We start from the raw sequence: 57,057 nt of genomic DNA, 5'->3' as shown, positions 1-57,057 counted from the left end.
GGCGATCGACTCGGCAATCTGCGCGAACACGGGAGTGGCCGTTGCCGGATCGATGAGTACGAACATAGAGTTATTCTAGTTCTATTAGCACTATTTGCCCTCGGCAGGAGAGAACGCATGTCCAAGGATGAGCAAATACCACCGACCGGTGCCCAACCGCGGACCGGCAAGACGCCCAAGCGGTGGTTCAAGCCGAACACGTCCGGCCCGGGCTGGCACCCCGATTCATGGCAGGGCTGGCTCATAACCGGGCTCATCGTTGCCGCGATCGTCACCTTTGTTGCGCTGTTCAGAAGCGGGGTTCTGTGATGCGGGTGTCATCGTGAGCGGCTTCTTTTCTTGGGTGGCGGGTTCCGGCGTCGTGCAGGGCGTGATCATGGGACTGACTTTCGCGTACCTGACCACGGTCCTGCTCTTGAACGCCGTGGCAAAGACGGAGACGACTACCGTCAACGGCTGGAGCGCGATCCGCAAGGCGGGCCACCCAGGCAACGGATTGCTCGTGCGGGCGGCACTGCAGAAGGCCTTGCCCGTTGTCAACGTTTTCGAGGAAGCCGCCTATTGGACGGCAACCAGCGACGACACGGGGGCTCGTTTCAGCGGCGAGAACGCCTATCGGCTTCACTTTCCGGCGGGCCGGCTCCCGCCGAATGACGCCTTCTGGTCACTCACCGCAACGGACACCGTCGGCTACATGGTCGGCACCGCAACGGGCCGGTCGAGCGTGGACAGCCACTCTGGTCTGGTGGCCAACGCCGACGGCTCGGTCGACATTCTGATGCAGCCGCATCAGCCCCCCGGTGCCCCAGGGAACTGGGTGGCAACACCGCCCGGCCGGTTCAAGCTCATGCTCCGCGCCTACCTGCCCGCCTCCGCCGTAGTCAATGGCGACTACCAGGTTCCGCCAGTCGCCCGGGTGCGGCCATGAATCGCCTGATCCTGAAATACGCCACTCCGGTCATCATCGTCATCTTGGCGATCTTCGCATGGGTCATCTACCGACGAGTCGCCGATGGCGGTTTGGGAGCGATCATCCCGCTCGCCGTGACGGCTGCGATTGATTGGGTGATCGGAGCGTTCGTGTTTATCTACTTCTGGCCCCGAATCACGGTCGGCGGCTTCAAAAGGATATTCTCGGGGCGTGGATTGGGCGGCGGCCCGATCCCCGTGAACACGATCTATGCCGTGCCGGAGAGCCCGTCCCAATCCGCGTCGTCCGGCAGTGTGATCGCGACCGGCACCGATGATCTCCTCTACCTGGGGGGTTGGCTTGACGTGAAGGACGGACCGCTGGTGCTGCACATGCCCACGATGGACGGCCGCTTCTGCAGCGTGCAGTTCACCGACCCAACCAGCGGAGCCAACTTCGCCTATGTGGGCAAACGCACCACCGGGTCGGCTGCCGGCGACTTCCTCCTCTGCGAACCCAAATGGGCCGGCGAAACCCCGGTGGGTATGAGCCGAATCGACGTGCCGCACCACGCCGCACTGCTCATCGGACGGGTGTACGTTGCCAACGAAAATGACCGGCCCGCGGCATACGCCCTCGCGAAGCAGATCCAGCTCACACCACTAAAACTCGAGCGCGATCGTTAGCCAGACGGACCACCGCGAAGGGCTTCGTCACTCATTGAGCTTGCCGGAACCGGTCACTTTCGGTGTCCCGCAGGGGGAACCCTTACCGGGATGCCGAGCTAACATCAGCTGGCCAGCGCGCTCCGGTGGACAACGTTATCTATTACTTCGGCAGCAGTCGCTGCCATTAGCGTGGGGGAACGTACTTGCTTGGGCCATTCCATGCCGCGTGAAACCCATCCAGTTTCTAGACCTGCCGCTTGGCCACCAGCGATATCAGCGGTTGGATGATCACCTACCATCCAACCTCCGGTGAGTTCTGAATTCAGTCGCTGGGCTGCAATCTGGAAAATCTTGGAATCTGGCTTTTTGACTCGTTCTGCTTCGGAGATCACGACAGCATCCACATACGGCTCTAGCCCGACTCTTTGGATTTTGAGAGTCTGTTGAGTCGTTGTTCCGTTGGTGACAATGGCTATTTTCCAGCCATGCTCTTTGGCATTCTTGAGCGCCTTCTTGGTGCAGTCCTCCATGGTCATGGAGTCCACATGTTCGTAGAGGAGGCGGTCCACGAGATCCTCGACTGCCGTGTCTAGTCTGAAGCGTTCCTTGATGGCGCGGGCCAGGGAATCCCGAGGTTCATAGCCGTCGCGGTCAGACTCGATCAGCCATGCCGCCTCAGAATCGGGTCTCCTGAGCAGCCGAACGAAATCGACGGACCAGGAATTGAAAGCGGAGGCCCTGTCGACCAAAGTGTTGTCCAAATCCACAAGAAGCAGCATCTTTTCACCCTGAACTGTTGGCGACAAATCTATCTGACCGACTCCCATATGGGCAGGGCGTCTGCAAAGTCTTTTGTGAGGGTGCGGCGTCTTAATACGTGAGACGAACCGTGCCGTGGCTTTTAAAAAGTGAGAACCCCTGTTAATCCAGATGGTGTCTAAGCCGCTGGATTGCCAGGAGTTCTCGCATGCCATCATCCCATCTTGCTGTGTTCATTGACGATTTCCCCCCGGCCGGGCCGGTGGAGATCGACCCGGGCAGAGTTCTTGTGAGGTTGTCCGGTTTGCCTGATCCAAGGAAACGGCGCGGGGTTCGGCACCGGTTCGCACACTTGCTTGTCATCATGGTCTGCTCGGTGCTGGCCGGGCGACATCGTTGGTGGAGATGCCCGAACGGGCGGCCGACACGGCCCGGGACCAGCTCGCCGCCCTGGGCATTGGTGCCCCGCACGCAACTACGCTGGCCAGGGTGCGTCAGCATCCTGGATGCTGACGCCCTCGACCGGCTGGCCAGGGCATGGGCACAGTCCTTGGCACCGGTGGCGGCCATCGCCATCGACGGGAGGAAGTCCGGGGAGCGAAGAACGGCGGCGGCACGAGGGTCCACCTGTTGGCCGGCATCGACCACACCACCGGGGCCGTCCTCGTACAGGCGAACGTGTCCGAGAAGCACAACGAGATCACCTACTTCAAGCCACTCCTGGAGGGGATGAACAATCTGGAGGGCGTGGTGATATCCGCCGATGCGTTGCATACCCAGCGTGAGCATGCCGAGTACCTTCACTCCCGGGGAGCCGAGTATGTGTTCACGGTGAAGGCGAACCAGCCCAAGCTCCATGACCAGTTGCGCGCCTTGCCTTGGAACCGCGTCCGCGTCGGGCACAAGACCCGTGACACGGCCAACGGCCGCGAGATCGAGCGGACCGTCAAGTGCGTGAGCCTGGCTGCGGGGATCAAGTTCCCCCACGCAGCCCAGGCCGCACAAATCACCCGCAGTTCCCGGCCGCTGGGTACCCGGAAGTGGTCGACAGAGACCGTTCACATCGTCACGTCACTGGCGCCGGGACAAGGAAAACCGGAACTCATAGCGTCCCTGATCCGCGGGCACTGGGGAATTGAAAACGGCCTCCACTGATACGTTGACCGCACTACCAGCGTGTCCTCCGATGCGGGTCCTGTCTCCGGGTTGATGCTTCATTCATGGGCACTTCCTATGAACGGAGTAGCTGTGAAACAGAATGAGAAGCTTGGCGGTAGTCGGATTGACGGGTTGGTCGTCATTCGCGCCGGCACGGTTTCGGCAACTGATGACGCGACGCTGCCGTGGGCGGTGCTGACGGAAACTGGTCTTCGGGTGGCACCGGTGGAGGAGTTCCTGAGGGACCTGCTGGCTTGTGGCAATTCCGCGGCATCGTGTCGTTCGTATGCCTATGACCTCCTGCGTTGGTCGAGGTTTTTGGCGGCCGTCGAAGTGCCGTGGCATCGTGCCACATCGTTGGAGGTCCGTGACTTCGTGTTGTGGCTGAAAACAGCACACAATCCCGCCCGCGATCGGCACCGTGAAAATTCCGCCGCGGCGGGATCAGTAAACCGGCGCACCGGCAAAGCCGCCTTATCCGCTGGATACGCGCCGGCAACGATCAATCATGCGATTTCGGTGATTGCCTGCTTTTATGATTTTCATCTGGAAACCGGGCAGGGGCCTGTGATCTCACCGGTTCCGGGCCCGACCCGCGCTGGGGGCCATATTGGTGCCCACCATAATCCCCTTGAGCCCTTCGCCGCCCATTCCCGCGGACGCTATCGGCAAAAGGAACCCGAGCGTGAACCTCGGGCCGTGCCCGATGACGTGGTGGAAGACCTGTTTTCCTCATTGAGTTGCCATCGTGACCGGGCTTTGTTTTCGATGTTCCTATCCAGTGGGGCACGTGCTGCGGAACTTTTGGCGATGACGGTGGATGATGTCCGGCCTGGTCAGGGGCGCATCTATGTGCGCAGCAAGGGACTCGGGGGCGTCAAGGAGCCCTGCCCGGCGTCCCCGGAAGCGTTCGCCTGGCTGACGCTCTACCTGGGCGAGATGGCGCAGGTGGAGGGCCTGCGTCCCGGACCCGGAGAGCCGCTGTGGTGGACTCGCCGGCATCCGCTGCGCCCATTGACATATACAGCTTTGCGGGCCATTTTGAACCGGATCAATGAGAAGATCGGCGCCACCGTAAGCGTTCACGACCTGCGGCACACCCTGGCCATTCGACTCGTTGAGGATCCGGGCCTCAGCCTGGTCGATGTCCAGCATGTCATGCGCCACCGCTGGATCACCACGACCACCGGGTATTTGCGTCCGCGCCCGGACGAAGTCATTGCCAAGGTGGCGGAGCATTACGGGCGCCCACGTCATGTCGCCGGGGCACGGACTGGCTGGGCCTATGACCCTGACGATCTGGCAGATCTCTTCGGGAACAACAAATGAGCCGCAACGGATGGGTCGCCCGCACACCGTTGAGCGGGCAGGGATATGATCCTGCCATCAGTGCCATCGCAGGGTTGACTCCAGCCGAAGGCCCGCCGCCGGCACCGGACAGGGCAGGCATGGCAGCTGGCGAATTGGTGTTGCTGGCCCAGACACTGTTTGTGGATCCTGACTCCGGGCAAATCCAGCGCCAGCGGGAGGCAGTGGAAAAGGTGTTGTCGTGGCTGGAAACCTTTCCCGGCCAGGATTGGCAGGACCGGTGGCTCTTGAGTGTTTCCGATGCCGGCTGGTCATCGTGGGGGCCGGTCGGTAGCTCAGCGGCTCAGCGTTTGCCGTTGACAACCGGACTCGGCGTGTTGCTGGCGCTGCGGGTGGTCCGCCCGTCGTACAACTGGCTCTTTAGCAGTCGCTTGCTGGGCGTTTATGATGCCTACCGACGCCATAACCAGTCCGAGACGTTCACACGAATTGCTGTTCATCTGAGCGAACGCGGCGGCAGCACTGAATATAGCGCCACCACCTTGAACCTGCTGGCGTGCATGGCGATGGTGACTGGAAAGGATTTGCTGGACCTCGATATCAAGGACATCGCCGATTATGCTGAGGCCCGAAAGTCCAGCGGGCGCAATAACGGGGCGTTGGCATTGGCTTACCAGGTGCTGCATGCCCAGGGAGCGATGCCCGACTGCCCGCCTACGTTGGTTCAGTACCACCACGTCGGCCAACGCACCCCGACTGAGCTCGTCGATAGATTCCCGATCGTTGATCGAGCTTTTCGCGACATGTTGGTGCACTACCTCACGGAACGATGCGCCATGCTTGACTACGCTTCACTGATCAACCAATCACAGATGCTTGCCGGTCTTTTCTGGATGGATCTGGAAGAGCACCATCCGGGAATCTGTTCACTGAGCCTTCCCGGACCCATTGCCGCCGAATGGAAACAGCGGCTCCGGACCCTGCCCAATGGCCAGCCCCGGCTGAACTACCACGCCATCCTCCTGGCTGTGCGCTCGTTCTACCTTGATATTCATCAATGGTCGTTGGAGGACCCTGCCCGGTGGGCACAATGGGCTGCTCCCTGCCCCATTAGCCAGTCCGATACGCATTAGTTACCGGAAGGAAACGCGCCAGCGCCAGGCCCGCATGCAGCAACGTACACGCACGCTGACCCCGGTACTGTCCCAGCTGGTCACTGCCGCCGAGGAACGACTGCGAATCACCGGCGTGGTGCTCAAAGCAAGCCGGGACACTGCACCGGGCGGCGAATTCACGGTGGAAGACGTCCGGTACCGGCGCACGGGCAAGCAAGGCCGGGACCCGGGGCCGGCGGCAGTGTTCATCACCATCGCCGATAAACAAGGACCACGGTTTAACGCCGTGCGCGACGAAGACAATGCATTCTGGCTCTGGGCGGCCATCGAAGTCCTGCGGCGCACCGGGGTCCGGATCGAGGAATTACTCGAACTGACGCACCTGAGCCTGCGCCAGTACCGGTCGCCTACCGGCGAGATGATTCCGCTGCTGCAGATCAGCCCATCCAAAACTGACCGGGAACGAGTCATCCCCGCAACCCCGGAACTGGTCGCCGTCCTCGCCAGGATCCTGCGCCGCGTCAAGACGGCTGAGGAAGGCAAGGTGCCGCTGGTGATTCGCTACGACAACCACGAACGGATTTTCGGGCCTCCACTGCCGCACCTGTTCCAAACCGAGTTTCAGCACCGGCTGCAGGTGATCTCCCCACCTCAGATACGCAAACAGCTCAGCCGATTGGCTGCCAGCGCAGGCATGGTCGACGTGGATGGCACTCCTCTGAGGTTTACCCCGCACGACTTTCGCAGGATCTTCGCCACCGAAACCGTCAATGGCGGCTTGCCGATCCACATTGCAGCAAAGCTCTTGGGCCACCTCGATTTGAATACCACCCAGGGGTACGTCGCCGTCTACCCACAGGATGTCATCCACCACTACCGCAGCTACATTGACCAACGGCGGGCGGGTCGTCCGGCGGAGGAATACCGCGAACCCTCGGACACGGAATGGAACGATTTTCGTGACCACTTCAGTCTCCGAAAGGTCGCACTCGGCACCTGCGAACGCCCCTACGGGACTCCTTGCGAACATGAACATGCCTGCGTCCGCTGTCCGATGCTGCGCATGGATCCAGCCCAACTGCCACGGCTAGTTCAAATAGAAACCAACACGAACGAAAGGTTGAAAGAAGCGCACCACATGCAATGGCTCGGCGAAGTCTCCGCCCTCCAAGAAGGACTCCGCCACATCGCCGACAAGAAACGGCAAGCCGAACGGCTTCAACAACTCATAGACGAGCCGGACGGCCCCACAACGCTGAACTGATCACCACAAGCCACCCGTCAACTGCGAAAAATTTAGTACAAAGAAGGCGCAGGGACGTCACGTGGCAGGAGGACGGATCCCAGGTGCGGCGGGGCAACGCGCCACGTGTAGTGGCGCAACATCGCGATCACGATTCTGCGCCTGGAGGCAGAAACCAACGTTGCCAAGGCCACCCTCGGCGCACGCAACTACCCTGAGCGCGCCCTCAAACTCATCGGCCTATCTATCAGCTGAACGACTTTGCAGACGCCCTGGCGTACCTGTGAACATCGGAACTTCTTTATCTTCAGGTCACGGTTGGGGTGTGTTCCGTTTGACGACCGTCTTCCAGGACAGCTGAATGCCTTCGCTGGGCCCAAACGCAAAGATAGTCGCTGTTCGTTGCGGTTCACATTTTGGTGTTCCTTGGCTATCGGTGCGTTCGCGGTCTAGTATTCGCGGATAGGGGCCGCACAGCATTTGGCTCTAATTGATATCAATCGCACCGATTGGGGAACTACCATGAACGGACGTTTCAAATACACAAAGGGCAAAGCCGGACGGTGGTCGATCGCGACCTTGGCCAGCTTGGCACTCGTCGGGGTCGGGGTTTCCCCGCTTATCGCGGCATCGTCGCCTTCAACGGATCTGCCGCCGGCTCCCGGCCCAGTACCGTCCCTTTCCAAACAACTTCCTCAAGAACAAACCCCAACTGAATTTCAACAGGCACTTGGGGTTCCGCTCGAAGATGCCGGTGGCGGAACCCACGCCGTCTTGGAGCAGGACGCCCAGGCGGCCAAGGCCAGCCTGATAGCAGGGGGCTACACCGTGAATCAAATCACCTTAAACTACGCCCCGATGTCGGCGGACATTTACATCGCCGGCAAAACACCCACCGCAACAGCGCAATCGGCCGCACGGTCCAAGGCCAATGGGGCGGCCATCAATTTCGTCGCCGCTGCCAGGACGACAGCGGAGGCCGAAGTGCAGCAGGCCCGCATTGACGCGGACCGTGATGCCCTCGCAAAGCAGGGCATCAAAATCAACACCACAGGGATCCTGGAGGACGGGTCCACCATCCTCGTCCGTCTGATCAATGGCACGTCGGCACAGGCCGACTACATCCTGAAGACGTATGGACCAGACGGACTCAAAGTCGACACAGCAGCAGGACCCCAACCACAAGAAGCGACAACTCGCACAACCGATTACGCCCCTTGGTTTGGCGGAGACAAAATCTACATTCCCGCCTACACCGGAACCTGTACCTCTGGGTTCTCGGTGTATAAGCCTGGGTACGGAAACTATATGCTCACAGCCGGGCACTGCTTCAAAACCACGGGGATTACGTCTGTGTACTGGTGGAACACGGCACAGACATTTGGTTACTCATCGCAGGTAGACTACGTATCCGGACAACCCTCCGACTCTGCTCTGATTACCGGCTCATATTCACCCTTCGTGTGGAACACCAACACGACTTATCTGTATCAGGCAGTATCGTCAACCGGCGATACCGTCGGACAAGACTCATGCTTTGATGGTGCCCTCTCCGGCCAAGTTTGCCGGTCCCACGTGACTCAAACCAATGTGACCATCAACCGGTCCGACGGCGGCACAACAACTGGCGTTGTTGAGGTGAGAAACATAGATGGCGCCACAGTCTGTGTAGGCGGCGACAGCGGTGGCCCCGTTTACGATGCTTCACCTGGCACAGGTATTCGCGCTCGAGGAATAATCAAGGCCTGCGCCACAGCACCTTACCAAGACTACGGATACTTCATGCCGTGGTACCGGCTGGCACCTCGGCTAGGGAATCTCGCTCTCAACGGCTAGGTGCGTGGGTCAGTAGTGGAGGCGGAAATTCTTTAAACGCCGGTGGATTGACCGGGGTTGTGGTGGGGTGGCTGGGAGAATTGGGGTATGAATCCTGGTTCTTCTTCGCCCGTACCGGTGCCGCAGGATGGTTTGTTCGAATCGTCCTTGATCGAGCGCGTTGAGCTTGTCGTTGATGATCGGATTGAGGCCAATGGTGGGGCGAAGAAGCGCTTCAGGGCTTTTGAACCGGATGCGGTGATGCTGGTTCCGCCGTCGCTGGATGAATGGCTGCCGAAGAATCATTTGGCCCGGTTTATTGCCGAACTCGTCGACCACGAATTGGATCTGACCAGGTTTTATGAGTCGTATGCGAAGGTGAAGGGCCAGCCGCCGTATGACCCAAGGTTGATGCTGCGGATCGTGCTTTACGGATACTGAGTGGGGGTCCGCTCCTCGCGTGAGTTGGAACGCTCGTGTGTGGATGTGGTCGCGTTCCGGTGGTTGGCGGCTCAGCAGGGGCCTGATTTTCGTTCCATCGGACGGTTCCGGGAACGGCATTTGGCGGCGTTGGCGAACGTGTTCCTGCAAGCCTTGGGGCTGTGCCGGGCGGTGGGGATGGTGAAGCTGGGCAAGGTCGCATTGGACGGGACGAAGGTGCGGGCAAACGCGTCCCGGGACAAGGCGATGTCCTACGCCCGACTCACTGCCAAGCAGAGGGTGCTCGCTGATGAGATCAGTGAGCTGATGGCCGAAGCGAAGAGTGTTGATGCGGACGAGGATGCGAGGTTTGGGCCGGGCAAGCGTGGGGATGAGATCCCTGCCGAGCTGGCCGGCAGGGAAGGACGGGCGAAGGCGGTGGCTGCCGCCCGGGCCAGCATTGAAGAAGAAGCGGCTGAGCGCGCCCGTCAGGACGGCGAAGCGAAGGCGCGCAAACGTGGCGGGGATGATGATGAGATCACCGGTGCCGGCGAGGCGGCTGCCGCCGGTGCGGTGCCCAAGCCCGGCCCGCAACGAAACGTCACGGACCCTGATGCGCGGCTCATGAAAACCGCGGACGGGTCCTTCCATTACTGCTACAACGGCCAAGCCGTTGTAGATTCCCACCATCAGGTCATTGTTGCTGCCGAGATGACCCGGAGCGCCAATGACTACGGGCAACTGGTTCCCCTGATGGAGAAGACGGTGGAGAATCTGGGCCGGGCCCCGGCACGCTCAGTGCTGATACGGGGTATTGTTCAGCGGCGAACCTGGCTTCTGCCCAGGAGTTTCAGGCCACCCATGGCACCGAGTTTTTCATTTCCACCGGCCGGCTGAAACACGCAACCCCGATCCCTGAGGCGCCGCGCGGCCGGATCCCAGCCACCGCGACCCTGGGTGAACGGATGGGCCGGAAGCTGAAAACCAAGCGAGGCAAGAAGATCTATGCCCGGCGCAAAGCCATCGTGGAACCCGTCTTCGGCCAAATCCGCATCCGCCAGGGCAAGCACGTCCTGCTGCGCGGGTTCGAGAAAGCCTCCAATGAGTGGAAGCTCCTCGCTGCCGCCCACAACCTCATGAAACTTCACAACCCCCACCACCCCGCTAACAAGCAATCCCAAGCCACTGGCCCGAAACACCATCAGCTCCAGAAATTCAATGCCTTGGCAGGCCCGCAACAGTTCAAAAACCACCGGACGCTCTGCCGGCCATCAAACCACTACTGGCCCACGCACCTAGCCAAGCCATTAGCCGATTCTCGCCAATCCGCGTGAATCGTCACCCAACCCATCGGAATTGTCAAGGGCCCGACATCGGCGTTATCGGGCCCTTGAACTTTCTTGTAAGAACACAGGCCCATCAACTCTCCGTCACCGGCATGGCCTCCAACATCTTCCAAGTATTTGCACTGGAGATCTCCATCCGAGGGGAAAGCTCCTTCGAAAGGTATAATTCGCCTAGAGGGTCGTTCTGGCAGATTGCCCTTGATCAAAACGCATGCATGCATCGAAAGAGAAACCACCATGAACGCAACACACAAACACATTAAGAGGAAGGTCGGCCTGTGGTCGATGGCTTCTCTGGCTGGCGTGGCACTCGTCGGGGTCGGGGTTTCCCCGCTTATCGCGGCATCGTCGCCTTCAACGGATCTGCCGCCGGCTCCCGGCCCAGTACCGTCCCTTTCCAAACAACTTCCTCAAGAACAAACCCCAACTGAATTTCAACAGGCACTTGGGGTTCCGCTCGAAGATGCCGGTGGCGGAACCCACGCCGTCTTGGAGCAGGACGCCCAGGCGGCCAAGGCCAGCCTGATAGCAGGGGGCTACACCGTGAATCAAATCACCTTAAACTACGCCCCGATGTCGGCGGACATTTACATCGCCGGCAAAACACCCACCGCAACAGCGCAATCGGCCGCACGGTCCAAGGCCAATGGGGCGGCCATCAATTTCGTCGCCGCTGCCAGGACGACAGCGGAGGCCGAAGTGCAGCAGGCCCGCATTGACGCGGACCGTGATGCCCTCGCAAAGCAGGGCATCAAAATCAACACCACAGGGATCCTGGAGGACGGGTCCACCATCCTCGTCCGTCTGATCAATGGCACGTCGGCACAGGCCGACTACATCCTGAAGACGTATGGACCAGACGGACTCAAAGTCGACACAGCAGCAGGACCCCAACCACAAGAGAGCTGACTAGGGTCGTCGTCAGCATGGCATAGCCAGCTTCTGGAAAGAGTCTTTGGCGGTTCATAAGACCTTGAGAGCTCCCGCCAAACGCACCGCACGAAATCAGGACCTCAACACACGACAGGAACAGAAAGCTTTTGAGCTACACTCGTGGGCCCTCCTCGTAATTATTTCTGTTAATTAGTCCCGGATACAACACGCCCCCCGCGGGAAACTTTCGCCCTTGCACCCCGGCTTTGGGGCCTGCGGGTTGGGCTGACGAACGCCATGCCAGAACCGATGGTCTTCACCTTGCCTGCGGAAAATCAACGATTTTCAGGACATATAACGACGCCTGCACTCGCCTCCGGAAATTCCGTGCCGAGCACTGTTGAAAAACGACCAGTAATCACGATTTCGGACATTCGTGCTCTCGCATTCGGAAAATGACAGACATGCGCCGTTAATGTGGCGGGACAGAATTGATTTGAGGTTGCCACCGACACCCTCCGGGAACGATCGTTCTCGGAGGGTGCGGGAGCGGAACCTTGGCGATCGCGATCCTGGAATATTGGTGGCTTGCAACGACCGATTGAACCCTCCATGGTCTTTCGGGAACGCGAGGCGTCCCGCAGAGTGTCCCCTTACGGACGTATCAGCGCAGTGCAGGCGTCTTTGGACAGCCAGTGCAGTCGACTTCGGAAAATGACAGCAGGCACCCAATACCGGAGGGGCCGAAGCTGCCGTCAGCCCGGCCCTATGGGAGCCGCCCAGCCCGGGCGGGGGATGAGGCAGAACGGGTGGCCGGCGGGGTCGGCATAGACGTGGGAGTCCGGCCCGCCCAGCCGGGTGGCACCCAGGGCGAGGACCCGCGCATGGGCGGCATCGACGTCGTCGACCATCACATCGAGGTGCATCTGCTGCGGGTAGGCGGGGTCCGGCCAGCGGGGCGCAACGTGGTCCGGGGTCCGCTGGAAGGCCAGCCCGGAGCTGTGGTCGTTGGGCGCCACCACCACAAAGTCCGGCGAATGGAACGTGACGGGGTGCCCCAGCAGGGCGGCATAAAACCCGGCCAGCGCGTCCGGGTCGGGGCAGTCGATGACAAGATGGTGCAGTCGCCCGATCATGTGGCGAGGCTACCACCGCGGGCTACATGGCGGCGGAGTAGCTCCCCAGGGCTGCGGTGAAGCTGGCCAGCTGCTCGGGGTTGGCCAGGGCAAAGACAATGCCGACGGCGACGCTCATGATGGCTGCCACGCCCACCGTGGCCGCACAAACATAGAGCATGAGCTTGGTGTCGTCGTCAAAGCGTCCCGGCATCTGCAGGGTCGGGTCAATCAGGTTGGGGGCGGTGTCAACGGATCCGTCGGCCAATACCGCCACCACCTGGCCGCGTCCCCGGTCCAGGCGCAGGGAGGAAATGGCGCTACCGTGGCGGGCCAGCAGGATGTCGGAACCGACGGAGCTGCGGGCGGCGGCGGACGGGCGGATGGCGGTGAACGACAAGGTTTTCTCCAGAAGTGGCGGGGTGAAAAATGGTGGCCGGTCGGGGAAGGTTCGCCATTGGACCGCCGCGTGCGGCATACCCCAAGTTTATCGCTGGCAGCTCCGCGGGACCCCGGTAAACGCCATGGTTGCGCGGTGATTCCAGACACCGGCTGCTGCCAAATCGGTCACACTGCAGCGTTCTCCACAGGCTCCGGCGCCAGTGGTTCCGGGCCGCATTAACTCACGTAAACTGGCCGTGTGGCCGGCCTGATTAAACGCGAAGACATTGACGAGGTGCGCACACGCACCGACCTCAAGGAAGTTGTTGACGCCTACGTCACGCTCAAATCGGCAGGCATCGGCTCCTTTAAGGGCCTGTGCCCGTTCCACGATGAGCGCAGCCCCTCCTTTCATGTGCGGCCCCAGATGGGGTATTTCCACTGCTTCGGCTGCCAGGAGAGCGGCGACGTCATCTCCTTCGTCCAGAAAATGGACCACATCTCCTTTTCGGAGGCTGTTGAGAAGCTGGCCGGGCGCATCGGCTACGAACTCCACTATGAGGACGGCGGCACCGGGCCGCGCCGCGAGGAAGTGGGGCGCCGGCAAAGGCTGCTGGACGCCCACAAGATCGCCGGCGAGTTTTTCCGCGAACAGCTCCTGACCCCACCCGCCGCAGCCGGCAGGGCGTTCCTGCAGGAGCGCGGCTTCGACCGCAGCGCCGCGGAGCACTTCGGCGTGGGCTTCGCCCCGCAAGGCTGGGATGCCCTCCTTAAACACCTCTCCGGCAAGGGCTTCACCCAGGAAGAGCTGAAGCTGACCGGCATGTTCTCCGAGGGGCAGAGGGGCATCTACGACCGCTTCCGGGGTCGCCTCATGTGGCCTATCCGGGACATTGCCGGGGACACCGTGGGCTTCGGTGCGCGCAAGCTTTTCGAGGACGACCAGGGCCCCAAATACCTGAACACGCCCGAAACCACGCTCTACAAGAAGTCCCAGGTGCTGTACGGAATCGACCTGGCCAAGCGGAACATCGCCTCCAAGCGCCAGCTGGTGGTGGTGGAAGGGTACACCGACGTCATGGCCTGCCACCTAGCCGGGGTGGACACGGCCGTGGCCACCTGCGGGACCGCGTTTGGCGCCGAACACATTAAAGTGGCCCGCCGCCTGCTCTCCGACGACGGGACGGGAGGCGAGGTGGTGTTCACCTTCGACGGCGACGCCGCCGGCCAGAAGGCGGCCCTCAAGGCCTTCGACGAAGACCAGCGCTTCACCGCCCAGACCTACGTGGCCGTGGAGCCCACCGGGGCCGATCCCTGCGAGCTGCGCCAGCGCCGCGGCGACGAGGCGGTCCACTCCCTGATCCGCTCGCGCCGCCCGCTGTTTGAATTCGCTATCCGCTCCACGCTTGCCAAGTTCGACCTCAGCACGGTGGAAGGCCGCGTCAGCGGCCTGCGCGCCTCCGCACCCGTGGTCGCAGCCATCCGCGACGGCTCCACCCGGATGGGGTACAGCCAGGAACTGGCCGGCTGGCTGGGCATCGCCGACCCCAACGAGGTGCTCCGCGCCGTCAAGGGTGCCGAACGGCGCGCCCACACCCACCCCGCCCCAACCAGGGGCCCTGCCGCCCCGCACGACGCCGGACGGCCGGGTGCCGCCGGCAGCGCACCCGCCGCTGTGGCCCGGCAGGGCGGCTACTCGCAGGCCGGTTCAGGACAGGGCGGTCCCGGTCATGCCGGTCCCGCGCAGGGCAGCCCCTGGCAGGGAAGCCCGGCGCAAGGCGGGGGCGCGCTGGGCGGAGGGGCCGGCGTCGTGCTGGCCGAACCGCAGGAGGCGCCGCAGCCGGAATTTGTCAGGCCCGACCCCCGCGACCCCCAGGGCCGCATGGAGCGGGAGGCGCTGGAAGTGGTGCTCCAGCACCCCGGGCTGCTCACTGCGGGGAATTGGCAGCACTTTGCGGCGACCGAGTTTGTGGTGCCGGCGTACAAGGCGGTCCAGCAGGGAATTGCCGCAGCGGGGGAGTCCCTGGCGGCGTCCTCGCAATGGCTGGAGTCCGTGCGGGAACACGTGCCGCCGGTTTTGGCCTCGCTGGTGGCGGAGCTGGCCCTAAGCCCGCTGCCTGCCACGCGGGAGGAAACCTTGAACAGGTACTGCCGGGACATCCTGCGGCGGCTGTTTGAAATGCAGATCACGCGGCTGAAGGAGGAGCGGCTGGGCGCGCTGCAAAGGATGGATCCCGCCGTGGATCCGGAGGGCTACCAGCTGCTCCAGCGCGAGCTCATGGAGCTGGAGACGGCCCGCAGGGCGCTGCGTTCGGACTCCTGAGGACCCTGCGGCTTGGCCGATTTCGCAACCGGGCCAGCCTTTGTTATTGTTGTTCCTGCGCGATCCTCTGTAGCTCAATTGGCAGAGCATTCGACTGTTAATCGAAGGGTTACTGGTTCAAGTCCAGTCAGAGGAGCCAATCCCGTTCAGGGATTTCCGGAAGCCAATCCGGACACACGCGCAGCAGGAAAATCCATGGAATGCCTTATGCAAGGCACGTCCATAGCATTTGACTGCTTCATTCCTCCGTAGCTCAATTGGCAGAGCATTCGACTGTTAATCGAAGGGTTACTGGTTCAAGTCCAGTCGGAGGAGCCATTTCCGAAGTCCCCGTCCTCATTGTGAGGGCGGGGATTTTTGGTTTTCCCAGCTCTCCCGGACACGCCGCAGCGGTAGAATTGGGCATTCGGCTTGGGGCGGCGGGGTCCCGGGCGGGCATGCTGGTTGTTGCGACCGGAGGGTGAATGGCCATGTGGATTCGTCGAGTGCTGGCAGTGGCGGTTTTTGTGTCCGCCGTCATCCACCTGGAACAGTGGATAGTCGTTTTCCGGCACACGGCCGTGGTGGGGCCGGCCATGCTGCTGAACTTTGGCGGAGGCGTGGTGATTGCCGGCCTGTTGCTGTTCTGGCACCATTGGGCGCCACTGGCCCTCGCCGCACTTTTTGGCGCGGCGACCCTCGGTGCTTTCCTTACCGCCGTCACGGTGGGCCTGTTTGGCGTCCATGAGCACTGGACGGGGTGGGAAATCTTCACGGCAGCGGGGGTGGAAATCATTGCCATCGTGGTGGGGATTACCGGACTGCTGGCGGAGCGCCGCGGTTCCCAGGCAGTTTCACGCCAGGGCTGAACGCCGCCAGGAAGCGGTCGCGGAACACACTCATGGGCCAGGTGGGCGCCGTCGGCGCCGGGAGCATGCCCTCCTGCCAGTCCCAGGCGGAAATGCGCTTAAGCACGGAGGGGTCCCGGGCAATGATGGACACGGGCACGTCGTGGCCGGCCGCTGTCCCGGAGACCTGGGCGTTGGGCTGGTGGTCGCCCAGCACCACCATCACCAGGTTCGGGTCCGGGTGGGCTGCCACAAAGGAGAAAATGGAGCCCAGCGAGTATTCAATCGACTGCCCGTACAGGGACTTGACCCTGGCCGGGTTGGCGGAGACCGATTCGGGGGTGGGCCCCTGGGCCGGCATGCCGTTGAAAATGCTGCCGTCGCCCACCTGGGACCACGGCACCAGCCGGGGCAGGGGCGTCCATGGCGTGTGGCTGGAGACAAGGTCGATTTCCGCCATGACAGGTGGCCGGCCGGCCCGGTCCAGCTCCAGGCGGGCAAAAGCGGCGAGCGCGTACTGGTCAGGCATGGTGGCGTAGCTGAAGTTCGGCCCGCGGTAGCCCACGTTGCGGGAGTCGTAAAGGGCGTCATAGTGGTAGAACCGTGCGCCCTGCGGCCAGTCGATGGTGTCGGAGGGAATGTCGGAAACGGTCCGCCAGCCTGCCTGCTTGAAGGCGCCGGACAGGGTCAGCCTGTTGCTGGTCAGCAGCTGGTTGTAGCGCTGCTGGCTGTCCACCCACAGCCCGGACTGAAGCGTGGAGTGGGCCAGCCAGCTGATGCCCCCGAATGTGGATGAGGTGAGGAAGGCGCTGCGGGCCGAAAACCCCTCCGCGGTCAGGCTGGCGGTCCCTTCCTTGAGAACGGCGGAAACGCCGGGAGCCAACGCCGGGTCCTCCAGCGCCACCCGGCCGTAACTTTCCACGAAGACCAGCAGCACGTCCTTGCCCTTCAAGGCGGCCAGCAGGCCGGACGGGTCCGCTGCGCCGCGGGCCAGGGCATCCCGCACCGGATCCTGCGTTATTTCCGAGGCAAAGGCTTTGCGGTCCGCCAGCCCGCTGCCCAGCCGTGACAGCTGTTCCTGGACCAGCCCGGCCGTGCCGAACGCCGCCGTCGGCAGGCCGGGGGCCGACTGCAGCCCCAGGACTGCGAACACGGCCCACACCACGGCAAAAGCCGCCGAACCCTGCAACGAAGTGCGCCGGTGGGCGGCCATCACCCGCGTTAGTCGCAGCACAGCCAGCGGCAGCAGCGCCAAGGCGGCGGCCGCAAACACCACGGCACCGGCGGCAACGGCAACCGCGCCCGCGCTGCCGATGGAGTCGGCCAGGACGCCGAAGCCCGGCCCAAAGTAATACCAGTCGTTGACGGGGTCAAAGGGGCGGTCAAAGGCGGCCGAGAAACCCATGTCCAGGACCTTGGCAATGGCCACCACGCCGAGCACCACGCCCATCGCGGTGCCGGCAAGCTTGCGGCCGGCGGGCGGCAGGAAGCCGGCCGCGGCAATGGCCAGCAGCTCCAATGGCAGGGCCGCGAACACTGCCAGCTCCAGCTGCCCGATCCGCTGCGGCGCCAGCAGCACACACCACACCACCGCCCCCGCCACTGCCGCGGAGACCGGGCCCGGCACCCTTGGCGTCCTGCTGAGGCGCTCGGAGCCGACGGCATCCGGGCGCCCGCCGTCGACCCTGCCGCCGTGACCCCTGCCGCCTGAGCCCCTACCGCTGCGGGGTGCCCGGTGACGCCACAGCCACCACGTTTCGTGTCCAAAGGACTCCGTCAGCAGCGCTAGGGCCACCGCCAAAACGGCAGCCATGGCGGCCTGTGGGAGGACGTCGGCAGCCGCAACGGTCAAGGCCATTCCCTGCACCACGGCCACCACCTTGGACCAATAGCGCGGCGGCGCGGATTCCCGCAGCCACGGCAGGAACCAGGCAGCCGCCACAAACGCATACCGGGCCAGTCCGATCGCCAGGACCCACACCCCGAACGCCGGTGCGGCATAGACAGCTAGCGCCATGATCAGGAATGCGTCAACCTCCATGTCGAAGCGCGCCCCGAGTGCCGACGTCGTGCCCGTCCGGCGGGCAACCATCCCATCCACGGCGTCCAGCACGATGGTGGCCGAGGCCAGCGACACAAGAAGCACGACGGCGGCGGGCCGCTGGGCAGGTCCGCCCAGGGCCCCTGCCAGGAGGTCCGCCACGAGGGCTGCGGCACCTCCGGCCAGGACCGAACGCAGCAGGGTGACCCAGTCGGCGGGTCCCAAGCCCGGCCGGCGCCCGGCGCCGAGGCCCCGGGCCAGCAGGCCATTGGCGGCAACAGCGGCGACCACGCCCACGCCCCACCCCGCCGCGCTGAACCCAACGGTCGCGGACAGGGCAGTAAGCAGCGCCAATTGGCACAGGAACCCGGCGAGCGGGCCGCATTGAACCGGACGCACGGCGCCTCCGTTTGGAAGTCAACAACAGTATTAGGATAGGGGCAATCTCAGGGATTGCCCGGGACCACGAGTGGGGGTGCGCAGGCTGTGGGCGGTGAAGCTCTCGCGTTCTGGCTCCGCGCCCCCGGCATGGGCGAGCTCCGCAGCGAGACGTTGCACCTGCCGGGCCCGGGCGAGGTGCTGGTTCGGACCCTGTATTCAGGTGTCAGCCGGGCCAGCGAGGCACTGGTGTTCCGCGGGCGCGTCCCGGCCAGCCAGCACCAGGCCATGCGGGCTCCCTTCCAGGACGGCAACTTCCCCGGTCCCGTGAAGTACGGCTATCTCAGCGTCGGCCTGGTGGAGCAGGGGCCGCCCGCTCTGCTGGGGCGGACTGTCTTCACCCTGTTCCCGCACCAGGACGCGTATGTGGTGCCAGCCGCCGCCGTGCACGTGGTGCCCGACGGCGTCCCGGCCAGTCGCGCCGTCTTGGCAGGGACGGTGGAAACCGCCGTCAATGCGTTGTGGGATGCGGCGCCGCTGGTGGGGGACCGGGTTGCCGTGGTCGGTGCGGGCATGGTGGGCTGCGCCGTGGCCCGGCTGCTTACGCAGGTCCTGGGCGTGCAGGTGGTGATTTTCGACGTCGATCCCGGCAAGGCCGCGGTGGCCGAGGCCCTGGGCGTGCGCTTTGCCCTGGCCGGCGGCACGTCCGCTGATTCGCCCGGCGCCTCGCCCGCCGTCGGGCCTGAAAGCCTCTGGCCGGACGGCGCCGGGGCAGACATCGCCTTCCACACCAGCGGGACATCGTCAGGGCTGCAACTCGCCCTGGACCTGCTGGCGCCGGAAGGCTCCGTGGTGGACCTGAGCTGGTACGGCGACACCCCGGTGCAGCTGTCCCTGGGCGGGTCCTTCCACGCCGGGCGCCTGGCCATCCGGTCCAGCCAGGTGGGCGCCGTGGCCCCGGCCCGCAGGCGCAACCGCAGCACCGCCCAGCGGCTGGCCTTCGCCCTGGAGCTGCTGCGAGACCCGGCCTTTGACGTGCTGCTCACCGGCACCTCGCCGTTTCGGGAGCTGCCATCCGTCATGCCGCGGCTGGCGGACGGCAGCCTGCCCGCCCTGTGCCACCTCATCTCCTACGGAAACGGGTAATGCCATGTTCAGCGTGAGCGTCCGCGACCACCTGATGGTGGCCCACAGCTTCCACGGGGAGGAATTCGGCCCGGCCCGGCAATTGCACGGGGCCACCTACGTCATAGACGCCACGTTCAAGCGGGACGGGCTTGCCGACAACGGCACTGTGGTGGACATTGCGGCAGCCTCCGAACAGCTGCGGGCGGTGGTGGCCGAACTTGGCTACCGCAACCTCGACGACGACCCCTCCTTTGCCGGCATCAACACCACCACCGAGGTCCTGGCACGCGAAGTCGCCGACCGCCTGGCAGTACGCATCCATGCTGGAAAACTGGGCCCGGAAGCGCTCCTGGTCAACGGCATCTCCGTCACGCTCCACGAATCCCACATCGCCTGGGCCAGTTATGAGCGGGCGCTGTGAGCACGGTCCACCTGGTGGTGCCCCGCGGCATTGACAATCCGGCCAGGCCCAGCGGCGGCAATGTCTACGACCGGCGGATGAGCCGGGAACTGGCTGCCGCGGGCTGGACGGTGGCCGAACATGCCGTGCCCGGTGCCTGGCCGGTGCCGGACGCCGACTGTGCCCGCGCCCTGGCTGACCTCCTGGACCGGCTCGAAGACGGCGCCACTGTCCTCCTTGACGGGCTGCTCCTGCCCGCCCTTCCCCCCGCCGCTGCCTGGGCCGGGCGGCTGTGCCTGGTGGTGCTCGCGCACACCGTTCCATCCTTGAAGCACGACGCCGGCACCTCCCCGCGCGCGCACAGGCCCGGGAGTGCCGTCCCCGGCAGCGTACTGGCTGCCGCCACGGCCATTGTCGCCACCAGCCACTGGACGAAGGACCAGCTGGTGGCGGCCGGCCACGGCGTGCCGGCGGAAAACATCCACGTCGTGGAGCCCGGCGCGGACCGGGCCGGGATTGCGACGGGGAGCCCCGGCGGCGGCCGCCTGCTCTGCGTCGCGGCGGTCACGGAGGCCAAGGGCCAGGACACCGTCCTCGCAGCACTGGCCGGCCTGGCACGCCTGGACTGGGATTTCACCTGTGTGGGGGCGTGCGACCTTGATCCGGGATTCACCACCAGCCTGCTCAGGGACGCCCGCGACGCCGGAATCGCCGGCAGGGTGCACCTGGTTGGCCCGCGCACGGGTGCGGCATTGGAGGCTATGTATGCCTCCGCTGACATATTGCTGCTGGCCTCCCGGACCGAAAGTTATGGCATGGTGGTCGCCGAGGCCCTGGTGCGCGGCCTCCCCGTCATCGCAACCGGCGTTGGCGGTGTCCCACGAACATTGGCGGGAACGGACTCCGGATGCCTGCCGGGCCTGCTGGTGCCGCCCGGTGATCCCGCCGCCCTGGCCGCTTGCCTGGAGGCATGGCTGGACGACCCCGGCTTGCGACGCCGGCTCCGGGGCGCCGCCCGGGAACGGGGCGCGGCCCTGGAACGGCACAGTTGGCGGGCTGCGGCGCGCAGGCTTTCGTCCATCCTGGCGCACGCCGCAGGCGTCTCATCCGCAGCGGGCTCCCTGGCAGCCAGCACCCCGGCAGCCGGCACCCCGGGGAACGGCTCCTCGGGGAACGGCTCCTCGGGGAACAGCTCTCCGGGACGCGGCGATGGAGTTGTGGGCAGCCGGCACGCGGTGCCCCTGGCCGCATCCGTGGGAGGTGGCTGAGGTGTCCCGTTCCCTCGTGAGGTGGTTGCAGCCTCTGGCGGGTGCCGCCGTGCTGGGCGTGCTGGTCTGGCGCCTCGGCGCGGGACCGTTCCTGGCCGGCATCACGGCCGTGGATGCGCGGGTCCTCGCCGCGTCCGCCGTCGTTCTGTTCCTCGCAACGGTGTGTTCCGCCTGGCGCTGGCAGCTGGTGGCCCGCGGACTGGGCCTGGAACTGACGCTGAAATCCGCCGTGGCCGCCTCCTACCGTGCCCAATTCCTCAATTCCACCTTGCCCGGGGGCATTCTCGGCGATGTCCACCGCGGCCTGGCCCACGGGCGGGCCGGCGGCGACGCGGGGCTGGGGCTGCGCGCCGTCGCCTGGGAACGCGCTGCCGGGCAGCTGGTCCAGGGCGTGCTGGCCTTGGCCCTGCTCGCGGCGCTGCTTTCGCCAGTGCGGACAGCGGTGGCACTGCCGGCCGTGGTGCTGCTCGGAGCGGCCGCCGTCGTACTCGCCGCCCTGCGGCTGCGGACGGCAGACGGGCCGTCCTGGTGGGCCAGGATCCTGCGCACGGCTGCGGCGGATGTTCGCCGCGGCCTCCTGCCGCGCCACACCTGGCCCGGCGTGGTCACAGCATCCTTCCTGGCCGTGGCCGGGTATGTGGCAGTCTTCCTGATGGCTGCCAGGTCGGCGGGGTCCACGGCGCCGCTGCGGCAGCTGCTGCCCCTGGCCGTGCTGGTGCTGATGGCGATGGCGGTGCCTGCCAGCATTGCCGGGTGGGGGCCGCGTGAAGGTGCCGCGGCCTGGGCCTTCAGCGCCGCGGGCCTAGGGGCCGCACAGGGGGTCAGCGCCGCCGTGGTCTATGGGGTGCTTTCCCTGGTTTCCTGCCTGCCGGGGGCGTTGGTGCTTGTCGCGGGGGCCCGGGCCGGTGCCCGTGCCGGTGTCGGGGCAGCCGGGGCAGCCGGCAGGCAAGCGGTGGAGGCTGAACGGCCGGCCGGACGGCTCGGAGGCGGCCTTGGCTGAGCGCCCCTATACGCTGTTGAGCTGCTGCATGTCCCTGGACGGTTACATTGACGACGCCGGACAGGACAGGCTGCTGCTCTCCAATGCCCCCGACTTTGACCGTGTTGACGCGGTCCGGGCGTCCTGCGACGCGATCATGGTCGGCGCGGCCACCTTGCGGGCCGACAACCCCCGGCTGCTGGTGCGCAGCCAGGCACTCGCGGGGGAGCGGACTGCCAGGGGGGAGCCGCGCTCGCCCGTCAAGGTGACCGTGACCGGAGCGGGCCGGCTTGATCCGGAGGCCAACTTTTTTGCCGACGACGGCGCGCAAAAGCTGGTCTATTGCGCCAGCGAATGTGCCCCCGCGATGTCGCTGGCGCTGGGCGGGGCCGCCACGGTGGTCGACGCCGGCTCGCCGGTGCGGATGGCGGCCGTGTCCGAGGACCTGCATGGACGGGGCATCCGCCGGCTCATGGTGGAAGGCGGCAGCCAGGTCCACACACAATTCCTGGCCGGCGGCCTGGCCGATGAGCTGCAGCTGGTGGTGGCACCGTTCTTTGTGGGTGATTCCCGGGCGCCGCGGCTGGTGGGCGACGCCGCATTCCCATGGAATCCGGGACGTCACGCCAGGCTCGTTGAGACCCTACCCCTCGGAAACGCCGTCCTTTTGAGGTATGCGCTTTCGGACCGTTTCGACGGCGCTAAAGGGCAGGAACCGTCCGCGGCCGGACGATGAGCCACAGGGCGGCCATGGCCAGCAGGATGGAGCACCCCATGATCAAGGCCATGGGGGTGGCCGTCTTGACGCCCACCAGGCCCACCACCGGGGTGATCAACCCGGCGAAGCCGAACGTTGCTGCGCCCAGCAGGGAAGCGGCCGTCCCGGCCTGGCGCCCGTTGCGGGCCAGGCCCAGCACCTGCACGGAGGGGAACATCAGCCCTGTCGCGGCAATGAAGAACCAGAGCGGAACCATGACGCCCCACAGCCCCAGTCCCAGCTGGTCAAACAACACCATCGCGGCCGCGGCGGCCACCTGCACCACCGTTGCACCAGCAATGACCCACTGGGGCCCCACCCGGCGCATGATGCGGGCGGCCACCTGGACACCCGTCACCACCCCGAGCGAGTTGATGGCAAACAGGAAGCCATACTGCTGCGGGGTGAAGCCGTAGGTGTTTTGGAACAGAAAGGTCGACGCTGAAAGATAGGTGAAAAGGGCGGCGAAGTTCAGTCCGCCCACGAGCAGCGTGCCCACAAAAATCCTGTCGCCGAAGACTGCCTTGTAGCGGCTGGCGACACTCACGCCGTCGGACTTTCTCTTCTCCGGCGGCAGCGTTTCAATAATGAAAACGAACGCGGCCACCACCACCAGTGCGCCGTAGCCAGCCAGGAACCAGAAAATGCCGGGCCAGTCCATTATGCCCAGCAGCTGGGAGCCGATGACGGGGGCGAAGATCGGGGCCATGCCGTTGACCAGGGACATGTAGGAGAGCATGCGGACCAGCCGGTAGCCGCCAAAGAGGTCGCGGATCATGGCCATGGCCACCACGCCGCCGCCGGCCGCCCCGATGCCCTGCAGGATGCGGAAAATGCCCAGCATGGTGATGTCGGTGGACATCGCGGCGCCGATGGATGCCGCCACGTGCAGGGCCGTGGCCAGGATCAGCGGCACGCGGCGGCCAAACCTGTCGCTGAATGGGCCCACCACCAGCTGGCCTGCGGCAAAGCCGATGGTCGTGGCCGTCAGGGTCAGCTGCACCGCCGTGGCACTGACGTTCAGTTCCTTGCCAATGATGGGGAATGCCGGCAGGTAAAGGTCAATCGTGAAAGGGCCCAGTGCTGTCAGCAATCCCAGGACCAGGACGTAGATGAGTTTTTGCCGGCGGGAGAGGCTGTCGCCGGGGTGGGACGTGGGGGTCACGAAGGGAATCCTTGCAGGGGCTCGTGTTGGGCGGGTGGGAGGGGCGTGCCGGTGCATTGGCGGGTGGAAATGTGCTGCGCCCATGATGGTGGAATTGCCATTGGCCCCGTTCAATTATGTTATTCGTTTTTGGGCACCAAATACGGGCCCGGAAATTCATTGGCAACGATTTCCACGGCTTGGCTCCGGGGCCATAACGCGGGCGTTCCCCATACTATTCCGCACCGCCCGAATCCGGCGGTGGCGATGGATGGTAATTTTGTCAGTACTACGGCGCCCATTGAACGGGGCGCTCACAGATTTCCCGTCCGGCGCAACCGGCGGGAAACCATAGAATATGGAGGCGGTCCCATGGCAGTGTCACCCAAAGCCGTGCAAATTGGGCTGAATGAGCGCTCCGGCTCCGGGGGATCAACCCTTGTTGATGCCGTCAAGACCGCGTCCCGCCTGGTGCCGCGCCAGATCACGGATGAAATTGAACTCGCCAAGCTGGAACTGGGCCAAAAGAAGGACAAGCTGGGCGGGCTGGCCATCTATGCCGTGCTGGCCCTGGTGTTTTTGGTGCTGCTGGTCATTGGACTGGTGGTGGCAGCGATAGCCGGGCTGGCCGTCGTCGTGCCTCTGTGGCTGTCCGCCCTCATTGTGTGTGCCGCCCTGCTGGTGCTAATGGGCATCGCCGCCCTCGTCGCATTCAGGAAGGTCCGCTCGCTGCTGCCGGCCCTGCCGGAAAATGCGTGGCGGGGAATCCGCCACGACCTGGGTGTGGCGAAGGAGGGCACCGCCTTTGACGCCTCCACGCTTGTTGCACCGAAACTGACCGCGGCGCAGAAAAAGGCCAAGAAGGCCGCCAAGGAGGCAAAGGCGGCCGCTGCGAAGGCGGAGCGTGAGTCCAAGGCCGCCGAGCAGGGTCCCAAGGCCAGCCAGCAGGAGCTGGTTGCGCGCACGGCTGCCCGGCGCAAGCACCTGTTGGAGGTGCGCGGGGAACTGCTGGCGGAGGCCAATGTGAAGAAGCAGGCCTCCCACCTGGCGGATTTTGCCAGGGAAAAGGCCGGCGACAAGGTGCGCAGCCAGGCCACCGGTGCACTGACCCACGGCGTGGAAACGGTGAAAACGCGATGGAAACCACTTGCCGCCTTCGCCGTGTCGGCCGTTGCTTGCGCGGTGTTGCTGAGAAAGTTGTTTAAGCACTAAACGCCTCAACTCGCCGCCGGAGAATGCCTGCCGGCCCATTCCTTCCCCGGGAGAGGAGACACGCATGCCTGCCGCAGCCCCCCTGCCGCCCAGCAGCCAGGACGCCATCCTCACCCTCCCCAACATCATCACGGTGGTCAGGTTTCTGGGCACTCCATTGTTCATGTGGCTGGTGTTGGCGCGCCACGAATATGGCTGGGGCGTTTTTGTCCTGGCCATGATGGGCTGCACGGATTGGATAGACGGATTCGTGGCCCGCAAGCTGAACCAAACGTCCCAGCTGGGCCGCATCATGGATCCCCTGGCGGACCGGGTGGCCCTGGTTGCAGTCGTCATCACGCTGGTCATTGCCCACATCCTGCCGTTGTGGCTGCTGCTCCTGCTGCTCATCCCCGACGTGGTGCTGCTGGGCGCCACGCTGTATTTCTTCCGCGGGGACGCGAACCTGAAGGTCACCATGCTGGGCAAGACGCGCACGGCTGCGCTGCTCATTGGCACGCCGCTGCTGCTGCTGGCCGAGGCCCTTGACTCGGAGGGGACCCGCATTGCCGCCTGGATCATCCTTGTTGCCGCCATGGTGATGCACGTCATTGCGTTTGTCCTTTACTTCAGGGCACTGCTGGCCAAGCACCGGGAACTCCACCACCCGGCCAATCCTGCCGCGGGGCGCCCATGATGTGGCTTGCGGTGGCGTGCGCCGTCGCCGGGGCATTTTTCCTGGCATTCGGAGCACAACGCCAAGGCAGCGCCGTGCAAAGCAACACCGGCGGGCTGGCCCTGGGCAGTTCGGGGTTCCTGCGGCTTTTGCGCAACCCGCGCTGGGTGCTGGGGCTGCTCCTGCTCGGTGCCGGCATGCTGCTCAACGTCACGGCCCTGACCCTGGGCACGCTCACCGTCATCCAGCCCATTGGCGCCATCGCCCTGGTGATCACCACCATCGTCAACTCCCGCGACCAGGGCATCCGGCTCAACCGTGCCACCGTCGTCGCCATTTCCGCCTGCGTGAGCGGCAGTGCCCTTTTCGTGCTCCTGGCAGTCAACGTGGTCCGCGAGAACACCCATGTCCTGGCCGAGGAGGAGCTGACGGTGGTGATGCTGCTGGCCATCACCATCGTGGTGTTTGGCAGCATCCTGGCCCTGTTCAAGCACCGGATCAAGGCGTTCTTCCACATTCTTGGCGCCGGCGTGCTCTTCGGCTTTGTCGCCGTGCTGACCCGCATCATTTCCAAGCAGGTGTTCGACCCAAACGGGCTGTTCCTGCTGAACGTGCAGTGGTACTCCGTTATCGCCATCGCCGCCGCGGGCGGGCTGGGCAGCTGGTTTGTGCAGAGCGCCTACGCCAGCGGGCCGCCGGACCTGGTCATCGCCGGCCTCACGGTGATCGACCCCATCGTGGGCATTGCCATCGGCATCACCATCCTCGGTGAGCTTCGTCCCGATGTGCCGCCCGTGGTTGCGATATCCATGGCCGGCGCGGCTTTGCTTGCTATCGTGGGTGTGGTTGCGCTGTCAAGGCACCATCCGGACGTGGTCAAGCGCCGGGCGGATGCCAAGAGGGAGCAGCGCAAATAAGGCACCACCCCATGGATCCCGCAGTTTCCGGGAACCTCCAGACACTACGTACGACGGCGTTGGGAACCCCTGCGGTTGCCTCGCGTTGGGCACCGGTCACGTCCGGCTGCCAACCAAGCCACCAGGAGCAATATCCGTGACATCCACCCCGGGCGCGGTCCCGCAGAAGCCGCTGACAATCCTGATTGCCGCTGACACCTATCCGCCGCACATCAACGGCGCGGCACAATTCTGCTTCAGGCTGGCCACCGGCATGACGGCGCGCGGCCACGACGTCCATGTCATGACATTCCGCCCCGACGGCGGGCCCATGTACACGGAGAAGCACCCGGAAGCCACGCTGCACCGCCTGCGCTCACGGCCCGTGCCCACGCACGAATACTTCAGGGTGTGCCTGCCATGGGAAATCAAGAAGGACATCACCGCCCTGTTTGACGTGATCAAGCCGGACGTGGTGCACGTGCAGAGCCACTACATGATTGGCGAGCACGTGGTGTACGAGGCCCAGCGGCGGGGGATCCGCATTGTGGCCACGAACCACTTCATGCCGGAGAACCTGAACCCGTTCCTGCCCTTCCCGCAGTGGTTCAAAAACATTGTGGGCCGGGTTTCCTGGCGCGACATGGGCAAGGTCATGAGCCGGGCCGACGTGGTGACCACCCCCACGCCCCTTGCTGCCAAGGCCATGCACCAGCACGCATTCCTGCGCAAGGTGCTGCCGCTGTCCAACGGCATCGAGGTGGGCAACTACGAGCTGGCGCCCGGGGAAGTCCTGGAGCGCAACCCGTACCCGACCGTGGCGTTCGTGGGGAGGCTGGCCGAGGAAAAGCACATCGATGTGCTCATTGATGCGCTGGCCAAGACGCCTGCGGACCTTAACCTGCACCTGGTGGTGGTGGGTGGCGGCGAGGTCAAGTCCGCGCTTAAGGCCCAGGCTGAAAGGCTCGGGCTCTCCTCCCGCGTCAGCTTCACGGGTCTGATCAGCGATGCTGAACTGCGCGACGTGTACCTCAAGGCTGACTTGTTTGTGATGCCCGGTACCGCCGAGTTGCAGTCGCTGGTGACTTTGGAGGCGATGAGTGCCTCCACTCCGGTGCTACTGGCCAACGCGATGGCCCTGCCGCACCTGGTGGAAGACGGCGTCAACGGCTACCTGTTCACGCCCAATGACAGTGATGACCTCGCCGCGAAAATCACCACGGTCATGCGGCTTTCCCCGGAAGACCGTGCGGCAATGGGTGCGGCCAGCCACGCCATGGTGGCCCGCCACGGACTGAAGAAGACGCTCGACACCTTCGAGGACATTTATCGGGGCGGCAGCTACGAGGATCACGCGGTCTGACGCCGGACCCACTAGTATTGTGGATGTGCTTTCCCCCGAAGCCCTAACGGCGCCGTGGGAGGGCACGCTGCACGGGGCCATAGCTCAGCTGGTTAGAGCGCGGGACTCATAATCCTAAGGTCCTCGGTTCAAGTCCGAGTGGCCCTACGTGTAAATCCCCGGAATCTCAACGATTCCGGGGATTTTTTTGTGCCCATCTGGCCTGTGCGGCACTGACTACGCGGTCAGTATGCAGCGATGGCGACATAACGCAGGCCTAAGTCGCCATCGCTGCTGTCTCGAGGGGAATTCGCGGCCCGCCCGGCGGCTCGGGTGTTGTCCGCGCCACCCAAATGCGGTAAGTTACTCATCAGTAACTTATTTGGCCGGGTGCCAAATCGATCCCCATGAACGAAGTGAACCAGCAAAGGATTCTCCATGCCCCAGGCCGCCGCAGACCCCAACAACCTCCCCTATGCAGACGGCGATTTTTTCGGATTTGAGCAGCTGCTCTCCGCTGCCGAGCGTGAACGCCTGCAGGAGATCCGCGATTTCCTGGCCAAGGAAATCAAGCCCATTGCCGTGGATTGCTGGAACCGCGGCGAATTCCCCATGGAGCTGATCCCCAAGCTGGCGGCGGCCAACCTGGTGAGCCCCGTGCGACGCCAGGGCTGGTCGAATGTCTTTGCCGGCATTGTCCACGCCGAGTTCACCCGCGCCGACGCCTCCATCGCCACCTTCATGGGCGTCCACGACGGCCTCTTTACCGGTTCCATCGAAGCATTGGCCTCCGACGAGCAAAAGGCGGCCTGGCTTCCGGACATCTACGCGCTGAAGAAGATCGGTGCCTTCGGCCTGACCGAACCGCTGGGCGGCTCGGACGTGGCCGGCGGCACCCGCACCACCGCCGTGCGCGACGGCGACAACTGGATTCTCAACGGTGCCAAGCGCTGGATCGGCAATGCCACCTTCTCCGACTGGGTGGTAATTTACGCACGCGACGTTGCCGACAACCAGGTCAAGGCGTTCCTTGTCGACACCACATTGGCTGGCTACACCGCCACCAAGATCGAAAACAAGATCTCCCTGCGCACGGTGCAGAATGCAGACATCACGCTGGAGAACGTGGTGGTCCCGGATGCCTTCAAGCTGGCCGGCGGCAACAGCTTCCGCGACACCAACAAGGTCCTGAAGGTCACCCGCCTGGCCGTTGCCTGGCAGGCAGTGGGCCTCCAACTTGCCGCCTTTGACGTGGCCCGCCGCTACGCGGTGGAACGCCAGCAGTTCGGCCGCCCCCTGGCCTCCTTCCAGCTCATCCAGGACCAGCTGGTGAAAATGCTCGGCAATGCCACCGCGTCCATGGGCATGATGGTGCGGCTCTCGCAGTTGGAGGACCTGGGCCAGGCCAAGGACGAACAGTCCGCCCTCGCCAAGGCATTCACCACGGCCCGGATGCGCGAAACGGTGGCCATGGGCCGCTCGGTGCTGGGCGGCAACGGCATCGTCACCGACTACGAGATGGCCAAGATCTTCGCAGACGCCGAGGCCATCTACTCCTATGAGGGCACCTACGAGATCAACACCCTGGTCACCGGCCGCGCCATCACGGGCGTCTCCGCCATCGTGTAGGCCGTCGCGCCCCCGCGCGGGACAATTCCTGACGGCACCCACCCCCAATTAGGGCGCGGAGTCCATGGGCAGCAGGACCGACGGCCGCAGGTCGAGAATGAACTGCAGGGGATTCAGGTAAACGTCCCCGCGGCGCACACCCCAGTGCAGGCAGCTGGCCTGCCCCGGCGGCCCGGCGTCGCAGTGTGTGGGGGAGGCCAGGGTGCCCAGCACGCTTCCCTGCACGACGGCGTCGCCCGGCTTGAGAGTGGACGCCACGGGCTCGAAACTGAGCAACAGGCCGCTGGCGGTGGCCACTGTCAGCACGGGGCGGTCCACCACCACCCCCGCAAAGGTGATGACGCCCGCCGTCGGTGACTTGATGCCGGCCCCCAACGGGGCCAGCAGGTCCACGCCCCGGTGTCCGGAGAGCCAAGGCTGGCTCGGCGGGTCAAAGGCGTGGACCACCACGGGGCGCCCGGCCAGCGGCCAGCCCCAGGCGAGGGATGCCGGCAGCGGGCGCGCCGCCGTCGTTGGTGAAACGGGAAGCTGGCTGGGCGCGGCAGCAGCACCCGGGAGGGGCAGCAGTGCCGCAAGCAGCAGTGAAGCCAGCCATATGTGGTGTTTTGCTCGCAGCCCGGTCAGTTCCATGGCACCAGCATGCGCGCTCCCGGGACTCGGCGGGGGAGCACGGCGCACATTTGTGGACGCCCGCGGCGGGTGCGGTGCCTGTGGAGGGGGCATTGCCGGCGGTTAGCCCGCACCACGGCACTGTAGTAACATTGTGGGAGCAGTGTGCTCTTTGCATGCTGACTACGCGCACCCCACCCTGACGAGGTGCCCAGGAAATTTCTTGGGTCCTGCGGATGGATTGTGCCCATACGGTCCGCCTTTTCCGGCGGGACATGGACGCGCAATAGGGTGCCAGGAGCAGGGCCGGACGGCACTTTTCGCCCGGTTTTCAAGCTAAAGAACCGTAAAAGAAATAGAAGGAGCGCCGGCATGCCCGTCGTAACCATGCGCCAGCTGCTTGACAGCGGCGTCCACTTTGGACACCAGACCCGTCGTTGGAACCCGAAGATGAAGCGATTCATCCTCACGGAGCGCAACGGCATCTACATCATCGACCTGCAGCAGTCACTGTCCTTCATTGACCGCGCGTACGAGTTCGTGAAGGCCACCGTTGCACACGGCGGCACCGTGCTCTTCGTCGGCACCAAGAAGCAGGCACAGGAAGCCATCGCCGAGCAGGCAACCCGCGTGGGCCAGCCCTACGTGAACCAGCGCTGGCTCGGTGGCATGCTCACCAACTTCCAGACGGTTTCCAAGCGCATCCAGCGCATGAAGGAACTCGAAGAGATCAACTTCGAGGACGTTGCCTCCTCGGGCCACACCAAGAAGGAGCTCCTGCTCCTCAAGCGTGAGCTCACCAAGCTGCAGACCAACCTCGGCGGCATCCGCAACCTGACCAAGGCACCGTCCCTGATCTGGGTTGTTGACACCCCTAAGGAGCACCTCGCCATTGACGAGGCCCACAAGCTGAACATCCCCGTTGTTGCCATCCTGGACTCCAACTGCAACCCGGACGACGTCGACTTCCCGATCCCGGGCAACGACGACGCCATCCGCTCCGTTGCGCTGCTGACCCGCGTGATCGCCGACGCCATTGCCGAGGGCCTCATCGCCCGCAACGCCAAGGCAACGGGCAGTGAAGAAGCTGCGGCTGAGCCGCTGGCCGAGTGGGAGCGCGAGCTTCTCGAAGGCGACACCGCCGCTGCTCCGGCAGAGGCTGGTGCTCCGGCCGAAGCTGCTGTCGAGGCCCCTGCCGCCGAGGCTGCTCCGGTTGCCGAAGAGGCTCCGGCCGAGGCCGCCGCTGAAGAAGCTGCAACCGAAAAGTAATTCCGACTCCACGGCGGGCGGGTCAACCGGCCGCCGCACTGAGGACTTAGACGCTGGCAGGATCGCGGCGCCCACAAGGCGCAGCGGTCCTGCCAGAGTTCAGTGAAGCAAGTCAAAATACGCAAAAATCTACACTGAGGGGTTCATATGGCGAACTACACCGCCGCTGATATTAAGGCTCTGCGCGAGCGCACTGGCGCTGGCATGATGGACGTCAAGAAGGCTCTCGACGAGGCCAACGGCGACGCCGAGAAGGCCATGGAGTTCATCCGCATCAAGGGCCTCAAGGGTGCCACCAAGCGCGAAGGCCGTTCCACGGCTGAGGGCCTGGTTGCCGCCAAGGCTGAAAACGGCGTGGGCGTCATGGTTGAGGTCAACTGCGAGACCGACTTCGTGGCCAAGGCTGCCCCGTTCATCGAGTTCTCCAACAAGGTCCTGGCCACCGCCCTGGCTTCAGGCGTCTCCGACGTCGACAGCCTGCTGGCCGCAGACCTTGACGGCAAGCCGCTGTCCGAGGCTGTCATTGAAGCCGGCGCGCTGTTGGGCGAAAAGGTTGCCATTCGCCGCATTGCCCGCGTCGAGGGTGCCACGGTTGACGCCTACCTGCACAAGACGTCCAAGGACCTCCCGGCCCAGGTCGGCGTGCTGTTCGCGGTCGACGGCGACAACCAGGAAGTCGCCCACGACGTTGCCGTGCACATTGCAGCCATGTCCCCGACGTTCCTCACCCGCGAGGAAGTTGCTGCGGAGACCGTCGAGAACGAGCGCCGCATCGCCACCGAGACTGCCCAAGCTGAAGGCAAGCCCGAAGCTGCCATGGCGAAGATCGTTGAAGGCCGCCTGACCGGCTTCTTCAAGGAAATCGTGCTGGTGGACCAGTCCTTCGCGAAGGATGCCAAGAAGAGTGTTGGCACCGTTCTGAACGACGCCGGCGTCAAGCCTGTTGCCTTTGCCCGCTTCCGCGTTGGGGCATAAAGCAGCAAACTGCTGATGTGACGAAGAAGGGGCAGCCGCCATGGTCGGCTGCCCCTTTCTTGCGCCCCGCGTCAGATAGGATTTGAGACGCACCGAACACAACTGCATTGAGGGAACGCCGTCCAGCTGCAGGCTGCCGGCCCCGATGGAAGGCGACATGACAACGAACACCCCCGACACCACGCAGGACGTTCCCCACAACCCCTCAGGCACCATCAAGCGCCGCCGTGTGCTGCTCAAGCTTTCCGGGGAGGTCTTTGGTGCCGGCAAGCTCGGCGTTGACCCCGCCACCATCCGCGACATCGCCCAGCAGATTGCCAGCACGGTGGACAGGGTGGAAGTTGCCATCGTGGTGGGCGGGGGAAACTTCTTCCGGGGCGCGGAACTCTCCGCCTCGGGAATGGACCGCTCCCGCGCCGACTACATGGGCATGCTGGGAACGGTCATGAACTGCCTGGCCCTGCAGGACTTCCTGGAGCAGGCAGGCGTTGACACCCGCGTGCAAAGCGCCATCACCATGGGCCAGGTGGCCGAGGCCTACATTCCGCGCCGGGCCATCCGCCACATGGAGAAGAGCCGCGTGGTCATTTTCGGTGCCGGCGCCGGCCTGCCTTACTTCTCCACCGACACCGTGGCCGCCCAGCGTGCGCTGGAAGTCCACGCCGACGTGGTCCTGATGGCCAAAAACGGCGTGGACGGCGTCTACACCGCGGACCCCAAGAAGGACCCCACAGCCGTCAAGCTTGACCACCTCAGCTACGACGAAGCCATGGCCCGAGACATTCGCGTCATGGACCAGACGGCGTTCAGCCTGTGCCGGGACAACAACGTCACCATGCTGGTATTTGGCATGCAGGGGCAGGGCAATGTGGCACGGGCCATTTTGGGCGAGGAACTGGGCACCCTGGTCACACCCTAGGAGGCCATTTGGCGCGCGGTGACGGCCCGGCGTCGTCCTCATCCCACGGCCATCCCACGGTAGGATGGTTTCAGGATTGCCACGTGCACGCGCCGTGGATGAGTTGTGTACACCAAATTGTTGAGGGAGACAGACGTGATCGAAGAAACCTTGTTCGAGGCAGAAGACAAGATGGACAAGGCCATCGAGGTCGCCAAGGAAGACTTCTCCGCAGTGCGGACCGGACGCGCCAACCCTGCCATGTTCGCCAAGGTCATGGTGGAGTACTACGGGGCGCCCACCCCGCTCCAGCAGCTGGCCTCCTTTGCCGTCCCCGAAGCGCGCACCCTGCTGATCACCCCCTTCGACAAGTCCGCGCTGCATGAAATTGAACGCGCCCTGAGCTCCTCAGAGGTGGGCGCGAACCCGTCCAATGACGGGAATGTCATCCGGATCATGATGCCGGAGCTGACGCAGGAGCGCCGCAAGGAATATGTGAAATTGGTGCGCACCAAGGGGGAAGACGCCAAGGTCTCTGTGCGCAACATCCGCCGCAAGGCAAAGGAACAGCTGGACAAGCTGGTCAAGGACGGCGACGCCGGCGAAGACGAGGGTGCCCGTGCCGAGAAGGAACTGGACGCCCTGACCAAGGCGCACACGGACACCGTGGACGAGCTGCTCAAGCGCAAGGAAGTCGAGCTTCTCGAAGTCTGATGAACGACCCCCAGCCCGCGCCGGCCGGTTCCCCTGGGGAGGGGCCGGACGCTCCCAGCCCAGCAGCGGATGCCGCCGCGGAGCCCGCCGCCTACCAATTTCCCACTCGGAAAGCCCGGCGCGTTGCTGAATTGACGGGTTTGATTCCCGTTGTGGTGCCCGAAAACACGCCGGCAGCCAAGCTGTCAGGACCCCCGACGACGGCGGGCGCCGTCGTGCCTGAATCGGCGGCTCCTGCACCGGGTGCTCCGGCGGCAAATGCACCGGGCGTGCCTGCACCGGCTGCCAAGCCTGTGCCGGCACCGGCGGCGCCAGTGCCGGCCCAGCAGGCCCACGAATCGAAGGCCAAGGCGCCCAAACCCAAGTCATCCAAACCCAAGGCGCCCGCCCGCCAGCGGCCCGCAGTGCCCGTGCCCGCAGCCCCCGTGCCCGCAGTCCCCGTGCCCGCAGTTCCCCTGCCCGTGGGACCAGTTGCGGCGATCCCGGACGAGGTGTCGGCCGGGAAGCCGCAGCGCACTCCCAAGGCCGGGCGCGACCTGCCCGCCGCCGTCGGCGTGGGCGTCACCCTGCTGGTCCTGGTGCTGGGCAGCCTGCTCTTTTTCCCCGTGGCTTTCGTCATCGTGGCCACGGCCTTTTCCACTGTCGGCGTTTGGGAGGTCTCCCGCGCCATTGCCCGCAGGGGAATCAAGACGCCCCTGACCCCCGTGATGATTGGCGCCCTGGCCATGCCGGCGTCGGCCTATTTTGCCGGTTCGGAAGGCCTGCTCTTTGCCCTCGTGGCCACGGCGGGGGCCACCTTGCTGTGGCGGTCCCTGGACTCGGAGCCGGGCGCCGTGAAAAGCATCGTGGCCGGAGTCTTTTCCCTCCTGTGGATTCCTTTCCTGCTCAGCTTCGTCTTTCTGATGCTGCGGGGGACAACCGGACCCACCCTCGGGCTGACCCCGGACCTGGGAAACATCAACCCCGGCGTTGTTGAAGTGGTCATCATGCTGATCCTGGTGGTGGCCAATGACACCTTCGGCTACCTGGTGGGCGTGCTGTTCGGCAAGCACCCGATGGCCCCGCAGATCAGCCCCAAGAAGTCGTGGGAGGGGTTCGCCGGTTCGATGGGGGGAGCCACCCTGGTGGCCATCCCGGCCACTGTTTTCCTGCTGGACCAGCACTGGTGGGTGGGGCTCGCCCTGGCCATTGGGATGGTCCTGGCCGGCACCGGCGGCGACTTTGCCGAATCCATGGTCAAGCGTGAACTCGGCGTGAAGGACATGAGCAACCTGCTGCCGGGCCATGGCGGCGTCATGGACCGGCTGGATTCAATCCTGTTCGCGGCTCCCGTGGCCTATGCCATCTTCAGCATATTGGGCCAGTTATGATGTGCATCAAACAGCCCGTGCCCCCCGTTTCCGTCCAAGAATGCAAAACCCTCTAGGAATGACTGTGACCGTGGAAGAAAAGACCCGCACCAACTCCAAGTTCAAGCTGGTTGGCCCCAAGGAAATTGGCTACAACGTCAAGCAGGTTGACGTGTTCCTGGACCGTGCCCGCGCCTACTTTCTCAACTCCAACACGGCCGACACGCCCATCACCAGCCATGACGTCCGCACGGCGTCGTTTGAACCCGCCCGGGGCGGCTACAACGCGCAGGCCGTGGACGCCGCCATGGACCGCATCGAGGACGAATTTGTGCTCCGCGAAAAGGAGCTGCTGATCAAGGCCGACGGCGAAAAGGCCTGGATGCTCAAGATCGGCAAGACGGCCGCAGTGCTGCGCGGCAGGCTGCACCGGCCCGACGGCGAACGCTTCCGCCGCCCGGCCCGCCGGAACGCGCAGAGCTACAGCATCGAGGATGTTGACCTGCTCTGCCACGAGCTGCTCACCTACATTGAAGACAACGGCGAGCTCAGCGTGGACGTGGTCCGCCGGGCAGTCTTTTCCCCCGCCAAGGGCCCGGCCGGGTATGAGGAAAGCCAGGTCGACGCGTTCCTGGACCGTGTGGTGGAGCTCATGGCGTCCATCGACACGCCGGCCGACAAGTAGCAGCCGGCCCTAGCGCGACGGCCCCGGGTGCGCCAACGGCCGTTCCGGCACATGCAGTTTTGACATGAACCTGGCCGCCCCCGGACTGCGGCGCCGGGGCGTGGCCAGCGACACCAGCACCATGGTGATGAACGACGCCGGCACCGTCCAGGCCGCCGGCTGGGCCAGGACGTCCCGCCAGCCCGAATCCACCCCGACCCGGGCAGCCAGCATGATCGCAGCCCCGCACAGCACGCCGCCCACCACCATGCCGGCCACGGCGCCGGCGTCTGTGAGGCCGCGCCACCAGATGCCCAGCAGCAGCAGGGGGCACACGGTGGACGCGGTGAAGGCAAACACCAGCCCCACGGTGCCGGCCAGTGCCAGGGAGTCGGTGCCCAGCGCCACCACCAGGGGCACGACTGCGGCGCCCACGGCAGCGATCCGGAAACCGCGGACGCTGCCTCCCAGCAGGTCCTGGCTGATGACGCCCGCCAGGGAAACCACCAGCCCGGACGTGGTGGACAGGAACGCCGCAAAGGCGCCGGCCACCACCAGCGCCGTCAGCAGGCTCCCGCCCATTCCGCCCACCAGCGCGCCGGGCAGCAGCAGCACCGTCGCGTCGGGGGTGCCTTCCTTGGCCAGGCCCGGCAGGAAAACCCTGCCCAGCACGCCGAAAATGGTGGGGAACAGGTAAAAAATTGACAGCAGCCCGAGCACGATCAACGTGGTGCGCCGGGCTGCGGCGCCGTCGGGGTTGGTGTAAAACCTGACCAGCACGTGGGGCAGTCCCAGTGTGCCGAAGAGCAGCGCCACCAGCAGCGACAAGGTGGTGTACATGCTGCCGCTGCCCAGGGGATCGGACGGCGGGAAGAAGTCGGTGCCGGCCGGCAGGGGGCCTCCCGGAAGAGTACCGGCCGTTCCGGTCACCAGCAGCAGGATAAAAAATGCAGGCACCGCCAGGGCCGTCAGCTTGAGCCAAAACTGGAAGGCCTGGACAAAGGTGATGGAGCGCATCCCGCCCGTAATGACCGTCAGGCACACAATCACGACGACGGCCACGGCACCCACCCACGACGGCAGCCCCGTCGTCGTCCTGATGGTGAGGGCGGCGCCGTGCAGCTGCGGCACAATGTACAGCCAACCCACCATGACCACCAGGATGCTGGTGACGTGGCGTGCGCCCGTGGACCCGAGCCGGGCCTCGGCAAAGTCCGGAATCGTGTACGCGCCCGAACGCCGCAGCGGGGCCGCGACGAAAAAGAGCAGCATCAGGTAGCCGGCGGTGTAGCCGATGGGAAACCACAGGGCATCCAGGCCGGAGATCATGATGAGGCCGGCGATGCCGAGGAAGCTGGCCGCCGACAGGTACTCCCCGCCAATGGCCGACGCGTTCCACCACGGCCGCACGGTGCGGGAGGCCACATAGAAATCACTCGTGGTCCGTGAGACCCGGAGCCCGTAGATGCCGATCAGCGCGGTGATGACGGAAACGGCAATGACGGCGGTGAAGCCGACGGCGGGGTTCACTTTTCCTCCACCAGGTCGCGGTACTGGTTTTCGTTCTTGGTTGCGGCCCGCACGTACAGCCAGGCGCAGGCGCCAATGACGGGGTAGACGCCGGCGCCCAGCATGAGCCACGGGGCGGGAATGCCCAGGATCCGCCAGGCCGAAAAGCCCGGGACCCACCGCAGCACCATGGTGCCGATGAACAGGGCCGCCATGAAGCCGAAGGCCACCACCAGCGACAGCCGCAGCTGGGAGCGGATCAGGGACCGCACCATCACCTCACCCACGGCGGACTGTTCGGCCACTTCCTGCGACACGCTGGTCAGTTCCGGAAGGTGGCGGGCCTGGCTGCCGGGGGCCACCACGCGCACGCGCCCTGCGGCGGGAGGGGCGGCAGGGGGCACCGGCTGGGACTCGGGGACGCCGTCGTCGTTCATGGGGACGGCCGCACCCGGGTGGCCTGCAGGCGTTCGCGCAGGGCCGGGAGGTGGCGGCGGCTCACCGGGAGGTCGGCATTGGAGACGGAAACCGTGGGCTTGGCGGAGCTCAGCTTCAAGGCCGTGACGAAGGGCATGCAGACCAGGTAGGACCTGTGAATCCGCAGGAAGCCGGACCCGGACCAGCGGCGTTCCAAGTCGGCCAGCGGCACCCGGACCAGGTAGCTGGCCTCGGCCGTGTGGAGGCGGGCGTAGTCGCCCTGGGCCTGGACAAAGCGGACCTCGTCCAGGCGGATGACCCGGCTCACCCCGCCCTGGTCCACCGTGATCAGCTCCACGGCGGCAGCGGCTGCCGGGGTCGCCACAAGTTCCGCGACGCGCCCCACCGTCTTGGCCAGCCGCTCCGGACGGACCGGTTTGAGGAGATAGTCGACGGCGGCGAGGTCGAAGGCTTCCAGGGCCAGCTCGTCATCGGCCGTGACAAACACGACGACGGGCGGGCTGGCGGACCGGTTGATGGCCTGGGCCAGCTCGAGGCCGGACAGTCCGGGCATGTGGATGTCGAGGAAGACGGCGTCAACGGCTTCCGTCGACAACACCGCCAGGGCCCCTGCGCCGCCGGACGCCCGGTGGATGGTGCCAATGCGCGGGTCCCGGCCCAGGAGGTAGGCCAGTTCCTCGACGGCAGGCAGCTCGTCGTCGGCAACAAGGACAGTGATCATGGGCCTAAGCCTAGCGGCCGAGGGGCCCCACGCGAGCTTGCGAGCGGTGGGGAGGGCGCGAAGGCGCTAGTCCCCACGCCCTCCCAAGCGGGAGGCGCTGGCGCGCCTGCCGCTTGGGTCCCTCGGGCGCGTGGCCCCAGCCGAGGGGCACCCTCAGGCATCGTGGCCGGGCTGGTTCTTGGGCACTGTCATGGTGATCAGCATGCCCCGGCCCTCGGCGGTGTCGATGGTCAGCCCGTGCTGGTCGCCGTAGACCTGCCGGAGCCGGGCGTCCACGTTGCGCAGCCCCACGTGGGTGCCGTCGCGCTGCCCGGCCAGGAGCAGGCGGAGCTGCTCGGGGTCCATGCCGACGCCGTCGTCCTCCACCGTCACCTCCGTATAGGCGCCCAGGTCCCGGGCCGACAGCTGTACCAGCCCGCGGCCCACCTTGGCCTCCAGGCCGTGCCGCACAGCGTTTTCCACCAGCGGCTGCAGGCTCAGGAACGGGATCACGGTGCTGAGGACCTCGGGGGCGATTTGGAGGTTGATCTGCAGCCTGTCCCCAAAACGGGCGCTCTCCAGCAGCAGGTACCTGTCAATGCAGCGCAGTTCCTCGGCCAGGGTGGTGAAGTCGCCGTGCCGGCGGAAGGAATACCGGGTGAAATCGGCAAATTCCAGCACCAGTTCGCGGGCGCGCTGCGGGTCGGTGTTGATGAAGGAGGCGATCGCGTTGAGCGAGTTGTAGATGAAGTGCGGGCTGATCTGGGCGCGCAGGGCACGCACCTCCGCTTCCGCCAGGGCTGTGCGCGAGGCACTGAGTTCCGTCAGTTCCAGCTGGGCGGACACCCACCCGGCCACCTCATTGGTGGCCCTGACCAGCCCGGCGCTGGGCGCCTTGCTGAGTATGATCACGGTGCCCACGGCACGCGAGTTGACCTTGATGGGGCAGATCACCGCCGCCTTGAGGTCCGAATCGGCTTCCGGCAGGCCCAGCGACTCCCGGAGCGTGGAGTCCAGCACGGCCACCTGGGTGCGGCCGCTGCCGAGGGCCCGGGCAGCCAGCCCCATGACCGCCGTCGAATCCGGTTCCTTGGCGGCCGGCCCGGCGCCGTCCCAGGCCAGCAGCTGGCAGTCGTCCGTCATGGCGAAGGAGGCGCAGTTCAGAAGGGCGCGCAACTGCCTGCTCGCCTTGAGCGCACCCACCGGCTCGAGTCCGTTGCGCAGCTGGGCCCCGGCAGCTGCCGCCGAATGCAGGGCCCGAAACGTGGCGCGCTCGGCGTCGGTGCCCAGCTCGCGGTGTGATTGCGAGAGCCGGAATCCCACGGCGGCCACAATGGCCAGGGCGGCCACCACCACGCCGATGGCGGTAATGAGCAGGAGCGTGGAGTCACTCAGGGCGGGGAAGGGCATGGACAAACCCTATCGCCAGGGGCTGCGGATGCCGTTCGGCGCAGCGCCCATGCCGTTCAGCGCGGGACACCTGCCAGCCGGGGAAATTGTGAGCCACGGCACCCCATAGTGAAAGGGATCACATCTCGCAAGGAGGAATGATGGGTAATCCTGCCCAAGCAAGCCAAGAAGATCCAACGGTGGATTTTGTCGAAGTCCAGAATTCGGAGGAGTTCCAGGACCTTCGCAAGACGCACCGCAACTTTGTTTTCCCGGTGGCCGTCGGCTTCCTGCTCTGGTACTTCGCATACGTCCTGCTGGCCGCCTATGCACACGACTTCATGTCCATCAAGGTATGGGGGTCCATCAACATCGGACTGGTCATGGGCCTGCTGCAGTTCGTCACCACCTTCGGCATCACCACCTGGTATGTCACGTATGCCAACAACAAGCTCGACCCGAAGGCCGCCAAGATCCGGACCCGCCTCGAGTCGCAGATCCTTGCCGCCCAGACCACCAAGGAAGAGGTATAACCGGTGAACCTGTCCTCTGCACTCACCGCCCTGGCCCCCATGAAGTCACTGGGGGAGCAAACCAAGGACACGTCCTGGGTCAACATCCTGATCTTTATCCTCTTCGTGGGTGTCACCATGGTGGTGGTCTTCCGCGCCAGCCGCAACAACAAGACCGCCGCCGACTACTACGCGGCCGGGCGCTCCTTCTCGGGCGGGCAGAACGGCACCGCCATTGCCGGCGACTACCTCTCCGCCGCATCCTTCCTGGGCATCACCGGCGCCATCGCCATCAACGGCTACGACGGCTTCCTGTATTCGATCGGCTTCCTCGTGGCTTGGCTCGTGGCACTGCTGCTCGTGGCGGAACTGCTCCGCAACACCGGCAAGTTCACCATGGCGGACGTGCTCTCCTTCCGCCTCAAGCAGCGCCCGGTCCGCATCGCCGCGGCCACCACCACCCTGGTGGTCTGCTTCTTCTACCTGCTGGCCCAGATGGCCGGTGCCGGCGGGCTGGTCTCGCTGCTCCTTGGCCTGGACAACAACAACAAGACCGGCCAGGGCATCGTCATTGCCGTGGTTGGCGTGCTCATGATCGTGTACGTACTGATCGGCGGCATGAAGGGCACCACCTGGGTGCAGATCATCAAGGCCTGCCTGTTGGTGATTGGTGCAGCCATCATGACAATCATTGTGCTGGCCATGAACGGCTTCAACCTGACCACGCTCATGGATGCGGCCGTCCAGACCTCCATCAATGAAGGCGGCGCCGGCGCGGCCCTGCTGAACCCCGGCGCGGCCTACGGCAAGGCGCCGCTTGACTTCATTTCGCTGGCCCTGGCGCTAGTCCTCGGCACGGCGGCCCTGCCGCACGTGCTGATGCGCTTCTACACGGTGCCCACTGCCAAGGAGGCCCGCAAGTCCGTGGTGTGGGCCATCTGGCTCATCGGCATCTTCTACATCTTCACCCTGGTGCTCGGCTACGGTGCCGGCGCGCTGATCGGCAAGAAGGAAATCCTCGCGGCACCCGGAGGCGTGAACGCTGCGGCGCCACTGCTTGCCTTTGTCATCGGCGGGCCCATCCTGCTCGGCTTCATCTCAGCAGTCGCCTTCGCCACCATCCTGGCCGTGGTGGCCGGCCTGACCATCACCGCGGCGGCTTCCTTTGCCCACGACATCTACTCCAACGTCATTGTCAAGGGCGAGCCCAAGCCGGAAATGGAAGTCAAGGTGGCACGCCGCACGGTGGTCGTGATTGGCCTGGTTGCCATTGCGGGCGGCATTTTGGCCAATGGCCAGAACATCGCTTTCCTGGTGGCACTCGCCTTCGCCATTGCCGCGTCCGCGAACCTGCCCACCATCGTGTACTCGCTGTTCTGGAAGAAGTTCACCACCCAGGGCGCCCTGTGGAGCATGTACGGGGGCCTTGCCGCGGCCATCATCCTGATCACGTTCTCCCCGGTGGTTTCCGGCAGCCCGAAGGCCATGATTCCGGGAGCAAGCTTTGACTGGTTCCCGCTCGCCAACCCCGGCATCATCTCAATCCCGCTCGCGTTCTTCCTGGGCTGGCTGGGGACCGTGCTGGACAAGGGGACCGAGGATCCCCGCATCCAGGCTGAAATGGAAGTCCGTTCGTTGACCGGTGTTGGCGCCGAAAAGGCCGTCGAACACTGATCCGCCGCGAAAAGGCCCCGTTCCGCGTCGAAGCACGACGCCGGACGGGGCCTTTCGCCGTCGTCCGGCCTTGGGTGCCGTCCCCGGCAGGGAGCTGGTGGTGGGATTGCCGCGACCTTCAGGGCCGCAGGCGGCGTTCCAGCAGGGGAGTGAGGCGGAACGGGACCAGCTCGTTCATGGCCAGGGACGTTTCCGTGCGCTCCACGCCGTCGCATGCCAGGATTTTCCCGTTGATGCGGAAAAGATCCTCGGCTCCCGTGGACACCACGCGCACCAGCAGGTCCGCGCGCCCGCTGAGCCCGTGGGCTTCAAGCACTTCCGGGATCCCGGCCAGGGACACGGCCAGGGCGCCCAGTTTCTGCTGCTGCACGTGGACCGAAATGAAGGCCGTGAGGGGGTACCCCAGTGCGGCCGGGCTGATGCGGTGGTCGAAGGCCAAAAAGGCGTGCCGTTTCTCCAAGGAGGCCATCCGGGCCTGCACCGTGTTGCGGGACAGCCCCAGCTTGGCGGCCATGGCCACCACGGTTTGCCGGGGGTCCTCCACCATGGCCAGGAGGATGCGGGCGTCTGTTCCGTCCAAAGTATGCATAATGCGCAGATTAGCACGGTCAGTGGCGGCAATATAAGGCAGAATGATCAATATTCTTAGGACACATTGCGCCGTCTGCGTGCTGTGAGTAGTCTCACATCTAAGGGCGGCAATGACGCCATCCTGCCGCGCGCGGATAATCTTCGTCGCCGGCCGTTGAGCCTGCGTTTACCCGATGCACTGACTCATTGCCAGGGGGCCGAACCCGTGGCAATCACCAAGGAGGCGTTTCTGCCGTGCTGGATACATCATCCGACAGCGGGCCACAGCCCGGGATTCACCAAATTATTGCCGCCGACGGCACCCTTCATGCCGACGAGGTCCTTTCACCCTTCGTGGCAGACGTCAGTGACGAACAGCTGGTCCAGCTGTACCGGGACATGGTGGTGATCCGGCGCATCGACACGGAGGCCACCGCCCTCCAGCGCCAGGGGCAGCTTGCCCTGTGGCCGCCCATGCTGGGCCAGGAGGCCTCGCAGATCGGCTCCGTTCGGGCGCTGGAAGAGGACGACTTCATCTTCCCCACCTACCGTGAAAACGGCGTCGCCTACTGCCGCGGCGCAGACCTGGCCGGCATCATGAGTACCTGGCGCGGCACAGCCAACACCGGCTGGGACCCGCATGAATTCAACATGGCCACCCCGCAGATCATCATTGGCGCGCAAACGCTGCACGCCACCGGCTATGCCATGGGACTGACCATGGACGGCAAGGAATCCCTCTCCATCGCCTACCTCGGCGACGGCGCCACGAGCCAGGGCGACGTCCACGAATCCATGGTTTTTGCCGCCAGCTTCCAGGCGCCCGTCATCTTCTTCTGCCAGAACAACCACTGGGCCATCTCCGAGCCCGTGGGCCTGCAGGCTCACTCACCGATCGCCGGCCGGGCACCCGGCTACGGCATCCCCAGCCTGCGCGTGGACGGCAATGACGTGCTCGCCGTGCTGGCCGCAACCCGCTGGGCCGGCGCCCGCGCCCGCAGCGGCGGCGGCCCCAGCTTCATCGAGGCCGTCACCTACCGCATGGGCGCCCACACCACCGCCGACGACCCCACCCGCTACCGCGGCGTCACGGAACTGGAGGAATGGGGCGCCAAGGACCCCATCGCCCGGGTCCGCGCACTGCTGACCGCCCGCGGCAAGCTCGACGCCGGCCGTGAGGCTGAGATTGCCGGGCAGGCTGACGCCGTGGCCGCGGAGCTCCGCGCCGGTTGCATCAACCTCCCCGACCCGGACCCCATGGCACTCTTCGACAATGTCTACACCGGCGACCATGCCATCCTGGACCGCCAGCGCGACCACTTCGCGCGGTACCTGGCCGGCTTTGCCGCCACTGAATCTGCCACCACCACGCTGGAAGGAAGCCGGTCATGAGCAAGCTGACTCTCACACAGGCCATCAACGCCGGGCTGCGCAAGTCCATGGAGGACGATCCCAAGGTGGTGCTGCTCGGCGAGGACATCGGCACGCTGGGCGGCGTCTTCCGGGTCACCGACGGCCTCATGAAGGACTTCGGCTCGCACCGGGTCATTGACACGCCCCTGGCCGAATCGGCCATCATCGGCACGGCAGTCGGGCTGGCGTACCGCGGCTACCGCCCCGTCTGTGAAATCCAGTTTGACGGCTTCATCTACCCGGGCTTCGACCAAATCGTCTCGCAGGTGGCCAAGCTGCACGTGCGGACCCACGGCAAGGTCACCATGCCGCTGACCATCCGCGTCCCCTTCGGCGGCGGCATCGGCTCACCGGAACACCACTCCGAGTCGCCCGAAGCGTACTTTGTGCACACCTCCGGACTGCGGGTCATCAGCGCCTCCAACCCCCAGGACGCGTACACCATGCTGCGCCAGGCCATCGCGTGCGACGACCCGGTCCTGTTCTTCGAGCCCAAGCGCCGCTACCACAGCAAGGGCGAGGTGGACCTGGACGCCGACCTCTCACGAGCGCCCGCCATGGGTGCCGCCCGCGTGGTCTCTGCCGGTACGGACGCCACCCTGGTCGCCTACGGCCCGCTGGTCCCCACCGCCCTCGACGCCGCCAAGGCCGCGGCCGACGACGGCGTCAGCCTGGAGGTGATCGACCTGCGTTCGCTCTCACCCATTGACTACGCCCCCATCGTGGAGTCCGTGCGGCGGACAGGGCGCCTGGTGGTCACCCACGAGGCATCCGAAACGCTCGGCCTGGGTGCGGAAATCGTCGCCGCCGTCACCGAACGGTGCTTCAACTACCTCGAGGCTGCCCCCGTGCGGGTCACCGGCTTCGACATCCCGTACCCGCCATCCAAGCTCGAAAAGCACCACCTGCCCGACCTCGACAGGATCCTCGACGGCGTAGACCGTGTCCTGGGCCGCCCCAACTCCCTGAGCGGGCTGGAAGGATGACCACCATGATCGAAGAATTCCGGCTCCCGGATCTGGGTGAAGGGCTCACCGAATCGGAAATTGTCGCCTGGCATGTGGCCGTCGGCGACACGGTTGCCCTCAACCAGGTCATCGGCGAAGTTGAAACGGCAAAAGCCGTGGTGGAACTGCCGTCGCCGTTCGCCGGCACCGTTACCGCCATCACGCACGAGCCCGGGACAACCGTCGAGGTGGGCGAGGTCATCATCGCGTTTGAGGTCGAGGGTGCCGCCGGCGCCAGCGGTCCAGACGCCGAGGCGCCGCAAAAGAGGGTGCCCACGCTCGTCGGGTACGGGGCAGATCCGGAGTCGTCCTCGCGGCCCGCGCGCCGCGCCCGTGCATTTGCCGGCGCTCCGGCCACGACAACCACCACCACCGTGGCCGCAAGTGCGCCCGCCGGGCTGCCCGCCGTCCTGCCGGCCGTCCTGCCGGAAACCCCGCCTGCGCCGTCGGCAAGGGTGCAGGCCGACAGGCCGCGCTCCACGCCTCCCGTGCGGAAGCTGGCCCGTGACATGGGCATCAACCTGGAGTTGCTGGCTGGCTCGGGGGAGCGCGGCCTGATCACCCGCGGGGACGTCGTCGCCTTTGCCGGGGACCAGCCCCACGGTGCCGGGACACCGGTGGCGGTGCCGGCGTCGTCGGTCCTGCCGGCACGAACGGCGGGAGATGCTGCACGGGAAGTGCGCACGCCCATCAAGGGGGTCCGGAAGTTTACGGCCGCAGCCATGGTGCACAGCGCGTTTACGGCACCGCACGTGACAGAGTTCCTGACGGTCGATGTGACTGCCGGCATGGAATTTTTGGCCAGGCTGAGGGGGTCCCGGGCGTTTGCGGACGTCAAGCTCACGCCGCTGACCCTGGCCGCCAAGGCCGTGTGCATCGGCATTGCCCGCCAGCCCTCGCTCAACTCGCGGTGGGATGAGGCAGCGCAGGAAATCGTCACCATGAACTACGTGAACCTGGGCATTGCCGCCGCCACCCCGCGCGGGCTGATAGTGCCCAACATCAAGGACGCGCAGGCGCTGGGCATGCATGGGCTCGCCGAGGCCATCCGCGGGCTGTCCGCAACCGCCCGCTCGGGCAAGACGCCGCCGCAGGACCTGGCAGGGGGCACCTTCTCCATCACCAACATCGGGGTGTTCGGCATCGACGCGGGCACGCCCATCCTGAACCCCGGGGAGGCCGGAATCCTGGCCCTGGGGGCCGTGCGGAACACGCCGTGGGAGTACCAGGGAGGCATTGCGCTGCGCCAGGTGATGACCTTGAGCCTGTCCTTCGACCACCGCCTGGTGGACGGCGAACAGGGCTCCCGCTTCCTGGCCGACGTGGGTGCCGTCATGGCCGATCCGGCCATGGCCCTGGCACTCTCGTAGGGGTGCCGGGAATGGTGCCCCACTGCAACCTTGGGACTCTGGAATAGCTGCACGGACGGACGTATATTTGTAGTGACCCCCACTTTGGGAGCCACCTTGTAAGGAGGTTGGTATCGATGAAGAAGTGGAACCGCTGGCAAGATTACGTTGCTGTGGTGGCAGGCCTCTATGCTGCGTTGTCGACGATGTGGACAACCCAGCAGGCCAGTTCCATGGTCATGATGATCGGGTGCGGCGTCCTCTTGATTGCTGCAGGCGTCTGGAACCTCATGAGCCCCGGGACACCGGTCGCAGAATGGGTCCAAATGGTCCTTGGGGCCTTGCTGTTCATCTCCCCGTGGCTGGCCGGATACTCCGGACACATGGGCGCAGCATGGACCTCGTGGATCGCAGGCGCCGTTGCGCTGATCGCCGGAGTGCTGGCCGTTCAGCCCAGCATGCGCGAGCACACGGTTGGCCACGACAAGGGGCTGCCGGCCCACTAAGTTCCCTGCAACCATGGGCCGCCCCGTGAGGGGCAGCCGGCCCACGGCAACCGGCCCGCAATCAAGGTCGAAAACCCGCCCCGCGGGTTCCCGGCCCTTATTGCGGGCCGGTTGCGCTATTGCGGGCTTTTTCGTCCGCGGGGCTTCAGTGCGCGCTGCCCGCCAGCGCATTCAGTGCCAGTTGTTGCAGCACGGGGCGGGCAAAGGCTGCCCCCGCGCGCCGGCCGTGCACCTGGACGCTGTGCGGGGTGGAGTTGATCAGGCCAAATACGGCATGGGCCTGCAGCCGCCGCAGGGGGGTGTCCCTGTCGGGGTAGAGCCGGCCCAGCACGTCCACCCACAGCTCCACATAGCCCCGCTGCAGGGAGCGCACCTGGCGCTGGTCGCCCTCGCTGAGGCTGTCAAAGTCGCGGTCCTGCACGCGGATCACGTCGGGTTTGGTGAGGGCAAAGTCCACGTGGAAGGCGACCAGCTCGCGCAGCGCGCCGCCGTCGTCGAGCCCTTCGGCAAGGACGGCGCGTCCTCCGGCCAGCAGGTCCTCGCTCACACCCACCAGCAGCGCCCCCAGCAGTGCCTGCTTGCCGCTGAAGTGGCGGTACACGGCCGGCCCGCTCACCCCGGCGGCGGCGCCCAGGTCCTCGAGGGACACCCCGTTGAAGCCCCGCTGGGCAAACAGCGCCGCCGCGGAGTCCAGCAGCACCGTTCGCCGGTTGGCCTTTGCCTGGGTGCGGGTGGGGGCTGGTGACTCACTCATTGTGTTCCTTGTTCGGGGCTTTGCTGGACATCACAGAATTCACGGGATAACCTGAAACTCAGTTAGTGATTATTAACTTAGCATGATGATTCGGTTGACGTAAGGGCCCCCAAGGCGCCTGCCGCCGGGAAACGGATGGGGAGTCAATGGAGACTTTGCACAGCCGGCTGGACCCAGCCGGGGAAGCATTCGCGCGCAACGACGCCGCCCAGCGCACGCTCGTGGCGGAACTGCGCGAGCACCTGCGCACCACGGCGCTGGGCGGGCCGGCAAAATCACGTGAGCGCCACGTGGCCCGCGGAAAGCTGTTGCCCCGCGACCGCGTGGACAGCCTGCTCGACGACGGCAGCCCCTTCCTGGAGATCGCACCCCTGGCGGCAAACGGCATGTACGACGGCGCGTCCCCGGGCGCCGGGGTCATCGCCGGCATCGGGGTGGTCCGGGGCCGCCACGTGGTGGTGGTTTGCAACGACGCCACGGTCAAGGGCGGCACGTACTACCCGCTGACGGTCAAGAAGCACCTGCGGGCGCAGGAGATTGCGCTGGAAAACCGGCTGCCCTGCATCTACCTGGTGGATTCCGGCGGCGCCTTTTTGCCCAAGCAGGACGAGGTTTTCCCGGACAAGGAGCACTTTGGCCGGATCTTCTTCAACCAGGCCCAAATGTCCGCCCGCAAGATCCCGCAGATCGCCTCCGTCATGGGCTCCTGCACGGCCGGCGGCGCCTACGTGCCCGCCATGAGCGATGAAACCGTGATTGTGCGCAACCAGGGCACCATCTTCCTGGGCGGCCCGCCGCTGGTGAAGGCCGCCATCGGGGAGATTGTCACTGCCGAAGAACTGGGCGGCGGGGACGTCCACGCACGCATTTCGGGGGTGGTGGACCACCTGGCCGAAAATGACCAGCACGCGTTGCAGATAGTCCGCGACATCGTGGGCACCCTCCCGCCGGACCCGAAGCCCGCCTGGGACGTGGAGCCCGCCGAGGAACCGGTAGCGGATCCGGCGGAGCTGTACGGGGCAGTGCCCACGGACCTGAACACGCCCTACGACATCCGCGAGGTCATTGCCCGCCTTGTGGACGGCAGCCGCTTCCACGAATTCAAGAAGAACTACGGCACCACCCTCGTCACCGGTTTCGCCAGGCTGCACGGCCACCCCGTGGGCATTGTGGCCAACAACGGGGTGCTGTTCAGCGAATCCGCGCTCAAGGGCGCCCACTTCATCGAGCTGTGCGACCAGCGCGGGATACCGCTAATCTTCCTGCAAAACCTCAACGGCTTCATGGTGGGCAAGGACTACGAGCAGGGCGGCATTGCCAAGCACGGTGCCAAGATGGTCACCGCGGTGGCCACCGCCCGCGTGCCCAAGCTGACGGTCATTGTGGGCGGTTCCTTCGGCGCCGGCAACTACTCCATGTGCGGGCGCGCCTACAGCCCCCGGTTCCTGTGGATGTGGCCGGCCGCGCGCATCTCCGTCATGGGTGGCAACCAGGCCTCCTCCGTGTTGGCCACCGTCAAGCGCGACCAGCACGAGCGCCGCGGCGAGGAATGGTCCGTCGAGGCCGAGGAAGCGTTCAAGGCCCCCATCAAGGCCCAGTACGAAGACCAGGGCAGCCCCTACTATTCCAGCGCCAGGCTCTGGGACGACGGCGTGATCGACCCCGCGGACACCCGCACCGTGCTGGGCCTTGCCCTGGACGTCTGCGCCCGGACCCCTTTGCCGGACACCTCCTTCGGCCTCTTCAGAATGTGAGCCACCCGTGAAACCCTTGTTTGACACCGTCCTGGTGGCCAACCGCGGTGAAATCGCCTGCCGCGTGATCCGCACCCTGCGCACGCTCGGCATCCGTTCCGTGGCCGTCTATTCAGAGGCCGACGCCGGCGCCCGCCACGTGCGCGAGGCAGACGAAGCGCTGTGCATCGGTCCCGCCGCCGCGTCCGAAAGCTACCTCAACATTGCCGCCGTCGTGCAGGCCTGCCGCGCATCCGGCGCACAGGCCGTCCACCCCGGTTACGGCTTCCTGTCCGAAAACCTGGCCTTTGCCCAGGCCCTCGCGGACGCGGGGATCACGTTCATCGGCCCCAACGTCGAGGCGCTGAACGTCATGGGGGACAAGATCCGCTCCAAGAACCATGTGGCGGCCGCCGGCGTGCCCGTGGTCCCGGGCATCTCCGAACCGGGCCTGACTGACGCTGAGCTGATCGCCGCCGCGGCCGGCATTGGCTACCCGCTGCTCATCAAGCCGTCCGCGGGCGGGGGCGGCAAGGGCATGCACGCCGTGTTTGCCGCGGCGGAACTGCCAGCCACCCTGGCCACCGCGCGGCGCGTGGCCGCCAGCTCTTTCGGCGACGACACCCTGTTCCTGGAGCGGCTGGTCTCCACCCCGCGGCACATTGAGGTGCAGATCCTCGGGGACAGCTACGGCAATGTCATCCACCTCGGTGAACGTGAATGCTCACTGCAGCGCCGCCACCAAAAGGTGATTGAAGAGGCGCCCTCGCCCCTGCTGTCCGGCCTGGCCGACGGCGAAGCCGTCCGCGCGCGCATCGGGGCCGCCGCGTGCGCCGCGGCCGCCAGCGTCAACTACACGGGTGCCGGGACGGTGGAGTTCCTCGTCTCGGACGACCGGCCGGACGAGTTCTTCTTCATGGAGATGAACACCCGGCTGCAGGTGGAGCACCCCGTCACCGAAATGGTGGTCCGCGCCAACGGTGAAGCCCTCGACCTGGTGGAATGGCAGGTGCGCATCGCCGCGGGGGAGAAGCTCGACTTTGCCCAGCCAGACGTCACCCTGGAGGGGCACGCCGTCGAGGCCCGCGTGTATGCCGAAAGCCCGGCCGAGGGATTCCTGCCAGCCACCGGAACCGTGGTGGCACTCGATGAATCGGTGGGCGCCCGGCCCGGCGTGCGGGTCGACAGCTCGCTCCTGGCCGGACTGGAAGTGTCCGCCAACTACGACCCCATGCTGGCCAAGGTCATCGCCTGGGGGGCAGACCGGACCCAGGCATTGGACCGACTCGACGCCGCCCTCGCCGACTACGTGGTCCTGGGCATCCCCACCAACGTCGAATACCTCCGCCTCCTCCTGGCCGACCCCGACGTCCGGGCCGGCCGGCTCGACACGAACCTGATTGAACGCAAGCTGCCGGACATGGAGTTCCGCACCGTCGCCGCCGCCGAGTACGCCGCTGCCGCGCTGGTCGTGCGTGCGGACCGGCATTCCTTCGGCGGCTATCCGACGCGTCGGCCGCAGGCGGCCTTTGGCGTCTCCTTTACGCCGCCTACAGGAACACCGGCTCCGCCCGCGAACGGATCGGCGGAGGAGCCGGTGTTCCCGGAGGGCGCGTCAGGGAGACCGAGGCCGCCCGCGGTCGATTGGTCGGAAAGCGCCCGAGGGAACACCGGCTCCGCCGCCTCAAGTCCGCAGCCGCCCGCATCTCCGTGGGCGCGCACGGACGGATGGCGGCTGGGCGATCCGGCATCGTGGCGGTCTTCGTGGGCCGCACCCGGGCGCACCGGGGTGGTGACGGTCAGCGGACCGCAGGGTGACAGCGGCGCGGAAGGAACCGGCGTCGTGCATGTCGCCGGGCTGGGCCAGACGGCCCAGGACGTGTCCGGCTCGTTTGGCGGCTACAGCGTGGGCGTGGCCGGGGACACCGTGTTCCTAGGCAGCGGCGGCTGGAGTGTGGGGCTGCAGCAGCTCGACCGGGATGCCGCAACGGCGCGGATGCTGGCCGGGCTTGAGCGCGCGGACGCCGCGGTGGATCCGCAGCTGCGCAGCCCCATGCCGGGCACCGTCACCGTGGTCAACGCCAAAACGGGGGACCGGGCCGAGGCCGGGACGGTGCTGCTGGCCGTGGAGGCCATGAAGATGGAGCACCAGATTGTGGCGCCCATGGCCGGGACGGTGCACATAGGCGTGGCAGTCGGCGCGCTGGTCAAGGCCGACCAGATTGTGGCCACTATTGTCCCGGACGCGCCGGCAGACGACAATTCAACAACAAGCCCTGAAGGGGAATGACCGTGCCAAACTTCGAGCTCAACGACGAATACCAGGACCTGAGCGACACCGTCAGGGACTTTGCCGACAACGTGGTGGCCCCCGTGTCCGCCAAACACGACGAGGAACACAGCTTCCCCTACGAGGTGGTGGCCCAGATGGGCGAGCTGGGCCTCTTCGGGCTGCCGTTCCCGGAGGAATACGGCGGAATGGGCGGGGACTACTTCGCCCTGGCTCTGGCCCTGGAGCAGCTGGGCCGGGTGGACCAGTCCGTCGCCATCACACTGGAGGCCGGCGTCTCCCTGGGCGCCATGCCCGTCTACCGTTTTGGCACGGAAGCCCAAAAGCAGCAATGGCTGCCGTCGCTGGCCGCCGGAACCTCGCTGGCCGGCTTTGGCCTGACCGAGCCCGACGCCGGTTCGGACGCCGGGGGGACCACCACCAAGGCGCGGCTTGAGAACGGCGAGTGGATCATTGACGGCCACAAGCAGTTCATCACCAACTCCGGCACGGACATCACCAAGTTCGTCACCATGACGGCGGTCACCGGCACCTCCCAGCGGGCCAACGGCTCCATCAAGAAGGAAATCACCACCATCCTGGTCCCCAACGGCACCCCGGGGTTCACGGTGGAAAAGCCCTACAACAAGGTGGGCTGGAATGCCTCCGACACCCACCCCCTGACCATGGTGGACGTCCATGTGCCGGAGGAAAACCTGATCGGAGTCAGGGGCCGTGGCTATGCGAACTTCCTCTCCATCCTGGACGAGGGCCGCATCGCCATTGCCGCGCTCGCCACCGGCACGGCGCAGGGCTGCGTGGACGAGGCCGTGCGCTACGCCAAGGAGCGCACCGCCTTCGGCCACAACATCGGCCATTACCAGGGCGTCTCCTTCAAGATCGCCCGCATGCAGACCCGCGCCCACACCGCCCGCCTTGCGTACTACGACGCCGCCGCCCGCATGCTGGCAGGCAAGCCGTTCAAGACGGAGGCCGCGATTGCCAAGATGGTGGCCAGTGAGGCAGCCATGGACAATGCCCGCGACGCCACCCAGGTGTTCGGCGGCTACGGCTTCATCAACGAATTCCCCGTGGCCCGACACTACCGGGATTCAAAGATCCTGGAGGTGGGGGAGGGGACCACGGAGGTCCAGCTGATGCTGATAGCCCGCGAACTTGGCCTGTAGGTCCCCGATGGCCGAAGCTGTTCAGACCCGGACACAATGAAAGGTACTAGCGATGATTAACAAAGTGGTTGCTTCCGCTGCCGCCGCCGTCCATGACATCCACAATGGCGCGTCCCTGGCGGTGGGCGGGTTTGGGCTGTGCGGCATACCCGTGGCCTTGATCCAAGCCCTGCACGACGCCGGCACACATGAACTGGAAACCATCTCCAACAATTGCGGCGTGGACGACTGGGGGCTGGGCGTGCTGCTCACCGACGGCCGGATCCGCCGCACCATCTCCTCCTACGTGGGTGAAAACAAGGAATTTGCCCGCCAGTTCCTTGCCGGCGAACTTGAGGTGGAACTGACCCCTCAGGGCACCCTCGCCGAGAAGCTGCGGGCCGGCGGCGCCGGGATCCCTGCCTTCTACACCGCGGCCGGCGTGGGCACCCAGGTCTCCGAGGGCGGCCTGCCCCGCAAGTACGATGGCGCCGGCGGTGTCGCGATCGCGTCCGAACCCAAGGAGGTGCGTACCTTCGGCGGGGCTGACTTTGTCCTGGAGGAATCCCTCACCCCCGATTTCGCGCTGGTCCACGCCTGGAAGGGCGACCGCCACGGCAACCTTGTCTTCCACGCCACCGCCATGAACTTCAACCCCTTGTGCGCCATGGCCGGGAAAATCACCATCGCCGAAGTGGAGGAACTGGTGGAACCGGGGGAGCTTGACCCGGAACATGTCCACGTCCCCGGCATCTTCGTCCAGCGCGTGGTCCACATCCCGGCAGGCACGCCCGGCAGCGAGAAGCGCATTGAAAAGCGCACAGTCACGGTGGTTGAGACTGTCGAAACCAAGGAGGCATGACCATGGCACTTTCGCGCAATGAACTGGCTGCACGGGTGGCGCAGGAACTGCACAACGGGCAGTACGTGAACCTGGGCATCGGCATGCCCACCTTGATCCCGAACTTCATCCCCGATGGCGTGGAAGTGGTGCTGCACTCGGAGAACGGAATCCTCGGCACCGGCCCCTACCCGCTTGACGAGGACGTGGACCCGGACCTGATCAACGCAGGGAAGGAAACCGTCACGGTCAACAAGGGGGCGGCTTTCTTTGACTCTGCCACCTCCTTTGGCATGGTGCGCGGCGGCCATGTGGACGTTGCCGTGCTCGGTGCTATGCAGGTGGCCCAAAACGGCGACCTCGCCAACTGGATGATCCCCGGCAAGATGGTCAAGGGCATGGGCGGCGCCATGGACCTGGTCTTTGGCGCCAAGAAGCTGATCGTCATGATGGATCACACGGACAAGGCCGGAAACCCCAAGATCCTGGAAAGCTGCACACTGCCGCTGACCGGCAAGGGTTGCGTGGACCTGATCGTCACCGACCTGGCCGTCATCGAGGTCACCCCGGACGGCCTGGTCCTGAAGGAACTCGCGCCGGGTGTCACGGTGGAGGAGATCGTGGCCGCCACGGGCGCCCCGCTCAACCTCGAGATGCACGACCTGGACGCCGTATGAGCGGCGCCAGGGTGGTCACGCAAAGGGGGCTCTATTACGAGGAGCTGGAGACCGGCGTCGTGTATGAACACAAGCCGGGGAGGACCATGACGGAAACGGACAACGTCCTGTTCACCACCATGACGATGAACACCCAGGCGCTTCACCTGGACGCAGCCTGGAGTGCCACGCAGCCGTTTGGGCAGCGGCTGGTCAACTCCATGTTTACGCTGGCCACCATGGTGGGGCAGTCGGTGGCGCAGCTGACCCAAGGCACCATTGTGGCGCAGCTGGGCATGACGGACATCTCTTTCCCCCACCCCCTGTTCCACGGCGACACGCTGTACACGGAAACCGTGGTGACGGAGAAGCGCCTCTCCGCCTCGCGCCCCGGGCAGGGTATTGTCACCATGGAACACACGGGACGGAACCAGGACGGCGTGGTGGTGGGCAGGGCCAGCCGCACCGCTCTGTTCTGGCTCAAGCCCGCCCAGTAGCGCCGGACCCCGCTGCCGGCAGCACGCCGCCACCCGCCACCCGAAGGAGACCGCCATCAACGTCCCGACCACTGCCCTCGCCATGGGGCCGGCCCTGCTGTTCGCCCCCGCGGACCGGCCGGAACGCTTCGCCAAGGCCGCCGAGCGTTCCGACGCCGTCATCCTGGACCTGGAGGACGCCGTCGCCCCGGAGGCCAAGGCGCAGGCACGTGAGAACATGCTCCGCTGCACGCTGGACCCGGCAACCACCATGGTGCGGATCAACGCCTTGGACACCCGTGATTCACATTTGGACCTTGCCGCCGTCGAACGGAGCAATTTCCGCACCATCATGGTGGCCAAGGCGTCGGACGTCGACGTCATTGCCTCGCTCACGGATTTCAACGTGGTGGCGCTGTGTGAAACCGCGGCGGGCATCCTCGCCGCGCCGCGCCTGGCCCAATTGCGCAATGTGGTGGGCCTGATGTGGGGCGCCGAGGACCTCGTTGCATCCCTGGGCGGCACCTCCAGCCGTTTCGGCAGCGGGCCAAGAGCCGGGAGCTACCGTGCGGTGGCGACCCATGCGCGCTCGCAGCTGCTGTTGGCGGCCGGCGCGGCGGGCAAGCTGGCCATCGATTCCATTTACGCCGATTTCAAGGATTTGGCGGGCTTGGCGGAAGAGGCGGAGGACGCCGTCGCCAGCGGCTTTGGCGCCAAGGCAAGCATTCACCCATCGCAGGTGGCCGTGATCAGGGAGGCATACCGTCCCTCCCCGGAAGCCGTCGAGGCTGCCCGGGAGCTGCTGGCTGCCGCGGACGCTGCCGGAACGGGCGTTTTCGCGTTCAACGGTCAGATGGTGGACGGGCCCATCCTGAAGCACGCAAGGGAAACCCTCCGCCGCGCCACCCCCTGATTCAGACGCTCCCTCACGTTTTGCGGTGTTCCTTGGTGACGCTCCTTCACCTTTTGCGGTCTTTCTGGTGATGCTCCCTCACGTTTTGCGGTGTCAACCAAGATAACCCCGGGCTGCAATGCCAGCCTGTGGATAACTTCTGCGGCAAGTCTGTTTCTGGGCCATCATGAGAACATGGAGACCAACGACGAACTCCCCGGGACCACTGCCCCTTTTACCCTTGACGAGGCACGGGCTGCCGGGCTCACGCCGGCACAATTGAGAGGCAAGTCCTTCGCTAATGTCAGCCACGGACTCTTCCGCCCGGCGGAATGGGACTTTGACTTGCTGGAAGCTGCCCGGGCACTCTGTGCGGCCACCCCGGGGGCTTGGATTTCACATTCCACAGCAGCCCGACTGCAAGGCCTCATCCTGCCTCCGTGGTTGGCAGAATCAGACGAACTGCACCTGTCCAAGCCCAGACGATTGCCTGAGGTCCGAAGGAAGGGCATCACCGGTCACACTGTGGTTGCATTTCCTGATGAAGTGGAAAATGCCGGTCAGCTGCGGATCAGCACAAGGGCCCGCACCTGGCTTGACCTCACCCGAACATTGCCATTGAGGGACCTGATCTG

The 57,057-nt window shown here is 65.4% G+C and carries 53 protein-coding genes, 3 tRNA genes and 2 pseudogenes (1 of these 58 running past the window's edge); 45 read left to right on the top strand and 13 right to left on the bottom strand.

The window, feature by feature from the left end; all coding sequences use genetic code 11:
* A protein-coding gene (locus G6N77_RS00835; protein ID WP_165180095.1) for a GntR family transcriptional regulator crosses the window boundary here: on the bottom strand, positions 1 to 66 show its 5' end (the start). 285 nt of this gene lie to the left of the window's left edge; the window shows 66 of its 351 coding nt (coding positions 1-66); the start codon lies at positions 64 to 66; its stop codon lies off the left edge, out of view.
* A gap of 51 nt (positions 67 to 117) precedes the next feature.
* Here G6N77_RS00835 and G6N77_RS00830 point away from each other — a divergent pair, with 51 nt between their 5' ends.
* From G6N77_RS00830 to G6N77_RS00820, 3 genes are read left to right on the top strand one after another with little or no spacing between them, the layout of a single operon-like run.
* A complete protein-coding gene (locus tag G6N77_RS00830) occupies positions 118 to 309 on the top strand; it encodes a hypothetical protein (protein WP_165180094.1) in 192 nt (63 codons plus the stop codon).
* A 13-nt stretch (positions 310 to 322) separates the two neighbouring features.
* A complete protein-coding gene (locus tag G6N77_RS00825) occupies positions 323 to 928 on the top strand; it encodes a DUF1214 domain-containing protein (protein ID WP_205677866.1) in 606 nt (201 codons plus the stop codon).
* Positions 925 to 1,596, top strand: a complete 672-nt coding sequence (locus tag G6N77_RS00820; RefSeq protein WP_165180093.1) for a DUF1254 domain-containing protein — start codon at positions 925 to 927, stop codon at positions 1,594 to 1,596. Before G6N77_RS00825 ends, G6N77_RS00820 begins: the two co-directional genes overlap by 4 nt.
* A gap of 104 nt (positions 1,597 to 1,700) precedes the next feature.
* Here G6N77_RS00820 and G6N77_RS00815 read toward each other — a convergent pair whose 3' ends face one another.
* Positions 1,701 to 2,357, bottom strand: coding sequence for an HAD family hydrolase (locus G6N77_RS00815; protein WP_165180092.1), 657 nt, complete (start codon positions 2,355 to 2,357; stop codon positions 1,701 to 1,703).
* A 188-nt stretch (positions 2,358 to 2,545) separates the two neighbouring features.
* Here G6N77_RS00815 and G6N77_RS20405 point away from each other — a divergent pair.
* The 8 genes and pseudogenes from G6N77_RS20405 to G6N77_RS00775 all read left to right on the top strand — a co-directional run.
* Positions 2,546 to 2,725, top strand: a pseudogene (locus G6N77_RS20405) (transposase family protein); the annotation flags it as partial.
* A gap of 149 nt (positions 2,726 to 2,874) precedes the next feature.
* The gene (locus tag G6N77_RS00805; protein ID WP_165180090.1) at positions 2,875 to 3,492 is read left to right on the top strand and encodes an ISAs1 family transposase; all 618 of its coding nucleotides are present in this window, start codon (positions 2,875 to 2,877) and stop codon (positions 3,490 to 3,492) included.
* 93 nt (positions 3,493 to 3,585) lie between these two features.
* Positions 3,586 to 4,824 carry a tyrosine-type recombinase/integrase gene (locus G6N77_RS00800; RefSeq protein ID WP_165180089.1) on the top strand — a complete coding sequence of 413 codons (1,239 nt, stop codon included), beginning with the start codon at positions 3,586 to 3,588 and terminating at the stop codon, positions 4,822 to 4,824.
* Positions 4,821 to 5,936: a hypothetical protein gene (locus tag G6N77_RS00795; RefSeq protein WP_165180088.1), complete on the top strand. Its 1,116-nt coding sequence runs from the start codon at positions 4,821 to 4,823 to the stop codon at positions 5,934 to 5,936. Before G6N77_RS00800 ends, G6N77_RS00795 begins: the two co-directional genes overlap by 4 nt.
* A gap of 34 nt (positions 5,937 to 5,970) precedes the next feature.
* Positions 5,971 to 7,182: a tyrosine-type recombinase/integrase gene (locus G6N77_RS00790; RefSeq protein ID WP_165180087.1), complete on the top strand. Its 1,212-nt coding sequence runs from the start codon at positions 5,971 to 5,973 to the stop codon at positions 7,180 to 7,182.
* Positions 7,183 to 7,683: 501 nt separating this feature from the next.
* Positions 7,684 to 8,997 carry a fimbrillin family protein gene (locus tag G6N77_RS00785; protein WP_165180086.1) on the top strand — a complete coding sequence of 438 codons (1,314 nt, stop codon included), beginning with the start codon at positions 7,684 to 7,686 and terminating at the stop codon, positions 8,995 to 8,997.
* Positions 8,998 to 9,237: 240 nt separating this feature from the next.
* Positions 9,238 to 10,562, top strand: a pseudogene (locus G6N77_RS00780) (transposase); the annotation flags it as partial.
* A 417-nt stretch (positions 10,563 to 10,979) separates the two neighbouring features.
* The gene (locus tag G6N77_RS00775; protein WP_165180085.1) at positions 10,980 to 11,651 is read left to right on the top strand and encodes a hypothetical protein; all 672 of its coding nucleotides are present in this window, start codon (positions 10,980 to 10,982) and stop codon (positions 11,649 to 11,651) included.
* 719 nt (positions 11,652 to 12,370) lie between these two features.
* Here G6N77_RS00775 and G6N77_RS00770 read toward each other — a convergent pair.
* Together G6N77_RS00770 and G6N77_RS00765 are read right to left on the bottom strand one after the other, a co-directional pair.
* Positions 12,371 to 12,751 (bottom strand): VOC family protein, encoded by a 381-nt coding sequence (locus G6N77_RS00770; RefSeq protein ID WP_165180084.1) that lies wholly within the window; start codon positions 12,749 to 12,751, stop codon positions 12,371 to 12,373.
* Positions 12,752 to 12,773: 22 nt separating this feature from the next.
* Positions 12,774 to 13,130 carry a hypothetical protein gene (locus G6N77_RS00765; RefSeq protein WP_205677865.1) on the bottom strand — a complete coding sequence of 119 codons (357 nt, stop codon included), beginning with the start codon at positions 13,128 to 13,130 and terminating at the stop codon, positions 12,774 to 12,776.
* Between the two features lie 240 nt (positions 13,131 to 13,370).
* Between G6N77_RS00765 and dnaG the strand changes: the two genes are divergently transcribed.
* The 4 genes from dnaG (at position 13,371) to G6N77_RS00745 (ending at position 16,282) form a co-directional block, all read left to right on the top strand.
* Entirely contained in the window at positions 13,371 to 15,434 is a 2,064-nt protein-coding gene (gene dnaG / locus G6N77_RS00760) for a DNA primase (protein WP_165180083.1), read from the top strand.
* Positions 15,435 to 15,497: 63 nt separating this feature from the next.
* A tRNA-Asn gene (locus G6N77_RS00755) sits at positions 15,498 to 15,573 on the top strand.
* A gap of 103 nt (positions 15,574 to 15,676) precedes the next feature.
* A tRNA-Asn gene (locus tag G6N77_RS00750) sits at positions 15,677 to 15,752 on the top strand.
* A 152-nt stretch (positions 15,753 to 15,904) separates the two neighbouring features.
* Entirely contained in the window at positions 15,905 to 16,282 is a 378-nt protein-coding gene (locus G6N77_RS00745) for a hypothetical protein (RefSeq protein WP_205677864.1), read from the top strand.
* On the opposite strand, the gene G6N77_RS00740 is transcribed toward G6N77_RS00745, so the two are convergent.
* Complete coding sequence (locus tag G6N77_RS00740) at positions 16,227 to 18,701, bottom strand: CDP-alcohol phosphatidyltransferase family protein (protein ID WP_165180082.1); 2,475 nt, start codon at positions 18,699 to 18,701, stop codon at positions 16,227 to 16,229. The two genes, G6N77_RS00745 and G6N77_RS00740, sit on opposite strands and share 56 nt — an antisense overlap.
* Before the next feature lie 87 nt (positions 18,702 to 18,788).
* Between G6N77_RS00740 and G6N77_RS00735 the strand changes: the two genes are divergently transcribed.
* From G6N77_RS00735 to G6N77_RS00715, 5 genes are read left to right on the top strand one after another with little or no spacing between them, the layout of a single operon-like run.
* Entirely contained in the window at positions 18,789 to 19,826 is a 1,038-nt protein-coding gene (locus G6N77_RS00735) for a zinc-dependent alcohol dehydrogenase (protein WP_165180081.1), read from the top strand.
* 4 nt (positions 19,827 to 19,830) lie between these two features.
* Positions 19,831 to 20,229 carry a 6-pyruvoyl trahydropterin synthase family protein gene (locus G6N77_RS00730; protein WP_165180080.1) on the top strand — a complete coding sequence of 133 codons (399 nt, stop codon included), beginning with the start codon at positions 19,831 to 19,833 and terminating at the stop codon, positions 20,227 to 20,229.
* On the top strand, positions 20,226 to 21,476 hold the full coding sequence (locus G6N77_RS00725; protein ID WP_205677863.1) for a glycosyltransferase family 4 protein: 1,251 nt from the start codon (positions 20,226 to 20,228) through the stop codon (positions 21,474 to 21,476). The genes G6N77_RS00730 and G6N77_RS00725 overlap by 4 nt, the downstream gene beginning before the upstream one ends.
* Before the next feature lie 16 nt (positions 21,477 to 21,492).
* Positions 21,493 to 22,476, top strand: coding sequence for a lysylphosphatidylglycerol synthase transmembrane domain-containing protein (locus tag G6N77_RS00720; RefSeq protein WP_306987458.1), 984 nt, complete (start codon positions 21,493 to 21,495; stop codon positions 22,474 to 22,476).
* Positions 22,469 to 23,191: a RibD family protein gene (locus G6N77_RS00715; protein ID WP_165180078.1), complete on the top strand. Its 723-nt coding sequence runs from the start codon at positions 22,469 to 22,471 to the stop codon at positions 23,189 to 23,191. Before G6N77_RS00720 ends, G6N77_RS00715 begins: the two co-directional genes overlap by 8 nt.
* Here the strand turns inward: G6N77_RS00715 and G6N77_RS00710 are convergent.
* The gene (locus G6N77_RS00710; protein WP_306987460.1) at positions 23,157 to 24,377 is read right to left on the bottom strand and encodes a multidrug effflux MFS transporter; all 1,221 of its coding nucleotides are present in this window, start codon (positions 24,375 to 24,377) and stop codon (positions 23,157 to 23,159) included. The genes G6N77_RS00715 and G6N77_RS00710 overlap by 35 nt on opposite strands.
* Before the next feature lie 351 nt (positions 24,378 to 24,728).
* On the opposite strand from G6N77_RS00710, the gene G6N77_RS00705 reads away from it, so the two are divergent.
* The 6 genes from G6N77_RS00705 to G6N77_RS00680 all read left to right on the top strand — a co-directional run bounded on the left by G6N77_RS00705 (position 24,729) and on the right by G6N77_RS00680 (position 30,090).
* Positions 24,729 to 25,568, top strand: coding sequence for a phage holin family protein (locus G6N77_RS00705; protein ID WP_165180077.1), 840 nt, complete (start codon positions 24,729 to 24,731; stop codon positions 25,566 to 25,568).
* A 64-nt stretch (positions 25,569 to 25,632) separates the two neighbouring features.
* On the top strand, positions 25,633 to 26,244 hold the full coding sequence (locus G6N77_RS00700; protein WP_165180076.1) for a CDP-alcohol phosphatidyltransferase family protein: 612 nt from the start codon (positions 25,633 to 25,635) through the stop codon (positions 26,242 to 26,244).
* Positions 26,241 to 27,140: a DMT family transporter gene (locus G6N77_RS00695; protein ID WP_165180075.1), complete on the top strand. Its 900-nt coding sequence runs from the start codon at positions 26,241 to 26,243 to the stop codon at positions 27,138 to 27,140. Before G6N77_RS00700 ends, G6N77_RS00695 begins: the two co-directional genes overlap by 4 nt.
* Before the next feature lie 136 nt (positions 27,141 to 27,276).
* Positions 27,277 to 28,482: a glycosyltransferase gene (locus tag G6N77_RS00690; RefSeq protein ID WP_262453832.1), complete on the top strand. Its 1,206-nt coding sequence runs from the start codon at positions 27,277 to 27,279 to the stop codon at positions 28,480 to 28,482.
* A 73-nt stretch (positions 28,483 to 28,555) separates the two neighbouring features.
* Positions 28,556 to 28,629: transfer RNA gene (locus G6N77_RS00685), tRNA-Ile, on the top strand.
* A 270-nt stretch (positions 28,630 to 28,899) separates the two neighbouring features.
* Positions 28,900 to 30,090 carry an acyl-CoA dehydrogenase family protein gene (locus G6N77_RS00680; protein WP_165180073.1) on the top strand — a complete coding sequence of 397 codons (1,191 nt, stop codon included), beginning with the start codon at positions 28,900 to 28,902 and terminating at the stop codon, positions 30,088 to 30,090.
* 48 nt (positions 30,091 to 30,138) lie between these two features.
* On the opposite strand, the gene G6N77_RS00675 is transcribed toward G6N77_RS00680, so the two are convergent.
* Complete coding sequence (locus G6N77_RS00675; RefSeq protein ID WP_165180072.1) at positions 30,139 to 30,720, bottom strand: M23 family metallopeptidase; 582 nt, start codon at positions 30,718 to 30,720, stop codon at positions 30,139 to 30,141.
* A gap of 351 nt (positions 30,721 to 31,071) precedes the next feature.
* Here G6N77_RS00675 and rpsB point away from each other — a divergent pair, with 351 nt between their 5' ends.
* The 6 genes from rpsB (at position 31,072) to G6N77_RS00645 (ending at position 36,589) form a co-directional block, all read left to right on the top strand.
* Positions 31,072 to 31,968, top strand: a complete 897-nt coding sequence (gene rpsB, locus G6N77_RS00670) for a 30S ribosomal protein S2 (protein ID WP_165180071.1) — start codon at positions 31,072 to 31,074, stop codon at positions 31,966 to 31,968.
* 147 nt (positions 31,969 to 32,115) lie between these two features.
* A complete protein-coding gene (gene tsf, locus G6N77_RS00665) occupies positions 32,116 to 32,943 on the top strand; it encodes a translation elongation factor Ts (RefSeq protein WP_165180070.1) in 828 nt (275 codons plus the stop codon).
* Between the two features lie 157 nt (positions 32,944 to 33,100).
* On the top strand, positions 33,101 to 33,862 hold the full coding sequence (gene pyrH / locus G6N77_RS00660) for a UMP kinase (RefSeq protein ID WP_165180069.1): 762 nt from the start codon (positions 33,101 to 33,103) through the stop codon (positions 33,860 to 33,862).
* Positions 33,863 to 33,997: 135 nt separating this feature from the next.
* Entirely contained in the window at positions 33,998 to 34,555 is a 558-nt protein-coding gene (gene frr, locus G6N77_RS00655) for a ribosome recycling factor (RefSeq protein WP_165180068.1), read from the top strand.
* Positions 34,556 to 34,707: 152 nt separating this feature from the next.
* Positions 34,708 to 35,925, top strand: a complete 1,218-nt coding sequence (locus tag G6N77_RS00650; protein WP_338083805.1) for a phosphatidate cytidylyltransferase — start codon at positions 34,708 to 34,710, stop codon at positions 35,923 to 35,925.
* Between the two features lie 64 nt (positions 35,926 to 35,989).
* Positions 35,990 to 36,589, top strand: a complete 600-nt coding sequence (locus tag G6N77_RS00645; protein WP_370875276.1) for a DivIVA domain-containing protein — start codon at positions 35,990 to 35,992, stop codon at positions 36,587 to 36,589.
* Positions 36,590 to 36,598: 9 nt separating this feature from the next.
* Here G6N77_RS00645 and G6N77_RS00640 read toward each other — a convergent pair whose 3' ends face one another.
* The 4 genes from G6N77_RS00640 to G6N77_RS00625 all read right to left on the bottom strand — a co-directional run bounded on the left by G6N77_RS00640 (position 36,599) and on the right by G6N77_RS00625 (position 40,610).
* Positions 36,599 to 38,098, bottom strand: a complete 1,500-nt coding sequence (locus tag G6N77_RS00640) for a sodium/solute symporter (RefSeq protein WP_165180066.1) — start codon at positions 38,096 to 38,098, stop codon at positions 36,599 to 36,601.
* On the bottom strand, positions 38,095 to 38,514 hold the full coding sequence (locus G6N77_RS00635) for a hypothetical protein (RefSeq protein ID WP_240901560.1): 420 nt from the start codon (positions 38,512 to 38,514) through the stop codon (positions 38,095 to 38,097). The genes G6N77_RS00640 and G6N77_RS00635 overlap by 4 nt, the downstream gene beginning before the upstream one ends.
* The gene (locus G6N77_RS00630; protein ID WP_165180065.1) at positions 38,511 to 39,236 is read right to left on the bottom strand and encodes a LytR/AlgR family response regulator transcription factor; all 726 of its coding nucleotides are present in this window, start codon (positions 39,234 to 39,236) and stop codon (positions 38,511 to 38,513) included. Before G6N77_RS00630 ends, G6N77_RS00635 begins: the two co-directional genes overlap by 4 nt.
* A gap of 153 nt (positions 39,237 to 39,389) precedes the next feature.
* Positions 39,390 to 40,610, bottom strand: a complete 1,221-nt coding sequence (locus G6N77_RS00625; protein ID WP_370875277.1) for a sensor histidine kinase — start codon at positions 40,608 to 40,610, stop codon at positions 39,390 to 39,392.
* 155 nt (positions 40,611 to 40,765) lie between these two features.
* Here G6N77_RS00625 and G6N77_RS00620 point away from each other — a divergent pair, with 155 nt between their 5' ends.
* Positions 40,766 to 41,137, top strand: a complete 372-nt coding sequence (locus G6N77_RS00620; protein ID WP_165180213.1) for a DUF485 domain-containing protein — start codon at positions 40,766 to 40,768, stop codon at positions 41,135 to 41,137.
* Positions 41,138 to 41,176: 39 nt separating this feature from the next.
* Positions 41,177 to 42,790 (top strand): solute symporter family protein, encoded by a 1,614-nt coding sequence (locus G6N77_RS00615; protein WP_165180212.1) that lies wholly within the window; start codon positions 41,177 to 41,179, stop codon positions 42,788 to 42,790.
* Positions 42,791 to 42,908: 118 nt separating this feature from the next.
* Here the strand turns inward: G6N77_RS00615 and G6N77_RS00610 are convergent, their stop codons facing one another.
* The gene (locus G6N77_RS00610) at positions 42,909 to 43,379 is read right to left on the bottom strand and encodes an Lrp/AsnC family transcriptional regulator (protein ID WP_165180063.1); all 471 of its coding nucleotides are present in this window, start codon (positions 43,377 to 43,379) and stop codon (positions 42,909 to 42,911) included.
* Positions 43,380 to 43,615: 236 nt separating this feature from the next.
* Here G6N77_RS00610 and pdhA point away from each other — a divergent pair, with 236 nt between their 5' ends.
* The 4 genes from pdhA to G6N77_RS00590 all read left to right on the top strand — a co-directional run bounded on the left by pdhA (position 43,616) and on the right by G6N77_RS00590 (position 47,635).
* On the top strand, positions 43,616 to 44,752 hold the full coding sequence (gene pdhA / locus G6N77_RS00605; RefSeq protein ID WP_165180062.1) for a pyruvate dehydrogenase (acetyl-transferring) E1 component subunit alpha: 1,137 nt from the start codon (positions 43,616 to 43,618) through the stop codon (positions 44,750 to 44,752).
* A complete protein-coding gene (locus G6N77_RS00600; protein WP_165180061.1) occupies positions 44,749 to 45,759 on the top strand; it encodes an alpha-ketoacid dehydrogenase subunit beta in 1,011 nt (336 codons plus the stop codon). The genes pdhA and G6N77_RS00600 overlap by 4 nt, the downstream gene beginning before the upstream one ends.
* Before the next feature lie 5 nt (positions 45,760 to 45,764).
* Positions 45,765 to 47,150, top strand: a complete 1,386-nt coding sequence (locus G6N77_RS00595) for a dihydrolipoamide acetyltransferase family protein (RefSeq protein ID WP_165180060.1) — start codon at positions 45,765 to 45,767, stop codon at positions 47,148 to 47,150.
* 116 nt (positions 47,151 to 47,266) lie between these two features.
* A complete protein-coding gene (locus tag G6N77_RS00590) occupies positions 47,267 to 47,635 on the top strand; it encodes an SPW repeat protein (RefSeq protein ID WP_165180059.1) in 369 nt (122 codons plus the stop codon).
* 145 nt (positions 47,636 to 47,780) lie between these two features.
* Here the strand turns inward: G6N77_RS00590 and G6N77_RS00585 are convergent, their stop codons facing one another.
* Positions 47,781 to 48,389, bottom strand: coding sequence for an SACE_7040 family transcriptional regulator (locus G6N77_RS00585; protein WP_165180058.1), 609 nt, complete (start codon positions 48,387 to 48,389; stop codon positions 47,781 to 47,783).
* Positions 48,390 to 48,535: 146 nt separating this feature from the next.
* On the opposite strand from G6N77_RS00585, the gene G6N77_RS00580 reads away from it, so the two are divergent.
* From G6N77_RS00580 to G6N77_RS00550, 7 genes are all read left to right on the top strand, one after another.
* Positions 48,536 to 50,143: a carboxyl transferase domain-containing protein gene (locus G6N77_RS00580; protein ID WP_165180057.1), complete on the top strand. Its 1,608-nt coding sequence runs from the start codon at positions 48,536 to 48,538 to the stop codon at positions 50,141 to 50,143.
* 7 nt (positions 50,144 to 50,150) lie between these two features.
* Positions 50,151 to 52,412, top strand: a complete 2,262-nt coding sequence (locus G6N77_RS00575) for an acetyl/propionyl/methylcrotonyl-CoA carboxylase subunit alpha (RefSeq protein ID WP_165180056.1) — start codon at positions 50,151 to 50,153, stop codon at positions 52,410 to 52,412.
* A gap of 2 nt (positions 52,413 to 52,414) precedes the next feature.
* On the top strand, positions 52,415 to 53,578 hold the full coding sequence (locus G6N77_RS00570) for an acyl-CoA dehydrogenase family protein (RefSeq protein WP_165180055.1): 1,164 nt from the start codon (positions 52,415 to 52,417) through the stop codon (positions 53,576 to 53,578).
* 52 nt (positions 53,579 to 53,630) lie between these two features.
* On the top strand, positions 53,631 to 54,419 hold the full coding sequence (locus G6N77_RS00565; protein ID WP_165180054.1) for a CoA transferase subunit A: 789 nt from the start codon (positions 53,631 to 53,633) through the stop codon (positions 54,417 to 54,419).
* Between the two features lie 2 nt (positions 54,420 to 54,421).
* On the top strand, positions 54,422 to 55,075 hold the full coding sequence (locus G6N77_RS00560; protein ID WP_165180211.1) for a CoA transferase subunit B: 654 nt from the start codon (positions 54,422 to 54,424) through the stop codon (positions 55,073 to 55,075).
* On the top strand, positions 55,072 to 55,551 hold the full coding sequence (locus G6N77_RS00555; RefSeq protein ID WP_165180053.1) for a MaoC family dehydratase: 480 nt from the start codon (positions 55,072 to 55,074) through the stop codon (positions 55,549 to 55,551). Before G6N77_RS00560 ends, G6N77_RS00555 begins: the two co-directional genes overlap by 4 nt.
* Before the next feature lie 82 nt (positions 55,552 to 55,633).
* Positions 55,634 to 56,443, top strand: coding sequence for an HpcH/HpaI aldolase/citrate lyase family protein (locus G6N77_RS00550; RefSeq protein WP_165180052.1), 810 nt, complete (start codon positions 55,634 to 55,636; stop codon positions 56,441 to 56,443).
* The last annotated feature ends 614 nt before the right edge of the window (positions 56,444 to 57,057 follow it).

Origin of the sequence: Arthrobacter silviterrae (assembly GCF_011045165.1) — a bacterium.
In the GTDB taxonomy this organism is placed as follows: Bacteria; Actinomycetota; Actinomycetes; order Actinomycetales; family Micrococcaceae; genus Specibacter; species Specibacter silviterrae.
The sequence above is the reverse complement of the archived record's forward strand: the minus strand, read 5'-3'. Positions and strand labels throughout refer to the sequence as shown.

Bases quoted from the DNA above. Each gene is read 5' to 3' on its own strand.
- G6N77_RS00830 (WP_165180094.1), top strand. From the start codon at position 118: ATGTCCAAGGATGAGCAAATACCACCGACCGGTGCCCAACCGCGGACC.
- G6N77_RS00820 (WP_165180093.1), top strand. From the start codon at position 925: ATGAATCGCCTGATCCTGAAATACGCCACTCCGGTCATCATCGTCATC.
- G6N77_RS00815 (WP_165180092.1), bottom strand. From the start codon at position 2,357: ATGCTGCTTCTTGTGGATTTGGACAACACTTTGGTCGACAGGGCCTCC.
- G6N77_RS00805 (WP_165180090.1), top strand. From the start codon at position 2,875: ATGGGCACAGTCCTTGGCACCGGTGGCGGCCATCGCCATCGACGGGAG.
- G6N77_RS00795 (WP_165180088.1), top strand. From the start codon at position 4,821: ATGAGCCGCAACGGATGGGTCGCCCGCACACCGTTGAGCGGGCAGGGA.
- G6N77_RS00790 (WP_165180087.1), top strand. From the start codon at position 5,971: ATGCAGCAACGTACACGCACGCTGACCCCGGTACTGTCCCAGCTGGTC.
- G6N77_RS00785 (WP_165180086.1), top strand. From the start codon at position 7,684: ATGAACGGACGTTTCAAATACACAAAGGGCAAAGCCGGACGGTGGTCG.
- G6N77_RS00775 (WP_165180085.1), top strand. From the start codon at position 10,980: ATGAACGCAACACACAAACACATTAAGAGGAAGGTCGGCCTGTGGTCG.
- G6N77_RS00770 (WP_165180084.1), bottom strand. From the start codon at position 12,751: ATGATCGGGCGACTGCACCATCTTGTCATCGACTGCCCCGACCCGGAC.
- G6N77_RS00745 (WP_205677864.1), top strand. From the start codon at position 15,905: ATGTGGATTCGTCGAGTGCTGGCAGTGGCGGTTTTTGTGTCCGCCGTC.
- G6N77_RS00730 (WP_165180080.1), top strand. From the start codon at position 19,831: ATGTTCAGCGTGAGCGTCCGCGACCACCTGATGGTGGCCCACAGCTTC.
- G6N77_RS00705 (WP_165180077.1), top strand. From the start codon at position 24,729: ATGGCAGTGTCACCCAAAGCCGTGCAAATTGGGCTGAATGAGCGCTCC.
- G6N77_RS00700 (WP_165180076.1), top strand. From the start codon at position 25,633: ATGCCTGCCGCAGCCCCCCTGCCGCCCAGCAGCCAGGACGCCATCCTC.
- G6N77_RS00695 (WP_165180075.1), top strand. From the start codon at position 26,241: ATGATGTGGCTTGCGGTGGCGTGCGCCGTCGCCGGGGCATTTTTCCTG.
- G6N77_RS00680 (WP_165180073.1), top strand. From the start codon at position 28,900: ATGCCCCAGGCCGCCGCAGACCCCAACAACCTCCCCTATGCAGACGGC.
- G6N77_RS00675 (WP_165180072.1), bottom strand. From the start codon at position 30,720: ATGGAACTGACCGGGCTGCGAGCAAAACACCACATATGGCTGGCTTCA.
- rpsB (WP_165180071.1), top strand. From the start codon at position 31,072: ATGCCCGTCGTAACCATGCGCCAGCTGCTTGACAGCGGCGTCCACTTT.
- tsf (WP_165180070.1), top strand. From the start codon at position 32,116: ATGGCGAACTACACCGCCGCTGATATTAAGGCTCTGCGCGAGCGCACT.
- pyrH (WP_165180069.1), top strand. From the start codon at position 33,101: ATGACAACGAACACCCCCGACACCACGCAGGACGTTCCCCACAACCCC.
- G6N77_RS00635 (WP_240901560.1), bottom strand. From the start codon at position 38,514: ATGAACGACGACGGCGTCCCCGAGTCCCAGCCGGTGCCCCCTGCCGCC.
- G6N77_RS00630 (WP_165180065.1), bottom strand. From the start codon at position 39,236: ATGATCACTGTCCTTGTTGCCGACGACGAGCTGCCTGCCGTCGAGGAA.
- G6N77_RS00620 (WP_165180213.1), top strand. From the start codon at position 40,766: ATGGGTAATCCTGCCCAAGCAAGCCAAGAAGATCCAACGGTGGATTTT.
- G6N77_RS00615 (WP_165180212.1), top strand. From the start codon at position 41,177: ATGAAGTCACTGGGGGAGCAAACCAAGGACACGTCCTGGGTCAACATC.
- G6N77_RS00610 (WP_165180063.1), bottom strand. From the start codon at position 43,379: ATGCATACTTTGGACGGAACAGACGCCCGCATCCTCCTGGCCATGGTG.
- G6N77_RS00600 (WP_165180061.1), top strand. From the start codon at position 44,749: ATGAGCAAGCTGACTCTCACACAGGCCATCAACGCCGGGCTGCGCAAG.
- G6N77_RS00595 (WP_165180060.1), top strand. From the start codon at position 45,765: ATGATCGAAGAATTCCGGCTCCCGGATCTGGGTGAAGGGCTCACCGAA.
- G6N77_RS00590 (WP_165180059.1), top strand. From the start codon at position 47,267: ATGAAGAAGTGGAACCGCTGGCAAGATTACGTTGCTGTGGTGGCAGGC.
- G6N77_RS00585 (WP_165180058.1), bottom strand. From the start codon at position 48,389: ATGAGTGAGTCACCAGCCCCCACCCGCACCCAGGCAAAGGCCAACCGG.
- G6N77_RS00580 (WP_165180057.1), top strand. From the start codon at position 48,536: ATGGAGACTTTGCACAGCCGGCTGGACCCAGCCGGGGAAGCATTCGCG.
- G6N77_RS00565 (WP_165180054.1), top strand. From the start codon at position 53,631: ATGATTAACAAAGTGGTTGCTTCCGCTGCCGCCGCCGTCCATGACATC.
- G6N77_RS00560 (WP_165180211.1), top strand. From the start codon at position 54,422: ATGGCACTTTCGCGCAATGAACTGGCTGCACGGGTGGCGCAGGAACTG.
- G6N77_RS00555 (WP_165180053.1), top strand. From the start codon at position 55,072: ATGAGCGGCGCCAGGGTGGTCACGCAAAGGGGGCTCTATTACGAGGAG.
- G6N77_RS00550 (WP_165180052.1), top strand. From the start codon at position 55,634: ATGGGGCCGGCCCTGCTGTTCGCCCCCGCGGACCGGCCGGAACGCTTC.